Genomic DNA, 41,675 nt, shown 5'->3' with positions numbered 1-41,675 from the left:
TCGGCTTCGGCTTCGGCTTCGGCTTCGGCTTCGGCTTCGATCACGTCGTCCAGTTGATCAAGATCAACAGCGGCGTCTTCTGGATCAAACTCATCTGTTTCAACCGGGCCGGACGCATCGACATTATAGCCAAATGTGCCGCCGGAGGACGCGCTGGGTGTCGAATCCTCGACTGCTTCGGCATGTTGATCTTCGATGAAATCTGCAGTGGGTTCGGGCTGCGCGGCGCGGGCATGGGCCACAGCTTCGCGAATGCGGTGCAGCTTGGCCGCCACGGACTCGTTTTCTACAGGCTGTGGGGGGGCGGCTGTGATGGGCTGCGTAAGCGGAGCGGCAACTGGTGTTGGACGGGTCTGGGCGTCCTGCGGCTGCGACGGGGGCATATCTGCAACCGTATCGGCGGTCGCATCGCGACCATCCACCGGTGCGGCAGGTGCAGGGGCCGCAATGCTGGGCGCGCCATCCGCGACCTGGCGCAAGATCACACCATTGTTTTGGATCTTGGCATCAACACGGCGCTGAATTTCGCGCTCTGCGATTTTATGCAGCATTTCGGCATCGGGCTGCGGGGGCTCCGCGCCGAAATAGCGATCTTCTGACGCGAGATCGCGGAAATATTCCGCAATCGCTTTCATAGTGTTGAACGGCTCGTCGAACCCTTCCAGCGTACAGGAGAAGGTGCCGTAGGACACCGTCAATATCTTGTTCGCGCCAGTCATGGGATGCTCGCTTTCTTCAGACCTCGATTGGGTTCACCATGTTGGCGAACTGGTGCCAATTGGTGAACGAAAAGTGGCATTTGCATGGTATTTTACCGATATCGATTGCAGGTCGTTGCCACAATCGCCAGTAATCATGCCATGAGCGAAGTGATTGTCCATAGAAACGGCGGCGTCGTATTGTTGGGTGGCGGGGCTGTTTGCCCTGCAGATCTCACGCATGCGCTGCAGCTTGCCCCGTGTCTTGTGGCCGCTGATGGCGGCGGAAACAAGGCGATTGAGTATAATTATCAGCCGGTTGCGGTAATAGGGGATATGGATTCCCTTTCGTCCAATGCGCGTGACCAGATCCCGGCAGAGCGGATTCACCGTGTGGCAGAGCAAGACAGCACCGATTTCGGAAAATGCTTGCGATTTGTTCACGCTGATTTCTTTTTGGCGATTGGGTTTACCGGGCGACGGTTGGATCACACGTTGGCGACGCTGTCTTATTTGGCGCAGAATCAGGGGGTGCCGATTCTGTTGATAGGGGAAGAAGACCTTATTTTCAGGGCGCCGCCCCGGTTTTCCATGGCTCTGCCCGTTGGCACGCGGCTGTCATTGTTTCCATTTGGTGCGGTTCAGGGTCGCTCGCAGGGGCTTCGATGGCCAATTGATGGGATTGCTCTTGCGCCCAACGGCCGGGTCGGCACCTCGAATGAGGTGTCCGGCCCGGTGGTCCTGGATTTGGACGGGCCTTGCCTGATCTTGCTGCCAAAATCCTGTTTCGATCAGGCATTGGCCGTGGTGAGGGGCGCATAGCCACGAGTTGCAGCGACCCATTGTGCCGTGCGCACGCCCGGATCGTCGGCCAGCTGAATATCCGTGACGACGGCAGCACAATCCGCGCCGGCAGCAAACAGCCCCGGCAAACGCTGGGGGGTAAGCCCGCCAATCCCCACCAAGGGCGTGTCACGGCAGCGGCGTTTCCAATCGGCAACCCGCTCCAACCCCTGCGGGCCCCAGGGCATCTTTTTCAACAGCGTTGGATAGACCGGACCAAGTGCGACATAGGCGGGATCATGGGACAATGCGCGTTCCAATTCTGCGTCATCATGGGTGGATAGGCCAAAGGAAATGTCTGCGCGGCGCAGGGCGTTGAAATCGGTCCTGTCCATATCCTCTTGGCCCAGATGAACGGCATTGCAGCCCAGCTCCAGCGCCAATTCCCAATAATCATTGACGACCAGCTGCACGTTATGGCGGGCGCACAGGTCCCGGGCCTGAATGATCTGAACGCGTGTGTCGTGTGGTGTGGTGTCCTTAAGCCGCAGCTGCACAAGCCGCACGCCCAGGGGTAAAAGCGGGGCCAGACGATCCACACCGCCAACGATCAGGTAGAACGGGTCAAGTTTCATATGACCTCCGCCGTTTCAAAAATTGGGGTGCCGAAGATAGGGGTGGAAGCCTGCGCCATATCCCGGCGGGGCATTAGCCCGGCACCCGCAGCCAGTTTCCCTGCCGCTACGGCCAGACCGAAAGCACGCGCCATTTCTACCGGGTCCGTCGCGCGGGCCACGGCGGTGTTCAACAGCACGGCGTCAAAGCCCAGCTCCATCGCCTGCGCCGCCTGTGAGGGCGCGCCGATCCCGGCATCAATCACCAAAGGAATATCGGGGAAATGCGCACGCATTCGGCGCAGCCCATCGATATTGTTCAGGCCTTGGCCCGACCCGATCGGCGCGCCCCATGGCATAAGAACTTCACAGCCTGCTTCCAGCAGCTTTTCTCCCAGGATCAGATCCTCTGTCGTATAGGGAAATACCTGAAACCCATCGGCGCACAGAATCCGCGCTGCCTCCAGCAAGGCAAAAGGATCAGGTTGCAGTGTGTCAGCATGGCCAATCACCTCTAGCTTGATCCATTTGGTGTCAAACATCTCTCGGGCCATATGGGCGGTGGTGATCGCGTCGCGCGCAGTGTGGCAGCCTGCAGTATTGGGCAAGATGCGACAGCCGCTTGCGTTTACGAACTGACGAAAATCACCGCCGCCCGCCCCTTCACGGCGCAGCGAAACAGTGATGACTTGTGTGCCGCTGGCGTCTATCGCGTCGCGCAGGATTTTCGGTGACGGGTATTGTGCAGTGCCTAGCATCAGACGGCTGGTTAGATCGGTGCCGTAAAACATGTTAACCGCCCTGCATAGGAGAAAGAACTTCGATCCGGACGCCATCCCGCAATGGGGTGTTTGCCCGCGCGCCACGCGGCACGAATTCTCCATTCAGCGCGGTCGCTACATGGGCGGCGGCAAAGCCCTGCTCTTCAATTAATTCGGCCAGGTCATCCGCGTCGGTGGTCACGGAGGCCCCATTCAATTCAATGCGCATAGGCAGGTCCTTTTTGTAATAACTGCACCAGATCATCGGCCAAAGACGGGGCCATCAAGAACCCGTGGCGATACAATCCGTTCAGGTGGATACGGTCGCCGTCGTGGCGCAGCGCCGGAATGTTATCGGGAAAGGCGGGGCGCAGGCCCGCTCCGGTGGCGATTACCTCAGCCTCGGCAAAGCCTGGATGAACGGTATAGGCGGCCGACAGCAGCTCCATAATGGCGCGGGCGGTGATGCCGCGTGCATCGCCACTTTCGACCATCGTGGCGCCGATCATGTAGCGGCCTTTAGCGCGCGGCACGATATAGCACGGAAAGCGGGGATGTAGCAGGCGAATGGTGCGGGTCAGCGTGACATCTGGGGCGATCACCTCCAGCATTTCGCCGCGTACGGGGCGCAGATCGTGCAATTGGTCACGCGCAGCCAATCCGCGACAATCCACGATCTGGCCGGTGGCACCGTCATTGTGAAAAGGCACGCCATTGGCGATCAACTGGCTGCGCAGCTGGGCCATCGCGTCGCGCGGGTCCATATGCGCCTCCGCCCTGAAAAACAGCCCGCGCGCAAAGCGCCCCTGCAGATCAGGTTCCAGATCACCGGGGATGACGCTGTCATGAGCCTGGGTGGCGCGGGAAAACCGGGTCAGCTCTGACTGATCGCGCGCAGCCGCCAAAACCAAAGTGCCGCGCGTTTCAACGCCGCGCACCCGTTGCGACCACCAATGCACAGCAAGCTGACCGCGTTGGACAATCACCTGTGGTGCGGATTCGCCTTCGCAAAACGGCGCAAGCATGCCCCCCGCATAAGACGATGCCGCGACCGGCGCATCCGGCGGTGCGATTACCTGCACATCAAACCCTGCCTCATGCAGGGATGTGGCGGCGCAAAGCCCCGCCACACCAGATCCCAACACCGAGATCATTCGGCGGGTTCTTCCGACGGAAGATACAGTTGTCCCGCTTCGCGGAATTTCTCAGCCATCTGATCCAAGCCATTTTGTTTGGCAGCTTCGGCGCGGATATCGTGGCTAATCCGCATAGAGCAGAACTTCGGCCCGCACATGGAGCAGAAATGCGCGACCTTATGCGCCTGCGCGGGCATGGTTTCATCATGCATCGACAGCGCGGTTTCTGGATCCAGCGACAGGTTGAACTGATCTTGCCAACGGAATTCAAACCGCGCCCGCGACAGCGCATCATCGCGGATCTGCGCGCCGGGATGCCCTTTGGCCAGATCGGCGGCATGTGCGGCCAGCTTATAGGTGATCACCCCGGTTTTCACATCGTCGCGGTCGGGCAGCCCCAGATGCTCTTTTGGGGTGACATAGCATAGCATGGCGGTGCCAAACCAACCGATCATCGCCGCACCAATGGCGCTTGTGATATGGTCATAGCCCGGCGCGATATCGGTGGTCAGCGGACCAAGCGTGTAAAACGGTGCCTCGTGGCAATGTTTCAGCTGCTCTTCCATATTTGCTTTGATCTTATGCATGGGCACATGGCCGGGGCCTTCGATCATCACCTGACAGTCTTTGGCCCATGCGATCTTGGTCAGCTCTCCAAGGGTGCGCAGCTCTGCAAACTGGGCCTCGTCATTGGCATCGGCAATGGAGCCGGGGCGCAACCCATCGCCAAGGCTGAACGACACATCATAACGGCGGCAGATATCGCAGATTTCGTCGAAATGCTCATACAGAAAGCTTTCGCGGTGGTGATGCAGGCACCATTTGGCCATGATTGATCCGCCACGCGACACGATACCTGTCACCCGTTTGATCGTCATCGGGATCATGTGCAGACGGACGCCGGCATGGATGGTGAAATAATCCACCCCCTGTTCAGCCTGTTCAATCAGCGTGTCACGGTAGATTTCCCATGTTAGATCCTCCGCGATGCCATTCACCTTCTCAAGCGCCTGATACAGGGGCACAGTGCCAATCGGGACAGGCGCATTGCGGATGATCCAGTCGCGAATGTTGTGAATGTTGCGCCCGGTCGACAGGTCCATCACGGTATCGGCACCCCAACGGATCGCCCAGACCATTTTCTCGACCTCCTCCTCCATCGAGGAGGTAACAGCGGAATTTCCGATGTTCGCGTTGATCTTGACCAGGAAATTGCGGCCAATCACCATTGGCTCCAGTTCCTGATGGTTCACATTCGCTGGGATGATGGCACGGCCAGCGGCGATTTCATCGCGGATAAATTCGGGGGTGACGATATCAGGGATTTCAGCCCCCATCGCATCGCCATCACGGGTATAGGCGGCGGTGCGCCCCTCATTTTCACGAATGGCCGCATATTCCATCTCCGGTGTGACAATCCCGGCCTTGGCATAGGCCAGCTGGGTCACGGCACGATCGCCAACCGCGCGCAAAGGGGGGCGTTGATGCGGAAAGGCCGGGGTCAGCCGTTTGCCTTCGGCAAACCCGTTGTCTGCCGCGGTAACGACACGCCCTGCGTAAGGTTCTAGGTCTCCGCGATCTTGTGCCCACGTTCCGCGCACGGTGGGCAGACCATTGGCAATGTCGATCTGTGCCGTGGGGTCGGTATAGGGGCCAGAGCTGTCATAGACTGTCACCGGTTCTTCGTTAGAAACTGCAATTTGGCGCAGCGGCACGCGGATATCATGCAGCGCGCCGGGGATATACAGTTTGGACGACGCAGGCAGCGCCCCAGTGGAAATTTGTGGAACATCTTTGTTCATTCAAGTCTCTCCATACAGAAAGACCCAAGCGAACCGGGTAGCAGACATGGGCCGACCGGCCAAATGCGCTGCGCAAACGGCCAAAGCGGCCCGAAAGGACCGCCCCTATAGCACAGGATACGAAAATGCCCTTCGGTCTTCCTACGCCAGCATCAACTGGGTCAGGTTCAAAGGGTCGCATCACCGGGGTCGCCCCCTATCTGCCTCTCAGTCCCCTAGGCGGGACTCCCCTGACGTAGCGCGAGGATTGCGCATGGCCGCGACGGCGTCAACCCAAATCCATGTCGGCGGGGCGATCAATGTCGCGCAGCTCTTGCGCTGGGGCGGTATATTGGCGGGCGGCGGGAATGGCGCGCAGCAAAGCCCCTGCGCCGCGATCGCCCGTTATATCCGCCAGCGCGGCAAATTGGGATTGTGGAAAAACAGCCGGAGGCAGCGGGATCGCATTAAGCTGAAAACATGCAGCCAGATTTGTCGGGGTGACCATGAGTCGTATCAGCGATGCATGCGTGACAAAGGGCATATCGCCCAGTGTGATCACCATGCGCTGCGCATTGTCATCTGTTGCGCGCGTCACGGCTACGCGCAGGCTGTGTGATTGCGTTACGCCGGGGGCCACAGTCAGCGGTATAAGCCCATGCTCAACGGCCAGTTGCGCAACCGTTGGATCACTGACAACAGCAAAACGTGGCGCGTCGAGTCCTTGGGTGGCGGCGAAAGCATGCGTTACAAGCGGGCGGTTTCGCAACGGGGCCAGCAGCTTATTGTCCGGGCCGAAGCGGCGAGATTGTCCGGCCGCCAATACCACCAGAACCATCAGCCGCGCGCCTTATCCAAAATATCGGCCAAGACGGATACCGCCAAAGCCTGCGGATTGCGCACCGATGGGATCAGACCAAAAGGATGGGCCAGCCGCGCCAGCGCCGCTTGCGGAACCTGTAAATCGCGCAAAGATTGTAGTCGGGTTTCGCGCGCCCGCGCCGACCCTTGTGCGCCGATATAAAATGCTGGGGTTTGCAGAGCGGCCTGCAGCAATTCGGGTTCCCTATCATGATCATGGAAGAACATCGCAACGGCGCAGCGTGCATCGACACGCAGCTGCGCAGGCCACCCCCGTCCCAGCGCATGGGCCCCGGGTACCTGTGCACGCGTTTCATCGTCATGCGAGAACAGCATAACCTGATGGCCTGACGCCCGCGCCATTGCGGCAAATGTAATCGGCTCGGGTCCTTTCCCGAAAACCAGCATCCGTAACGGAGGTAACAGCGTGAGCGCCAGCCCCGGTCCAGCGCGGCCAAGACCAGTCGGGGCGATGGTCAGATTTGTTTCACGCCGATCTTCCAAATCCGCCCGGATTTGCGCCAGCAGCGTGGGATCGGGGTTGGGGATAAGTGTCACTTCCAAACCCCCGCCACAAGGCAATTGCAGATCCATGAACGGCGAGCCTTTGCCATATCGCAGCACAACAGGCCCAGACGCGTTATGCTGCGCCTGCTGGGCGTGATGCACGACATCTTGCTCAATGCAGCCCGATGATAGGCTGCCAAAACATCTGCCATCGGGCGCAATTGCCATTGCCGCGCCAAGGGGGCGATAGGATGCACCCTCAATTGCGGTGATCACGGCCAATACTGCCTGCCCGTTCAACAGACATGGGGCAGACAGAGGCCAGTCGCTTGCGTCCAGACGTGTCATGCTGGCAGTATCGGGCAAGTCGCGCATCACCTTCAGACCTTTGGCAAGCCGGGGAACAGTTTCTCCAGCGTCACAGGATAATCGCGAAGTCGCACGCCGGTCGCGTTATAGGCTGCGTTGGCCACGGCGGCGGCAACGCCACATAAGCCAAGCTCCCCAATTCCTTTTGCCTTCATCGGGGTGGCAACCGGGTCCAGGGTATCCAGAAAGATGACCTCTTGGCTGGGGATATCCATATGCACCGGCACCTCATATCCCGCCAGATCGTGGTTGGCGAAGAAGCCCTGCGTGCGATCCACTGCCATTTCTTCCATCATCGCGGCGCCGACACCCATGACCATCCCGCCGATCACCTGAGAGCGCGCGGTGATTGGGTTCAAAATCCGACCAGAGTCGCAAACAGCCAACATACGGTTCAGGCGGATTTCGCCGGTCAGCGCATGCACACGCAATTCGACAAAATGTGCGCCAAAGGTTGAAACAATGTGGTCATCGCTGCGAAATTTGCCAAATTCGATCTTATCTTCGGCCACCAGTTCTGCGTCGGTGGCGAATGTCCCGATCAACTGTGGTTCGCCCGCCGAATGCACCGCGCCATCGCTGAATGAGAGCTCGGCCTCTGGCATCTGCAGCTTTTGCGCGATCATTTCACGCAGTTTGACGCAGGCGGCATAGACCCCGGCCGTGGAGCTGGGCGCACCAAACTGACCGCCAGACCCCGCCGAACGTGGGAAGTTGCTGTCGCCCAGCCGCACGTCAATCGCGCTGACGGGAAGGCCCATGACCTCAGCCGCGGTTTGCGCGATAATCGTGTAAGATCCTGTCCCGATATCGGTCATATCCGTTTCAACAATCACAGTGCCATTGGCTTGTAATCGCACCCTTGCGCCAGATGTCAGCACCGGCGAGCCGCGATAGGCGCCGGCCATGCCCATACCGATCAGCCAATTGCCGTCGCGCCGGCTTGCGGGGGTTTGGGGGCGATCGTGCCAGCCAAAGGCCCTTGCCCCTTCGGACAGACAGCGGGTAAAATTTCTGTCCGAAAATGTGCGCTTGGGGTTTTCGGGATCCACCTGCGTGTCATTCAGGGCGCGAAAGGCGACCGGGTCCATATCAAGGACTTCGGCCATTTCATCCATCGCAATTTCCAATGCCATAAGGCCCGATGCCTCACCCGGAGCGCGCATTGCATTGGATTCGGGTAAGAACATCTCAACCGGGTGATGTTCGATCAGACGGTTTGCCCCGGCATAAAACTGCCGCGTCTGATCGGTTGCCTGTTCGCCTTGTCCACCAGGTTGCGTGGGCGACATGGCGGTATGCGCGATGGCGGTGATGTGGCCCTGCGCATCCGTGCCGATGCGAATGCGTTGAATGGTTTCCCCACGATGGGTGGTATTATTCATTACGAAGGGGCGTGGCAATGCCAGCTTAACAGGCCGACCCGAAGCCTTGGACGCCAGCGCTGCCAAGACAGCATCCGAGCGTAAGAACAGCTTTGAGCCAAATCCACCGCCAATATATGGGCTGTCGACGCGGATGTTATCCTCTTCCAGACCCAGTGTGACGGCCAACGCCTCGCGGTTCCAGGCAATCATCTGGTTTGACGTCCAGATCGTCAACGCGTCCCCGTCCCAATGCGCCAATGTGGAATGCGGCTCCATCATCGCGTGGCTATGGCCCGGCGTGCGATATTCGCGGTCCAGCGTTTTGGCGGCCGATTGGAAGGCCTGTGCAAAATCACCGGTTGCGGACACAGGCTCAACCGTGCCGCGCTGTTGCCACTGACGTTCCAGATCGAAATCCAGATCTTGTTCGATGTCATACTTTACTGTGATCAGGTTGGCTGCTGCACGGGCCTGTTCAAAGCTGTCGGCCACTACAGCGGCGATGGCCTGATGATAATGCACGACTTTGTCGCCACCAAAGAGCGAGGCGACATTGCGTTCATCCTTGGGCAGCTCATCATATTCCAGTGTGGTGATGATGGTGTGGACACCGGGGGCCGCCTTGGCGTGCTGCGTGTCAATGGACAAGATCCGGCCCTTGGCAATGGTCGCGCCCAGTGGATAGGCCACAAGCTGCCCGTCAATTACGTCGTGACGTTCATACGCGTAAGGTGCCCGGCCGCTGACCTTCAATGGGCCATCGACGCGATGTGTGGCTTTGCCGACAACCGTGGATGTGTCGAAAATTGTTTCGGTGGCGGGGGATGTGAATTTCATAACTTATTCCTCGGCCAGCATCGCGGCGAGCGTGCGCTCAGCCAATTCGATTTTGAAAGCGTTTGCGGCAGTCGGGTTGGCATGTTCCAGCAATGTCGCCATCACTGCCGATGCACCGTTGGGCAATTGGTCATCTGCAGCCTGAAGCCGCCAAGGTTTGGGCGCCACGCCCCCCAGTGCCACCCGGCCACTGCCATCGGGGTGGCGGATCAGGGCCACTGAGATCAGCGCAAAGGCATAGGATGCCCGGTCGCGCAACTTGCGATAGGATTGTGCGCCGCCCACGGGGGCAGGCAAAGATACCGCTGTGATAAATTCCCCCGGTTGCAAAGCGTTTTCGATATGCGGCGTCTGGCCGGGTAATTTGTGAAAGGTTTCAATGGGGATTTCACGGCGGCTTCCATCTGGCAGAATCGTCTCCACCACCGCATCCAGCACCCGCAGGCCAACGGCCATATCAGACGGGTGGGTGGCGATACAGGCGGCGGATGTGCCGATCACGCCCAGCTGCCGTGACACGGCGCCCGGCGTCTGCGCCGCACAGCCCGCACCGGGGGTGCGCTTGTTGCACGCCTGCGCTGTGTCATAGAAATATGGGCAGCGCGTACGTTGTAGCAGATTGCCAGCCGTAGTCGCTTTATTGCGAAGTTGGCCCGAAGCCCCGGCGACCAACGCGCGCGTCAACACGGGATAATCCCGGCGCACCTGCGCATCTGCGGCCAGATCGGTGTTGCGCACCAAGGCCCCAATCCGCAATCCGCCATCTTGGGTTGGCGTGATTGTGTCCAGTCCCAAGCCATTCACATCAATCAGATGTGCGGGCGTTTCGACCTCAATTTTCATCAGATCCAGCAAATTCGTGCCGCCGGCAATAAATTTCGCATCCTTATGCGATGCGGCCAATGCAGCGGCCTGTGCAGGATCACGGGCTTTTTCATAGGTGAATGTTTTCATGCCGACCCCTCCGCAACTTGGGTAATAGCCGCCAAAATATTGGCATATGCCCCGCAGCGGCAGATGTTGCCGGACATACGTTCACGGATCTCGGTTTCGGAAATTGGGATCGTCTCCATCAGGTTTTTGGTGACGTGAGAAGGCACATTTTGACGAATTTCTTCCAATACGGCCTTGGCCGAACAAATCTGTCCCGGCGTGCAATAACCACATTGAAATCCGTCATGTTCGACAAAGGCAGCCTGCATAGGGTCCAGCGCATCTGGCGTGCCAACGCCTTCGATCGTTGTGACGTCATCGCCGTCATGCATCACAGCCAAAGAGAGGCAGGAGTTGATCCGGCGGCCGTTCACGGTGACAGTGCAGGCGCCACATTGGCCGTGATCACATCCTTTCTTTGTCCCGGTCAGGTGCAGACCTTCGCGCAGCGCATCCAACAGTGTGGTGCGATTGTCGACGGTCAGCGTCTGGGCGGTTCCATTGACGGTCAACTGCACGGACGAACAGGGGATATCGGTGTCACTTGGCGGTGCGGTGGAAACGTCGGATGGGCTCATGATATCTTCCTTTGGGGGCTTGCGTCCCACATCGGTGGGGCTGGCAGGGTCTTGGCACGATGGGTGCAACCGCAATTGCATTACAGATAATGATCGCATTGGCCGAAACCATGCCATAATTTCGATAAACGCTATATCTTCATTTCATAACCTGCCGATGAACGGCGATCGGTGCACCCGATATGCGGCTTAGTTTACCTAACACCCCGATATCGAAGCGGTTCCAAAAATCCTGCCTGTTGTCTGTTTGCCGTGGCGGCAGGTTGGGGTGCTTTCACAGGTGCGTCCTGCGTGCAGCCAGTGTAGTGTCATCCCATGATCCAACTTGATGCCAGAGATATTAAAATATTATCCGTGCTCGCCCAAGAGGGGCGCATCACTAAGGCTGCGCTTGCTGAAAAGGTCGGGCTGTCGGCAACGCCTGCATGGGATCGGCTGAAAAAGCTGGAGAATGCGGGGCTGATTGAGGGCTACCGTGCGGAAATATCGCTGAAAAAATTGGGGCCGCATGTCACCGTATTTGTCGCAGCCGAGCTGGCAGACCACCGCGCCGCGACATTCCGGGTGTTTGAAGACGGGCTAAACCACCACCCCGAGATTATCAACGCATGGGCTTTGGGCGGCGGGTTCGATTACCTTTTGCAAATCGTAACCCGTGATATCGACAGCTATCAACGGCTGATCGATTCCATGTTGGATGCTCGTATCGGGATTGCCCGATATTTCACCTATATCGTCACGAAACAGGTGAAAGGCGGTGTTCCGCCCTTTGCACTGCTGGCAGGCCATTTGGACTGAAATCCGCAGCTTTTCAGTCTGCATTCCGTGCAAGCACTGTGTAAAACGGTCTGCATCTTTGCCGGTTATGGCCCAAGCTGGATACAGCAACAAATGAGGCCAGACATGCTTGATACAGCGATCTCCGCAAGGGCGGATATTGAAGACAAACGCTTGCTGCGCAGTTTTTCCTATGTGAACGGGCGGTGGATCAGCGGCGACGGCGATGTCAGTTTTGCGGTGAAAAACCCCGCAGATGGGGCGCGTCTGGGTGATGTGGCCAGCTTGTCCCCGGCACAGGCGACACAGGCTGTCGATGCTGCGCAAACAGCGTTTGATGCGTTTTCGGTGACATTGCCGCAAGAGCGGTCAACATTGCTGCGCCGCTGGTATGATCTGATTGTTGCTGCCAAAGAGGATCTGGCCCGCATTATGGTGCTGGAGCAGGGCAAACCCCTGTCAGAGGCGCGCGGCGAAATCGATTATGCTGCAAGCTTCATTGAGTTTTATGCAGAGGAAGCCAAGCGCCCGAATGTCGAAGGCGTCACATCGCATCTGCATGATGCGGAGGTAGAACTGTGGATGGAACCGGTGGGCGTTGTGGCGCTGATCACACCGTGGAACTTCCCATGTGCGATGCTGACCCGCAAGGCGGCTGCGGCCTTGGCGGCCGGCTGCACTGTGGTCGCGCACCCATCTGCCGAGACGCCGTATTCTGCGCTTGCACTGGCGGAATTGGCAGAGCGCGCGGGCTTTCCGCCTGGTGTGTTCAATGTGATTACCGGGGATGCAGCCACGATCGTAAAACCCTGGACCGAAGATACCCGTATACGTGCGCTGTCCTTCACCGGCTCGACCGAGGTCGGAAAGTTGCTTTATGCGCAATCGGCCTCAACGGTGAAAAAGCTGGTGCTGGAGCTGGGCGGCCATGCGCCGGTGATCGTGTTCAAAGGTGCCGATCTGGACCGCGCGGTGACAGAGGTGATGAAGGCGAAATTTGCGACCTCGGGTCAAGATTGTCTGGGGGCCAACCGGATCTATGTCGAACGGCCGGTCTATGACGCGTTTTGCGAGAAATTCACGGCTGCGACGCAGGCTTTGACGGTTGGGCGGGGGATGGATGATCCCGACATCGGCCCGCTGATGAATGAACGCGCGGTGGCCAAACAAGAAGATCAGGTGGCCGATGCCTTGGCACAGGGGGCGCGGATAACCTGTGGCGGTAATCGGCTGCCCTTTGGGTCACTGTTCTATGCGCCGACTGTGTTGGTGGATGTGCCAGATAGCGCGAAGATTATGCGCGAAGAGACCTTTGGCCCCGTTGCCGCGATCAGCCCGTTTGACAGCGAGGACGAGGTATTCGCCCGGGCCAATGACAGCGAATATGGCCTTGTCGCCTATGTGCATTCCACCAATCCCAAGCGGATTTACCGGGCTACGCGCGCATTACAATATGGGATGGTTGCGGTGAACCGGACCAAAGTCACCGGCGCGCCAATTCCATTTGGAGGGATGAAGCAATCCGGTTTGGGGCGTGAAGGGGCGCGAATGGGGATGCAGGAATTCATGGAGCTGAAATATGTCTGCCGTGATTGGGCCTAAGCGCGACCACCGACAGATTTTGCACATTCCGGCGGCAAAATAACCGCGATATCACGCCAGCGGTTGGGGGCCGAAAGCGGCCCTCAACCAACTTCGCGCCGCTACAGCGGCTTTTCCATATAGACCCGGTTCAGACCTTTTTCAGTGACGCGATGGGTCTCGTGATAGCCAAGCCGCGCATATATCGCGAGATTTTCAACCATGACCTCATTGGTATATAGCCGGATGCGGTCAAAACCCGCGTCGCGTGCCGCATTTTCGGCGTGGCACATCAGCTGTTTGCCATAACCCTTACCTTGTGCGTCGGGCGCAATCGCGACATTGTCCAGCAGCATCGCGTCCTTTTGGGGCAGTAAGACTAAGATCCCACATGCGCCATCATCGTCAAGCACCTCAATTGTGTTGCTGCGAATCAAGGCGGCGTAATCATCCAGCATAGGGCCGGGTTTTTGCCCCATCCGCACGATATATGGCGCATAGGCCGCGTCGATGATCTGCAAGATGCAGGGTAAATCTGCCAAATGCGCGGGTCTGATTTGCGGCGCCATCACATGGTCCATAGGTTAAAAAAGCAAAGGGGGCGCCGCGAAGCGCCCCTACTGTATGATCAGCCGTTGACCACGGCGCCGGGTAGGCTGTGCAGTTGTGCGCTGGGCAATTCAATGTCCAAAACGCCTTTGACCGCGCGCGCGGCCTCCGCCCCTTTGGAAATGAAATGCGTGCGGTAAAAATCCGTCAGCAGCTGTGTCTCTTGATAATTATGCGGGGTTAAAGACACTGAAAACACCGGAACATCGGTCGTCATTTGCGCCTCCATCAGGCCGTTGACCACAGCGGCGGCCACGAAATCATGACGATAGATGCCGCCATCGACCACAAAGGCTGCGGCCACAACAGCATCATATTTTCCTGTCGCGGCAAGTTTCTTCGCCAGCAGGGGCATTTCAAACGCGCCCGGCACGTCATAGGCATCGGTAACACAGCCCGGCATCAGGGTCTCGGCCTCAGCCAAGAATCCATCATGGGCACGATCGACAATATCCGCATGCCAGCGGGCACGGATGAACGCGATGCGGGTGTTGGTAAAATCAGACATTTCGGAACCTTCCGTTGTTGCGTCAGGTCCCAAGGCAAGCCCCTTGAAGCATCACCGAAGTGCTGCTGCAAAAGGTTCTCTTTCATCCGGACTATACCGTCGGCCCCGGAGTTTCACCGGATCTGCTGACCCTTGCCAATAATGGTAAGGCGCTCGCGGGCTGTAACCGCCGGTGGGGAATTTCACCCCGCCCTGAGAACAGCTTTAAAATAGGCGATTTTTGCCAAGGTGCAATATAGGGATTGCGACCGAATTTCGGGTATAGGCGAACAGTTGGGGTGCATTTCTGCGCGATATTGCGTGTGGTGGTGTTCAAACGCTATGGTTTGCACGATTGATGCCACGGGCAAGGCGTGGATCTGCCACGACCCGGCCTGACCAAAAAAGGAATGTTTTTCATGAGCAATTTACCGATGTTTTATAAATCAGTGGTCGCTGTATCGCGGCAAGATCACCTGAATCACCGGATAGCGCCCAGCCGCACACCTTTCAAATTTGCAGCCGGATCGCATTTGATCCCCTGTGTGGTGGATGAGTTCGCCGCGGCGAGCGGGCACTTGCCAATCGTTTTTGCGCCGACGGAAACCGGGTTTGCTTCGGTTTTTCTATGCGGCTCCCATTCGGGTGTGAACCAATATGTGGATGCAGACGGGGGCTGGACCAAGGGCTATTTGCCGGCCTATCTGCGTCGCTATCCGTTTATCTTGGGCGAACAAGCCGATACCAACGCGCTTGTCTGCGTTGATAGTGCGTTCACGGGTCTGGTTGAGGCGGGCGAAGGCCAGCGGCTGTTTGGCGATGATGGCAATCAAACTGCCTTCACCGAAGCGGCGATTAAGCTGATCACAGATTATGCGATCGCCGCCAAGCGGACAGAGGCGGTATTAAAGATGTTGGCGGATATGAAACTGTTCCGCAGCGTGAATATCGAGGCGCGCGATGCCGAAGGGGTGCTGTCGTCCAGCCTGCACGGTTTATGCGTGATCGATGAGAAAGCGCTGAATGAGCTGCCCGATGAGGAATTCTTGAAGCTGCGGACATCTGGCATATTGCCGCTGATCTATGCGCATCTGATGAGCCTTGCAAATATTTCTAAGATCGCTGTGCCTGCCAAAGCGGCGGCTTAAGCTGCGACGGCGAAGCAGGGGCACGGGCGGTTCGCCGCCCGGCTCCGTTAGGGGGGATGAGCGGATGTCAGCCCGCCTGCGCGGCAAGGGCGGGTTCCAGATCGCCATATCCGGTAAAACGCCGCTGATAGGTCAATCCCAACCTCTGTGCGCAGTCGCGCGCTTTGGCATTCAGTTCGGGATCATCCGTTTGCGCCTGATATACCAGCGTTTCATAATGCCCGAAATAGGTTGATAGCAGTTCCGGATAGCGGTCCAGCCCCAGTGGTTTCCAAACGAACGCATCAAATTGGCGCACCAGAAAGTCGGTCAGATAGAAGGCGGTGAACTCATCCTCTGCGTTGCGGGTGAAAGCCTCCACCCCCTCAAAAAACGCATAGCAATGTGGGCCTGCGATCATTTCAACGTCATGGGCGTCGCAGACAGCTTGTAACGCCCCGCCGGTGCCGCAATCAGCATAGACCACAAAAATTTTCGCATAATCGTTTTGGTGCTTGATCAAGGCCGCTTCCACCGCGGCGGGAATTTTTTCCGGACTGTTGTGTAAAATTGCAGGAAGGCAGGTCAAATCTAAATGATTCCAGCCATTGCGCCGCGTCAGGTCCAGTATTTCGCGTGCCAAAGCCCCGCAGGCGATCAGCAGCACGCGGCCAACACCACGCGGCGCCAGGCCTTCATCGGTCAAAGCGGCATCATCGGTTGGAACTTGCAACATCGGTATCTATTCAACGCGGGTAATCATACGCACCAACCCCGCCGCCAGCAGCACAATCATGGCAAGGGCGGGCAATGGGACGCCGACAAACGCAGCTGCCCACAGCGATATAGCCGCGGCGACGATCACGGCAAAGATCAGTAGAAGAAAATGTGGCAAAGGCATCTCTCTCTCCTCTAGCTATAATTATGGGGCGAGAGTTAAAAAAGGAAAAGGCCCCGAAGAAAATTTCAGGGCCCATGCCATCACATCATCGGCATTCTAAACAAAGATGCCGATCAAAGGCACTTATCCACGCAGATTATGTTTGCGTGCAATCATGTCTTTGGCGGTTTGCACAGCCACAGCCGCGTCACGGCAGTAGGCATCGGCGCCAATCGCCTTGCCGAATTCTTCGTTCAGCGGGGCGCCGCCGATCAGCACAAGATAATCATCGCGCTTGCCCTGTTCTTTCAGGGTGTCGATCACGACTTTCATATAGGGCATCGTTGTTGTCAGCAGGGCCGACATACCAATGATATCAGCGCCTTCACGTTCCGCCGCTTCCAGATAGCTGTCGACGGCATTATTGATCCCAAGGTCAACGACCTCAAAGCCCGCGCCCTCCATCATCATTGCGACAAGGTTTTTGCCGATGTCATGGATGTCGCCTTTAACCGTACCGATCACCATTTTGCCCATTTTCGGCGCATCGGTTTCGATCAACAATGGTTTCAAAATCGCCATGCCGCCTTTCATTGCGCCGGCGGCCATCAGCACTTCTGGCACGAACAGGATGCCATCGCGGAAGTCATTGCCAACCACGGTCATGCCGGCGACCAATGCCTTGGTCAAAACGTCATAGGGCTGCCAGCCGCGTTCAAGCAAGATACCGACCGCTTCCGCGATCTCTTCCTTGAGGCCATCATAAAGGTCGTCCATCATCTGCAAGACGAGATCGTCGTCATTCAGTTCAGATAGGATGATTTCGTCGTCTTCGTTGGACATGCACTCTCTCCCGAAAGCGGTTTACACAGGAATGCGGGATAACCTCCCGCGATAATTGCAGTTTTACGACACCAGTAAGGTCTGATGCGACGATTGCACAGTTAATCGTGAAAGTCTCTGGCGGATGTTCTCGTTGTGTTCTATTTTGTGCGCATGAGACAGATGTTGCCCCTTGATCTTCCCCCTGTCGACCCTGCTTTGCGCCTGAAAGCGCGGGGGGCGCATACACGCCCTGCGGGGCGGTTTGAACCCTATGTCACCTTGATCGAGGATGACGGTTGGGACAGCCCGCGTGATGAGGTCAAATTGCGAACCGAAGTGTCGTTGGAGCGCCCGCGCAAGGTGATTACGCGCAATTCCAGCCCGGATGTGCCCTTTGATCGGTCGCTGAACCCCTATCGCGGTTGCGAGCACGGCTGCATTTATTGCTTCGCGCGGCCCAGTCACGGCTATTTGGGGCTGTCTGCAGGGATTGACTTTGAAACCAAGCTGATCGCGCGGCCCGAAGCACCGCAGCGTTTGGCAGCAGAGCTGTCGCGGCCGGGTTATGTGGTTGGACCATTGGCGATTGGCACCAACACCGACCCCTATCAACCAATTGAAACCGAACACAGAATTATGCGTGGCGTGCTTGAGGTTTTGTCGGAATTCAACCATCCCGTTCAAATCACTACGCGCGGGGCGCAGATCCTGCGCGATGTGGACATTTTGTCTGACATGGCCGCGCGCGGATTGGTCAGCGTGGCGGTCAGTGTCACGACATTGGATGCCGATTTGGCGCGTAAGATGGAACCACGCGCGCCCGCGCCGCAAACCCGGCTGAAGATTATCCGTGAGCTGTCGCGTGCGGGCATTCCCTTGCGCGTCATGGCCGCGCCGATGATCCCCGGATTGACCGACCATGAATTGGAGGCGATCTTGACTGAGGCACGCCGGGCTGGGGCTAAAGCTGCTGCCATGCTGCTGATCCGATTGCCACATGAGGTTGCGCCGCTGTTCGCCGATTGGCTGACACGCGAAATGCCATTGCGCGCCGATAAAGTGCTGGGCGCGATTGCTGATATGCGCGGCGGTAAGCTGAACGACCCGGAATTTGGCGCCCGTATGACGGGAGAGGGGACGATGGCCGATTTGTTGGCACAGCGGTTCCGGGTTAGCTGTCGCAGGCTTGGGCTGACTGATCATCTGCCTGTGCTGGATTGCACCCGTTTTGCCATTCCCCCACGACCGGGCGATCAGCTTTCGCTGTTCTAAGCCGGAGGAGGGGTCGTGGCGGGTCATTGGAATATCCTTGGCTGTGCGGGGCGCATCATTGTGTGCGGGCGAACGTGATCGAAATGGTTGGCCCATTCTACTGGGCAACCATTTCGATCACTACGGTTCTGGCGTGGCAGGTTATGTGCGGCGACGGCCGCGACGTTCGCGTTTTGCTGATCCGCCTTCGCCCAGACCATCATCATCCGAGGAAAAGCCACCCAGACGCGCCGAGATTTGCTCCAATGTCGGGCGCTCCCCACGCGGGCGGGTTTCCAACGCTTCTCGCATCGCGCGCAAATGCTCTGCCATCGTGCCACAGCAGCCGCCAATGATGGTTGCGCCGCAATCACGGGCCATGACAGCATAATCTGCCATCAGCTCTGGCGTGCCATCATAGTGGATATGGCCGTCGACATATTTTGGAATCCCGGCATTGCCCTTTGCAATGATCGGACGTTCCGTGCCAGCCGCCGAAAAACCCAGCGCTGTGCGCAGCAGATCCGAAGCGCCAACGCCACAATTTGCACCAAAGGCGATCGGCGGGTGATCCAGTTTCTCCACCATTGCGGCCATAGCGGCAGAGGTCACGCCCATCATGGTGCGCCCTGCCGTGTCAAAGCTCATGGTGCCGCACCATGGCATATTCGCCAAACGTGCAGCTTCGGCTGCGGCTTTATATTCCTCGGGGGCGGAAATTGTTTCGACCCAAAGAATATCCGCGCCGCCCGCCTTTAGCCCTTCGGCCTGCTCATGGAACATCTCAACGGCGATGGCGTGGGTCATGGTGCCCATCGGTTCAAAGATATCACCGGTTGGCCCGGCAGAGCCTGCGACAACCACGGTGCGCCCGGCCTTATCTGCGACGTTCCGGCCCAGCTCTGCCGCGGCTTTGTTCAGCTCGTGCACGCGGTCTTGTGCGTCATGCAGTTTTAGCCGCGACGCGTTGCCGCCAAAGCTGTTGGTCAGAAAAATGTCAGACCCTGCATCAACCGCCAGCGAATACAGCGTGGTGATTTTCTGCGGCTCGTCAATGTTCCATAATTCCGGCGCATCGCCAGAGCTGAGGCCCATGTTGAACAGGTTTGTCCCTGTGGCGCCATCGGTCATCAGCCAGTCACGGGTTTCCAGCAAGCGGCTAAGCGCATTCGTCATGGGGCAGGCCTTTCACGTCATCATCTATGGCAGCAAGAACTGCGTTTGTCGTCCCCTGTGCCACCTTTGGACCAATTTGGCAAATTCCTTCTGCTCATGTTGAACTTGAGGCGGGTTGATCTCCGGCCATTGTTGTCAATGGGGCTGGCCGTCGGATCGTGCGGGCAATATCAGCGGCGGCGAGCGCCAAGGCTGAGCGGGTCGGTGCGGCGATATATAATGTGCTTAGCTGCGGGTCGAAGCCCATTTTGAATTGGCGCAGCCCCGCCGCGCCGGCCTCTTTTTCCGCGCGTCGCCATACGCGGGCGGCGGGGCCGTTCACATCTTCAGCGCGCGGAGGCAACGCCGCCAAGGATAGGCGCGGACACTCGTCTTGGGCAGCGGCTTCAATGGCGGCGGTGATCAAAGCATGCACTGTGCCATCGGGCGCATCATGTGCAGTGCGCATCAAATCCAGCGCCCATTCATGCCGATTGGCGTGGAAAGAGGCAAAGCCAACCAGACGCCCGTCTATATGGGCCAAGATGACTTCATGTTCTTCGATATAATCATGCGCAAACCGGCCCATCGAAAAACCGCGTTCACCGCCGCGCATGTTGGCCCAGTCTTGTGCCACAGCCTGCATCTCGGGTAGCGGCATATCGGTGTTGGTATGGGTTGTTGTCAGCCCCTGCTTTTTGGCCTTACGCAGTTTGCGGCGCAGGCCGGACCGGGTCGGGGTGTCTAGTGTAAACTGGGCCGGGCGAAGCCAGCATTCCACAGCGACCGGTGCGACCTGCCATCCCAGCGTGCGGGCCGTGGCGGCGGTGCGCCCGGTGATTTTATACAGGCACGCCAGACGTCCTTGTTCATGTGCGTGGCGCCGCAAGGTTCGTAGCATTTCGTCAGCGTGAAACCGGCCGAACGGGTCGCGCAGGCCGACCAGAACCTGTTGTGTGCGGCCGACCATCCAGCCGCCACACATATCCTGCTCTAAGAGGATCGAATGTTCGCCCTGACGCAGCAGCCCGACCTCGGCCTGACGGGCTTCGCCAACCAATTGGGCGATGCGCGGTGTCAGCTCGGTCGCGGGGGGGATCAGGCGGCTGCGTTCCAAAATAGGGCGCTCTGGGGCACCCAGTGCCACAACCCCCATCGCCAACGCGGCTGGCGCACCGTAATACAATACGCGCCACGCCAGAACGGCCGCTAACAGCGGGGCCTGTTCGGCACCGGGCAGCAGCATAAGAAGCGTCACCTCGAACGGTCCGATGCCTCCTGGCGTGCCCGACACGAACCCAGCCCCAAGTGCAAGAAGAAAGGCCGGGTAAAGCGCGACCAGCGGATGGACCGTGCCTTCAGGCATCAAAATATACAGGGCGGCAGCGGCAAAAATGGTGTCAAGCAGCGCCAACCACAGAACTTTTCCCATAACGGGCAGTGTGGGCAGGCTTAACCGCCATTTGCCAATCTGCCAGCCCGGCTTCCACAGGGCCAGCATGGCCAGCGTCCCGCCTGCGGCCAACCCAACAAGCGCCAGCCCCTGAACCGCAAATACGGGCAATCCGGGCAGCTGCACGGGCGCAAGCAACAAGACCGATGCCGTTAAAACCGCCCAACCGGCCAAGAATGTTGCAGCGACGGTGGCGGTTAGTTTTGACGCTTCAATCAGCGAAAAGCCTGGCAACATGCGCCAACGCACCAATGCACCTGACACCAGCCCGAACCCAACGGTTTGCGAGATGGCAATGGCCACCCAGCCAGCGCGCTTGGCCTGCGCGTCTTGTTGGTTGGTGCCCATCGCGCGGTGGATAAGCGCATCGTAATTCGCAAGCGCAGCAAAAGAGGCCCAACAGGCCAGCGCCGCACCGATCCATTGCAAGGCAGAGACCTGTTGAAAAGCAACGAAAATCGCATCCACGTCCAGCGCGGCAATCCGTTCACGCAACAGCCACGCAAATCCCAATAGCAGGGCAATTGCCAATCCTTGTCGACGCAGGGCTTTGGCCCAGCCAGGCAAAGAGGTAGAGAGGGCCGTGTCTGCCGCAATCTCATGTGCGCTTGGCTCTGGCGCCAATGAGGCATCTAGTGCCGAGCCGCGGCGATGCGACAGCGGGGCTAGTGCGACAGCAGGGGTCTGAACCTGCGCGGCGTATTCGCGGGCGCGGTGGGCGGCGCGCGCGCCACGGTTCGTGCGTGCAGTCGCAGATCCGAATGGTCCGCGATAGTTGTTTTTGTGATCGCCCATACACGTCACCCCTTGATCATCCCAATGTCGGAATACGCCTTTGGGGGTTCACATCCGCTTAACGGGCATGCAACTTATGCGTGATTTATTTTCGATATTGGCCCGCGAGACACTGTGCGAATCTGTATTATGTAGACGCGGAAGCTGTTTCCAATATGATTGGCGCAGCGGCGTAGAGAATGGTGCATACGCGACCAAAAGGGCGTTCATAGCGCGGTTGCGGCGATGTGAGGGCCCTATGGATGGTGAAATAGCCGCGATAGCCACTGCTTTGCCTTGCGAGAGCGGCGTCCTTGTCCTATAGCGGCGCAAACGGGCGTTGTGCCCGGCACCGGTCGGAACGCCGTTTATCGGCGCCGCCGACCCTGATCCGAACGGAGAGCAAATGGCACCCCGGCGCAAAAAGATTTACGAAGGCAAAGCGAAAGTCCTGTATGAAGGTCCCGAGCCGGGAACTCTGGTTCAGTATTTCAAGGATGATGCTACCGCGTTCAACGCCCAGAAAAAGGACGTGATCGAAGGTAAAGGCGTGCTGAACAATCGCCTGTCTGAATTCTTTATGACCGGGCTGACCAATGTGGGCGTGCCGAACCACTTCATCAAACGTCTGAACATGCGTGAGCAGCTGATCCGTCAGGTCGAAATCGTGCCGCTGGAAGTGATCGTGCGCAATTTCGCGGCAGGTTCGATGGCGAAACGTCTGGGTATGGAAGAAGGCACGCCTTTGCCGCGCCCAATCGTTGAATATAGCTATAAGAATGATGATCTGGGCGACCCGTTGGTCCCTGAAGAATATATCATCGCCTTCGGCTGGGCCACGCAGCAAGATTTGGACGATATTGTTGCGCTGGCGTTGCGGGTCAATGATTTCCTGGCTGGGATCTTCTATGGCGTCGGCATCAAGCTCGTTGATTTCAAAATTGAGATCGGACGTGTTTGGGATGGCGATTTCATGCGTTTGATCGTTGCCGATGAAATCAGCCCGGATAGCTGCCGTTTGTGGGATGTGAAAACGGGTCAAAAGCTCGACAAAGACGTGTTCCGCCGTGATCTGGGTAATTTGGCGGATGCCTATACCGAAGTGGCGCGACGGCTTGGCGTCTTGCCGACCAATAACACGACCAATATCAAGCCCACGCTGATCAACTGAAAGGGGTCTGACCAATGAAAGCACGCGTTCATGTCATGCTGAAAGACGGCGTTCTGGACCCTCAAGGTGAGGCCATTCGCCACGCGCTTGGCGCGTTGGGCTTCGGCTCGGTTGAGGGTGTGCGTCAGGGAAAAGTCATCGAGCTGGACCTGAAAGCCACCGAACAGGCTGCGGCAGAGGCCGAAGTTGCACAGATGTGCGAAAAGCTTCTGGCCAATACCGTGATCGAAAAATACACGATCGAGATCGCCTGATCGCATCTTCGGGGCGCGGTTTGCCTGCCCCGACCCCCTTTATTGCCGCAATTGGCAACCGATAGGCAGGAGTGTCACCGATGAAAGCCGCTGTAATCACATTCCCAGGGTCCAATTGTGACCGCGATCTTGCCGTGGCATTTGAACAGGCCGGCGCAGATGTCGTCAAGGTTTGGCACAAAGACAGCGAATTGCCAGCAGGTATCGACATTGTTGGCGTTCCTGGCGGGTTCTCCTATGGTGATTATCTGCGGTGTGGTGCTATCGCCTCACAATCGCCAATCGGGAAAGCGGTTGCTGAGTTTGCGGGCAAAGGCGGCTATGTTCTGGGGATCTGCAACGGGTTTCAGGTTCTGACCGAAATGCGGTTGCTGCCGGGCGCGTTGATGCGCAATGGCTCGCTGAAGTTCATCTCCAAACCTGTTAAGTTGATCGTCGGAGAGACTTCCTCGGTATATACATCCGGCTATAACGCCGGGTCGCAGGTCGAAATCCCGATTGCGCATCACGATGGCAATTATCAGATCGATGCTGAAGGATTGAAGCGTATCGAAGGCGACGGTCGCGTGGCTTTCCGTTATGCCGATAACCCGAATGGGTCGGTGGATGATATTGCTGGTGTCCTAAGCGAAAACGGCCGGGTCTTGGGTATGATGCCGCATCCCGAACGGGCAACCGAAGCCGGCCATGGCGGCACCGATGGGGCGGCGATTTTCCGCGCGTTGTCGGGTCTGACGGTCACCGCCTGATCCGCGTCATCTTGTTGAACCTGCGGCAATCGCCTAGATTTGCCACATGGTTCAGGATCTTGCCATTGTGAGCCGGGATGTGATGCCCGAAGCCGCGCGCCGCGGACGCTTGATAGTGCGTCTTGCGGTTGCGGCTATTTTATTGCTTGCAGCTGGTGTAATGTGGATCACCAACGCTTGGTTGACGGAGCGTTTTACCGAAACAACACGCGTGCGGACTGAGCTGCGTCTGGCCCTATATTCTGGGAACTTAATTTCAGAATTACAGCGGACCTCTGTTGTGCCGCTGCTGCTTGCCCGTGATCCTGCCTTAACCAATGCGTTGGAAAGTCAGGAATATTCCGCCACCTCTGCGGCACTGATTCAGGCGCGTGAAGATATTTCTGCCGCCTCAATCCGGTTGTTGGATATGTCAGGTCGGGTCGTTGCCGCCACCAACCGCAACCTGATCGGCACAAGCTACAGCACGGCTCCTTTCTTTGTGGATGCGCAGCGCTCGCGCGAGACGGTGTTTACCACCGAAACACAAGAGGGCACCGGCTCTCAGTTCAATTACTCGCGTCTGCTGCTTAGCAATGGTTTGCCTGTAGGCGTGATTGTCGTTGAGGCAGAGCTGTCGAAATTTGAACGCGCCTGGGCGGGGATTTCGGATGCGGTTGCGGTGATTGATAGTGAAGGTGAGATCATCTTAACCACCGAACCGCGCTGGCGTGGGCTGACGGTGGAATCCGCGTTGGAAGCCCGTTCCGCGCCAACGGCGATCCAGCGCGCATTGCAGGCAACGGCGGATTTGGCGAATGAACCGCCAGATGCCTATTTGCGCGGCACCGGTGTGATGCGCACCGACACGCGCATCCCGTTCCGCGGTTGGCGCATGGTTGCGTTCACCTCATATGATTCCGTGCGTGAGCGGGTGAATGCGGTTTTGTCGTTAGAGATTATGGGTTTTGCGATCCTTCTGGCGCTGGCGTTTTACTGGCTGTCGCGGCGGGCGCGGGTGCAATCCATGGCGCTGCGCCGCGAATCTGCCGAGCTGCGCGCGTTGAACGCCCGGCTGTCACGCGAGATTGCCGAACGGGAACGGGCGCAAAAAGAACTGGCCGTGGCCGAACAGACTTTGGCACAATCGTCAAAACTTGCGGCTTTGGGGGAAATGTCCGCTTCGGTCAGTCATGAGCTTAATCAGCCCCTGGCGGCGATGAAGACTTATCTGGCTGGGGCGCGGCTGTTATTGCAACGGCGCCGGGGCGAAGAGGCATTGGCCAGCTTTCAGCGTATTGATGATTTGATCGAACGTATGGGCGCGATCACCCGACAGTTGAAATCCTATGCGCGCAAAGGTGGCACCGCATTTGAGCCTGTAGATATGCGTCTGGCGATTTCCTCTGCCTTGTCTATGATGGAGCCACAGTTGAAGGCGCGAACGGTTCGGATCACCCGTGCCTTGCCCGGTGATCAGGTGATTGTGATGGTAGATCGCATTCGTCTCGAACAGGTGATCATCAACCTGTTGCGAAATGCGCTTGATGCCACCAAAACGGTCTCTGACCCGCAGATCGACATTTTGTTAAGCGCCGGAGAGACGGCGGTGATGACTTTGCGCGACAACGGACCAGGGATAGAGGATTTGGACAAGCTGTTCGAGCCGTTTTGGACGACGAAGAAACCGGGGGAGGGAACGGGGCTGGGCCTTGCAATTTCATCCTCTATCGTAAGTGATTTTGGTGGCCGGATGACGGCCCATAATACCGAAACGGGTGGTGCGGTCTTTGAGGTCCAGCTGCCCTTGATCGGTGAAATGCAGGCTGCCGCGTCAAATGGCGCAGCCAGCGCCGCGAGGTAGGAAAGACATATGGCACGCATGATGAAAGTCGCGATCGTCGACGATGAAGAAGATCTGCGCCAATCGGTCAGCCAATGGCTGGCCTTGTCTGGCTTCGATACCCAAACCTTTGAGTGCGCCGAAGAGGCGTTGAAAACCATCGGCCCGGATTGGCCGGGGGTTGTCATCTCGGATATTCGGATGCCGGGTATGGATGGCATGGCGTTCTTGAAAAAGCTTATGGGGATCGACAGCGGGTTGCCGGTGATCATGATCACCGGACATGGGGATGTTCCCATGGCGGTTGAAGCGATGCGCATGGGTGCAATGGATTTCATGGAAAAGCCATTCGACCCGGATCGCATGACCGAGCTGGCCAAGCGCGCGACCAATCAGCGGCGGCAAACGCTGGACAATCGCGCTTTGCGCAAAGACCTGGCCGGTGGCGAGCAGATGATCGGCAAGCTGATTGGGACCTCGGGTCCGATGGAGCGTCTGCGCGAGGATATTTTGGATCTGGGCCAGGCTGATGGGCATGTCTTGATTGATGGCGAAACCGGCACCGGCAAAACGCTGGTGGCGCATGCGCTTCATGCAACCGGCCCGCGTGCGGGGAAGAAATTTATTGCCGTGTCCTGTGCGGCCTATGCCGAAGACGCGCTGTCCGCCAAGCTGTTTGGCCCGGTGGAAGACAGCGGGCTACCTTTGGTAGAAGAGGTGCGCGGCGGGACCCTTTGTCTGGAGGATGTTGAGGCACTGAGCTCTGCGCTGCAGGCGCGGCTGCTGACGTTTATCAACGACCAGGGAACGCCCGCCGAAACCCGGACTATTGCCATCTGCAACGTGCATGGCGAAGGGCAGACGGTAGAAGATGCGCTGCGCCCCGATCTGTATTTCCGTTTGGCCGCGCTGAAAATCACCTTGCCGCCGCTGCGCAATCGCGGGGAAGATGTGCTGACGCTATTCACCTCTATGTCACAGCAATTCTCCGAGGAATATGGCTGCGATGCGCCGGAATTATCCGCCCAAGAGGCAGCGCAGCTGCTTCAGGCGCCATGGCCCGGCAATGTTCGTCAGCTTATCAATGTCGCAGAGCGTGCGGTTCTGCAATCGCGCCGCGGCTCTGGCTCGATCGCGTCTTTGCTGATGCAGGGGGATGATGAGCCGCAGGTGCCTGCGATCACGACTGAGGGCAAGCCGCTGAAGGAATATGTCGAGAATTTTGAAAAAATGCTGATCGACAATACGATGCGGCGGCATAAAGGTTCTATTTCCAACGTGATGGAGGAATTGTGCCTGCCACGCCGGACGTTGAATGAGAAGATGGCAAAATACGGGCTTACGCGGCAAGATTATCTGTAATCGATTGAAATCATACAGCTATGGGAAAGGGGCCACATGGCCCCTTTCGTCATTTTTGGCACTTCCGTTACTGCTTTGGGAATTTTCGTTAACCATTCCCTAACGAAAAACCCATTGTGTTTTCCACAAGCCGCACGCTATGGTGGACGGATGAAGGTAAGCCGCGCAACCGCGGCCTCTGCCCATATGAAATTCGCTGATTTTCGGATCTGAACGCGCGCCAAATGATGTGGCGTGGCTGCATTCCGGGTCAACCGATTGGCCTTATGGCCGTACTCATGCCCGACAGGTGTATACTTGAAGGGATCTTAATTGGGCGCCGGGCTTTCATAGCTTGCGCTTGGGACGAATTGCGATGACGCGCTTGAGCGATGCACTGGAGATGACGGGCGGGCCACTATTGGCCGCCGCCTCCATGCCGTATCAGCGCGCGCTCGCTATCAAGACAGACCATGACGCGCAGGCGGCGGGGGTGACCTTGTCGCCTGTTTCGGCATGGGGAAACAGGATCTATGGCAAAGAAGATGCTTATCGATGCCACGCACGCGGAAGAAACCCGCGTGGTTGTGGCAGACGGAAATAAGGTTGAGGAATTCGACTTTGAAACCATTAACAAACGGCAGCTTGCTGGCAATATTTATCTTGCGAAAGTAACGCGGGTCGAGCCATCGCTGCAGGCAGCCTTTGTTGATTATGGTGGAAATCGCCATGGTTTTTTGGCGTTTGCGGAAATCCATCCTGATTACTACCAAATTCCGCTGGCAGACCGTCAGGCGATTTTGGAAGAAGAGACTGCTTTGGCCAAGGCCGAAGAAGAAGAGGATGAGAAGCCTACGCGCTCGCGTCGTCGTCGCTCCAGCCGTCGTGACAAGGACAGCAACACCACCAAGCCAGAGGTTGCAGCCGAAGATCAGCCGCAGGCAGCAGAGGATGCGGTTGATGCCGTCACACCCGTAGCAGCGCAGGCCGAACGTGCAGCCGACACGGATGATGTCGTGCGTTCGGAAGATATTCCGGGCATGGGTGTGCTTGATGACGGCGATGACAACGATCACGCTGTTGGTGAATTGTCTGCCCCGCTTGGTACGCCAGATGTCGCGGCGGTTGAGGCGGCCGACCACGGTGACGAGACGCATAATGATACCGATGAGGACGCGGCAGAGACCGGCCCATCGGATGAACGTGCCGCAGAAGAGGGTATTGAATCCGTTGCTGATGAAGATGTAACGGAAGAAATTCGCCGCCCGCGCAAGCCGCGTGCGCGCCGGTTCAAAATTCAAGAAGTGATCAAAGTGCGCCAGATTCTTTTGGTGCAAGTCGTGAAAGAAGAGCGCGGCAATAAAGGCGCTGCGCTGACCACCTATCTGTCGCTTGCAGGCCGCTATTGTGTCTTGATGCCCAATACCGCGCGTGGTGGTGGTATCTCGCGTAAGATTACACAGGCCGCTGACCGTAAGAAACTGAAGGAAATCGCAGCAGAGCTGGAGGTGCCGCAAGGCGCGGGTTTGATCATCCGCACTGCAGGTGCACAGCGCACCAAGACGGAAATCCGCCGGGATTATGAATATCTGATGCGGATGTGGGAGCAAATCCGCACGCTGACGATGAAATCTGTCGCCCCCGCGCCGATTTACGAAGAAGGCGATTTGATCAAGCGCTCTATCCGGGATCTGTACTCCAAGGATATTGATGAGGTCTTGGTTGAAGGCGAACGCGGTTATCGCGCGGCCAAGGACTTCATGAAAATGATCATGCCGTCCCACGCCAAGAACGTTCAGCATTATAATGAACAGCTGCCCCTGTTTGCGCGGTATCAGGTCGAGAGCTATCTGGGACAGATGTTCAACCCTGTCGTTCAGCTGCGTTCTGGCGGGTATATCGTGATCGGCGTGACCGAAGCACTGGTGGCGGTTGATGTGAACTCTGGTCGGGCCACGAAAGAAGGCTCGATTGAAGATACAGCGGTCAAAACCAACCTTGAGGCGGCGGAAGAAGTTGCACGTCAGCTGCGGTTGCGTGATCTGGCCGGTCTGATCGTCATCGACTTTATCGACATGGAAGAGCGTAAGAACAACGCCGCCGTCGAAAAGCGGATGAAGGATAAGCTGAAGACTGATCGTGCGCGCATCCAAGTTGGCCGGATTTCCGGTTTTGGTCTGATGGAGATGTCGCGTCAGCGGTTGCGGCCCGGGATGATCGAATCCACCACGCAGCCATGTGCACATTGCCATGGCACGGGTTTGATTCGTTCAGACGATAGCCTTGCGCTGCAGGTTCTGCGCGCCATCGAAGAAGAGGGTACGCGCAAGCGGTCGCGCGAAGTGTTGGTTAAAGTCCCGGTCGCGGTGGCAAATTACCTGATGAATGCCAAGCGTGAGCATGTGGCCCTGATCGAGGCGCGGTACGGCCTGTCGGTGCGTATCGAAGCGGATCCAACATTGGTTTCGCCTGATTTCTCGATCGAAAAATTCAAGACCGCAACGCGGATCGTTCCGGAAGTCGCTGAAACGGTTGTGCATGCTACGGCGCAGCTGATGGCCGAGATCGATGAGGCCGAAGTGGTCGAAATCGACGAGACGCCTGAAGACGATGATGCCGAGCCCACAGCGGCACCGCCGGCGCATGATGAAGGCGAAGATGGACAGCCCAAGAAGAAGAAGCGGCGCCGTCGGCGTCGTCGGAAATCTTCGGGTGAACATACGGATTCTGAAAGCTCTGATGAGGCCGGGTCTGAGGATGATGCGGCAGACACGCAGGCAGAGGCGTCTGATGTCGTGACTGCAGAGGGCGCAGAACCAGCCGCTGCCGAAGAGGCGCCGAAAAAGACCCGTACGCGTCGTCGTCGCAGCAGTAAGTCTGATGCACCAGCCGATGTTGCCACGGATGCCGAAACGGCGGCTACGGATGCTGAGCCTTCCACTGAAGAACAGGCTGCCGAACCTGCGGAAGGGGAGGCACCGAAGAAGCGTCGCCGCACCCGTCGCAAGAAAACCGACACGGTCGAGGCGGCTGCAGAACAAGCGACGCCGGTGGCGGAAACCGCGTCTGATGCCGCAGTTGTGGCAGAGGCCGTGACAGCGGATGTAACTGTATCGCAGCCAGAGCCAGCGGTTGAGCCCGCGCCAGAACCTGTGATCGTGGAAGACGTTAGCGCGCCGCCACAGTCAGAAGCACCGCATACAGACGCAGGACCAGAGGTTGCAGCCCCCGTGGTTGAGGCAGAGCCTGCGCAAGCCCCTGCGCCGCAACCCGAGTTGCAGGCCGAGGTGCAGGCCGAACAGCCTACCTCCGTCGCGCCCGCAGCAGAGCCAGGGTTGGAAACGGCGCAAGCCGAACCAGAACCAGCCCCGGAACAGGCCGATAAGCCTAAACGCCGTGGTTGGTGGAACGCGGGCTAAGGTCCAGGCAATGATCTGCCCTTTCTCGGCAAAGCATGCATATGCATTGTTGGAGAAGGGCAAAACGAACAAAACGCCTGTGGAGGTTTTCCTCCACAGGCGTTTTTCGGATTCGAGGACGGCATTGGATGTAGGCGATGTGCAATCAGTGGTGGTCGGATCTAATCGTCGACGCGGCGCCGGACAAGATATGTTTTGACGCCGTTCTGATCGTCTTGTGTGATCAGCTCATGCCCGGTTTGGTGACAAAAATGCGGAACATCGATCCAGGAGGCGGGGTCGGTCGCCTCTAATAGTGCAACGGCCCCTTCGGGCAGCCCCTCTAACACTTTGCGCAGGCGCAAAACGGGCAGGGGGCACAGCAGGCCCTTGGCATCAATCCAGGTGGTGTCGTCTTTCATAGGCGCAGTTTGCTGCGGCTGCGCGGATTTGTCTACGCGGATGTGACTGCGAAGAGGATGACGCGGCGAATGTTTTAGGATAAGGGCAAAGCTATGTTTGGAATTGACCTCATAGATGCGACATTCTTACCTGCTGCAGGCGTTGCGTTGCTGGCGGGTGTGTTGTCTTTCCTTAGCCCCTGTGTGCTGCCGATCGTGCCGCCATATCTGGCCTATATGGGTGGGGTTGGAATGAACGATTTGCGCAGCGGCAAGGCTTCTGCGCTATGGCCAGCTGTGTTCTTTGTGCTTGGCCTGTCGACTGTGTTTCTTTTCATGGGCTTTGCTGCGTCGGCTTTTGGGCGATTTTTCCTGACAAACCAAGACTTGTTTTCACGCGCGGCCGGGGTGGTGATCATCGGTTTGGGTTTGCATTTTGTTGGGCTGTATCGCATTCCGATTTTGGACCGCGAGGCGCGGCTGGATGCAGGGGACCAAGGCGGATCGAGCCTTGGCGCATATGTATTGGGGCTGGCCTTTGCCTTTGGATGGACACCCTGTATCGGCCCGCAGCTGGGTATGATATTGTCAATTGCCGCGTCTGGCTCTGATCTGTCGCGTGGCACTGGCCTGTTGGCCGTTTATGCCTTCGGTCTAGGCATTCCCTTTTTGCTTGCCGCGCTGTTCATTGACCGCGCGATGGGGCTTATGAACCGATTGAAGCCTTATATGGGCGTCATTGAGAAATCGATGGGCGGCTTGTTGATCATCGTGGGTCTGCTGATGTTGACCAATGCTTTCTCTGCGATCAGCTTCTGGCTGCTGGAGGCCTTCCCCGCGTTGGCGACCTTAGGCTGAGCCGGCAAAGACCTGGACCACAACGCCACGTGCAAGATCTGCCGTCAGCGGTTGATCATTGAGCAGCCGATACCAAAACAACCCGTGTATCATATCGCATAGAACCTGTGGATCTGCTCCACCGGGCAGCTCGCCTGCCTGCTGTGCATGATGCAGCAGGTCCTGCATCGTTTTGTCCAGCGGCACGACAAATTGGTCGCGGAAGCTGGCGTGAAAGCCCGGATCTTCTTGTGCCGAGGCAATCAGGTTGCGGATCGGTTTGCCATCCCGGGCAAGGTGGTCTGCGATGCGGATCAAGAACGCTTCTAGCCGGTCACGCCATGTCCCTGGCATCTCGCTCGGGTCGGGTGGAGTTTGGGCATTTTCATAAAACGCTGCAAGTATCAGATCCGCCTTGGTGGGCCAGCGGCGATATAGAGTTTGCCGCGCTACGCCCGCTTCTTTGATGATCTGCGCAATCGAGACCTGACGGTAGCCATGTTCGCGCACCATCCGCCGCGCCACGTCTTTGATGTTGGCATCGGTTTCACTGTGACGGGGACGGCCCGGTGTGCGGCTTGTTTGAACGTTATCATCGGTCATGGGCGGATCCTTCTTTGCGGGGAAGCTGGCAATAAACGCCGTAACTGGCAAGTTCCTCATTGATAATAGACTGCATTCTACTAATTATCCCGAACATATTAAAACAGTGGAGCGCGCAAATGTCTGATCACCCCGTATCATCCCCCGCTATGGCGTCCGGGCGCAACATGATGACGGTGACCATCGTGTTGGCATTGCTGTCATGTTTTCCCCCGGTTGCGACGGATATGTATCTTTCGGGAATGGATCAAATCGCGCAGTCACTGCAGGCCAGCGCGGCTGCAGTAGAAATGTCACTGTCATTGTTCTTTTTGGGCCTATGCGTAGGCCAACTGGTGATGGGGCCAATGATTGATGCCTATGGACGCAAGGGACCATTGCTGATCGGAAGCGTGGTTTTTACGCTATGCTCTGCCTTGCTGCTGTTGGTGCCGGATGTGCGCTATTTCAACGCGCTGCGGGCGGTGCAGGCAATGGGGGCATGTGCGGGGCTAGTGGTGGGCCGCGCCATTGTCGCCGATCTATACCAGGGGCGCGCAGCGGCAAAAGTGATGACCATTTTGGTAATGCTGATGACAATGGGGCCGGTTCTGTCGCCATTCATTGGCAGCCTTCTAGTTGAGGCCTATGGCTGGCACTCGATATTTGTGGTGATGGTGGTGATTGGTGTGATTGCGGTGCCTTTGGCACAGATGGTTCTACCCGAAACCTTGCCGAAATCCGAACGCGGCTCGGCGCCGTTTCGCCACGCTTTTGCCGGCTACGGAATTTTGCTGCGCTCCAAGCGCTTTGTTCTTAGTGCCTGCGTGGCGGCATTGGTTCAAGCGGTGATGTTTGCCTTTATCACCGCGTCCTCTGCGGTATTTATCGCGCATTTTGGCTTAAGCAATGTCGCCTATGGTGTGATGTTTGGCGTGATCGCCGCGGCGCTTGTTGTTTTCTCACGGATCAATTCCAAACTGTTGGATTGGTTGGAACCACGGCAGATTGTTGCGCGCGGTCTGCCTTTGCTTGTGGCAATGGGCGGGGTGTTGACGGCCGTGTCAGGTGCGGCGCAGATGTGGGTCGTGGTCGTGCCGCTATGGATTGTGATTGGCCTGGTGGGGCTGCTAAGCGCAAATCTGATGTCGATCGGGATGGACCATGCGCGCGGACGTGCCGGCATCGGCTCTGCCTTGATCGGGGCGATACAGTTTGGCACAGCCTTTGTCGTTTCGGCTGCGGTAGCGCTGATCCCGTCCCAGACGGCGCTGCCATTGGCATTGGGAATCGTTGTGCCTTCCGCCGCCGGGTACGGGCTGTGGATATGCCTGCAACGTGCAGAGCGCACCGATTTAAACGGCTGAACGGTCGAATTTTTTGGGGTATTTTGATACCTAAATTGCAATGCATTGATTTTGAACAATTAATTCGCAATCAAGGTGCTTGATTTTCGGTTTGATATGACGGAAAAGCCAGCATCCGAATTCCACAACCCGTATGGGACGAGAGAATATGAAAACCTACACCGCAAAACCTGCGGAGATCGAAAAGAAGTGGATCTTGATCGACGCTGAAGGCGTTGTTCTGGGCCGTCTTGCTTCGATCGTCGCAATGCGTCTGCGTGGCAAACACAAAGCCACCTTCACGCCGCACATGGATATGGGCGACAACGTTATCATCATCAACGCCGACAAGGTGCAGATGACCGGTAAGAAGCGTGAAGACAAGACATACTACTGGCACACCAACCACCCTGGTGGCCTGAAGTCGCGCACTGCGCGTCAGGTTCTTGAAGGCAAGCACCCAGAGCGTGTTGTCATCAAAGCCGTCGAGCGTATGATTTCGCGCAACCGTCTGGGCCGTCAGCAGATGTCGAACCTGCGTGTATACGCCGGTGCCGAGCATCAGCATGAAGCACAGTCGCCCGAAGTTCTCGACGTTAAGTCGATGAACAAGAAGAACACCCGGAGCTGATCATGGTTGAAGAACTCAAATCCCTCGACGATCTGAAGTCGGCTGTCTCCGGTGTTGAAGCCGCGGAAACCACCATCGTTCGTGAGCCAGTGAAGGACGCGCTTGGCCGTTCTTATGCAACTGGTAAGCGTAAAGATGCTGTTGCCCGCGTTTGGATCAAGCCTGGCACAGGCAAAATCAGCGTTAACGGCAAGGACATGCCTGCGTATTTCGCACGCCCCGTTCTGCAGTTGATCGTGAACCAGCCCTTTGGCGTTGCCGGTGTGGAAGGCGAATTTGACGTCTACGCAACGGTTGCCGGTGGTGGTCTGTCCGGTCAGGCTGGCGCGGTTAAGCACGGCATCTCGAAAGCGTTGCAGCTGTTCAACCCGGCCCTGCGCCCGGCGTTGAAAGCCGCTGGCTTCTTGACCCGCGACTCGCGTGTTGTGGAACGTAAGAAATACGGTAAAGCAAAAGCGCGCCGGTCGTTCCAGTTCTCGAAGCGTTAATCTTCGACAGCTTACGAATTTGGAAAACGCGGTCCCGAAACGGACCGCGTTTTTTGTTGTTTGCAGCTTAGGTTTTGTCGCCGGTTGCTGGTTTTGCCTTAGTGCGTGGCGGGCGTGGCGCGACCTGCGTCTCAATATGGGCCATGACCATTCCGGCAATATCTTTACCTGACATGGTTTCAATCCCTTCCAGCCCGGGGGAGGAGTTGACCTCCAGAACTTTCGGCCCATCTTCGCTGCGCAGCAGGTCGACACCCGCGAAATCTAATCGCATGACTTTGGCTGCGCGCACGGCGATTTCCCGCTCTGCTTTAGAGATTTTGACGGGTTCTGCCGTGCCGCCTTGATGCAGGTTAGAGCGGAATTCATCAGGCTTGCCCTTGCGGCGCATCGAGGCCACAACTTTGCCCCCCACGACGAGGCAGCGAATATCCTCCCCAGCAGCTTCTTTGACGAAGCTTTGGACTAGAAAATCCGCTTTCAGACCCTGAAAAGCAGAAATCACGCTTTCGGCGGCCTTTTTGGTTTCCGCCAGAACAACGCCCTTGCCCTGTGTGCTTTCTAGCAGTTTCAGGACCAGTGGCGCGCCGCCCACAAGTGGAATGACATGGGCGGAATCCTTTGGGCTGCGGGCAAAGGCGGTGGTCGGCATGCCAATCTTGTTACGTGCCAGGATCTGATGCGCATGCAGTTTGTCGCGCGACATGGTGATGCCATCGGATCGGGCAAGACAGTAAGTGCCCAACGATTCGAACTGACGCACCACGGCAGTGCCATAGGATGTGATCGATGCGCCAATCCGGGGGATGACCGCATCATAATGGGGCAAGCAGCGGCCATCATAATGCACCTCGCCCCCCACGCCGCGAATGTTCATATAGCAGCGCGTGGTGTCGATGACCTCCATCGTATGGCCGCGCGCTTCGGCCGCTTCGATCATGCGGCGGGTGGAGTAATTGTTTGGCTCTCGTGTCAGGACGGCCAGCCGCAGGGCGCGCCGGTGGCGTTTTTGACGTGGGATGCCGTGGTAACTGTCGAAAGACAGTTCGGGTTGCTGAAAGCTTTGGCTGGGGGAGACGATCATATCATCACTGATTGCACCGCGGCCCAGCAACATGCGATAGGCCATGCCGCCACGATCTGTCAGGGTGATTTCCAGCGGCCAGCTGCGTCCCCCCATCACAATGGTGGTTTCAATCACGAAGCGCAGTTCGGTCTCACCATTTGAGGAGGTCACCTCGCGGCGATCTTTCAACGGGGCAGAGCAAATGATCTCTAATGCCGGGTCATTCGGATCGGGGTGAATGGCAAAGCGCACCATGGGTTTGTCTGCCGATCCAAACGGTTCGATCGCAAAGGCATGTAACGCCGAGGTTTTGGCACCCGTGTCCACTTTGGCAAGAATGGCCGGCAGGCCGAGCTCTGGCAGGGACAACCATTCCTCCCAGCCAAGAACAAACTGTGTCATGGGGATTTCCTTATATCTGAGAGGTCACGCAGGGAGGCGACAAGGGTAAGACACCGTCAACCTGCGGCGTATGGGCAGACTGCGTGAGAGAGGCGCGCGGTTCAATGGGTATGGCATAAGATGTCTGGCGGTTTGGTAAACGAACCACGGCCGGGGCCAAATATCCTTATGCGGTCACGGTGAAGATCTGTCGCGCGATACGCTTTGGCCACGACATACGCAATGGGAATATTGCCCGCAGATCTGCAAAGATTTTATGACGCCGCTTAGCCCAAGGATAGGGGCGCTGCGCCCAGCTCTTGCGCGATGATACGGCACAGGATTTGGGTGTCGCGGATATCGAATGTCAGCGGCAATCGCAGGTCCATCAGCCCTGCCAACACCTTGTCGGTTTGCGGCAGGTCTTGCGGTGGCGCATAACGCCAGCTGTCATGACGGGAGGTGAACCCCGCAGGCTCTGCCGCGCCAAACCATTTCAGTTCCACGCCGCGCGCCGCACAGGCGTGTACAAAGGCGGTGATCTGGGCCGGGCTGTGATCGGGCAGGCAGAATTGAAACGAAGAGCCAACATAGGCCTCGGCCTGGGGCCGCGGTATCAGGCGTAGGCCTGGCACATCGCTCAGGCCTGTTTCCATCGCGCGATACAGCGCGTTCCACCGCTCCACCCGATCTGGCAATGTGGGGATTTGCGGGCGTAAGATCGCGGCACGCAGGGCATCCATCCGCCCTGACACATTCGGGGTTTCATATTTCAATGACTCAAATGCGTCTTGCGGCGGGCTGGCCAAATGGCGCGGATACATCATGTAGCTGCCAGACAGAAGGATCGCACGCGCCATGACCTGCGGATCGTCCGAGATCAAAAAACCCCCTTCGCCGCTGTTCATATGCTTGTAGGTCTGGGTGGAATAGCAGCCAATCGCGCCATGTCTGCCCGATGGCACACCGCGCCAGCTTGCCCCCATTGTATGCGCGCAATCTTCGATCACGGTCAGCCCATGTTCGGCGCATATCTCCATTAGCCGGTCCATATCGCACAGATGGCCGCGCATATGGCTTAGCATCAAGATCCGCGCCCGAGGTGCCTTTGCGATCAGGTCGTCGAAATCAATCACCAACGCGTCGGTGACTTCGACAAACAATGGCACGCCGCCCGCACTGGTGATCGCGCCGGGCACCGGGGCCAATGTAAAGGCATTGGTCAAAACTGCTTCGCCCGGTTGCAACCCCAAGGCGCGCAGGGCGCAGCCTAATGCATATCCCCCCGACGCCACGGCCAGACAGTAGTGCGCGCCAGTCATCGCCGCAAAATCTTGTTCCAACAGCGCGACTTCACCGGGATCATCGGGTGCGGTATTGTAACGGTGCAAGCGGCCCGACTGCATGACCGCTATGGCGGCATCAATGGCGTCTTGTGCAATAGGCTCTTGCTGAGTGAAATTGCCAAAGAAACGTTCAGACATGTCACGCCTTTCGACTGTGCTGCAAAAAGACGATCAGCGCCACAATCAACACCCCGGCCGAAATAAACCACGCTGCATCCGTTGTCTGGATCAGCGCAGCGTCTGAGAGGAAAAAACCGAAGACTTGAGTAAAGAACACGGTGCCCGCCAACATTGAAAGGTTCATTGCGGCTGAAATGCCACCTTGTAACGCGCCTTGTTCGGTTTCAGGAACTGCGCGCGACATATGCGCGACCAGCATCGGATGCACAAATCCTTCGGGACCGTGAATCACCATCAGCACCAAAACCGGGGCCAGTCCCCATGCCATGCCATAGCCAAAGGTGACAACGGCGGCGACAAGCAGGCCTGCGGCGATGACGCGCGGCTCTCCAAAGCGTTTGCCGACAGGGCCGGTTAGCAGCCCTTGGGTCAGAGCCATGACCAATCCGAACGCAGCCAGAGTGATGCCGACGGTGGCTTCGCTCCACCCGAATTTCTGCATTCCCCAGAACGGCCAGATCGCCACATAGACAGAGGTTGCGAAGAAATATAGCACCAGGACACCGGTCATGGGCAAAACGCCGGGATGGCGGCGGAACACGGCCAAAACGCCCAAGGGGTTGGCCTCGCGCCAATTCATCGGTCGGCGCGCTGATGGTGGAAGGCTTTCGGGCAGCGCAAACAGGCCAAAGGCGAAATTGGCCAGTGACAGCCCTGCTGCGGCCCAAAACGGCGCGCGCGGCCCGAATTCGCCCAGCAAACCGCCCAATGCCGGGCCAAGGATAAAGCCAAGCCCAAAGGCCGCACCCATCCAACCAAAGGCGCGGGCGCGGTGCTCGGGTGTGGAAATGTCTGCCAGATAGGCATTTGCGATCACGAAGGAGGAGCCGCATATACCTGCGATGATCCGTCCAATGAACAAGAATACAAGCGATGGCGCCAGCGCATGAAACAAATAATCCAGCCCCAGCCCGCCCACTGCCAACAGCAACAACGGCCGACGCCCAAAGCGATCAGACAGCGCGCCCATTGTCGGGGCGCATAAAAATTGTGCCAAAGAGAACCCGGCAAACATCCACCCGCCGATACGGGCCGCTTGCGCAAGGTCCAGATGGCCGACCTGTTCAATCAGCTTTGGCAAGACAGGTATGATGATGCCAAAGCCCATCACATCCAAGAACACTGTCATCAGCACGAAAAACACCGCACGTTTGCGCGTCGGGCCGGCCAAAGCGGCTGTGGGGCGGCTGTCATCAGGGGCTGCGCTGTCGCGGCTGGAGGGGGGCGAGGGGTCGCGCATGTTTACCTGTCTGGCTGTTGCAGCGCCAAAATGGGCACTGATTTTGTGCACGCTATGCGCGACATCAGGTGTTGTAAAGCAGGCGGTAAATCTGCTCTTGCAGTGGCCGCAAACACAGCGCAGGAACAGGGCAAGCCCGGCAAAAGGACAGGTGCAGATGAAAAAATTCGTGAAATCGGCCCTGATCGGCGGGCTTATCGGACTGATGTCGTTTACTGCGGCGCAGGCGAAAAACGCCATTACCTATGATGGGCGCGATGCACAATTGCTGCATTGCGCCGCGCTACACGGGATTGCAGCGCAGGTTTTACAAGCCGCGGGAGAGGCCGATCAAGACGATCTGGCCTTTGCGCAATTTTATGCTTTCATGTTGCTGCGTAAATTGCCCGGCACGGAAAAACAGCAGGTGCAGGCCTATACGCAGCGGATGCAAAAGATCATGAAGACCCGCAGCTTGGGTGATTTTATCGACGAATATGACGAGACATCAAAATGGTGCATTCGTGAATTCGTTCGCAATGGGGATGACCGGCCCTAACGGGCAGGGCGACTTATTTGCCATGCGCGGGCGTGCCCAACAGCTGCGCGGTCAATGCGGGCAGTTGAGCGTAGCTGTGCAATGCGGCATCGGGCGCCAAGCGCAGGATATCCTGGCCCGTAGGGCCGAATGTGACCAGCACGCTTGGGACATCTACGGCGGCAGCGGTGCGCCGGTCTGTATCGGTATCGCCAATCAAGAATGACTGTTGGACAGATCCGCCTGCACCTTGCACGGCGGCGATATAGGGCTGTGGATCGGGTTTACGGGTGGGCAATGTGTCCGCGCCGATCAGTGCGTCAAATAAATCCGCGATGCCAAGCTGATCTACCAACGTCCGAGCAAGGCCCTCAGGTTTGTTGGTGCAAATTGCGGTTTTATATCCGGTGTCGCGCAGCGTTTGCACGGCGGCATAGGCGCCGGGATACAGCGTGGTATGTTGGCATATATTGGCATCATAGTATTGCAAAAGTGCCGCGTAATCTTGGGCGATTGCATCTTCAAGCTGGGCGCCCTGCCAACCGTGGCGGCTGTATCCAGCCTGCAACATCGCCCGCCCACCATGAAAGGCAATCAACGCATCATCTGTGCGGTGCAGCAGATCGCCAAGGCCCCGCGCGGCAAAGCAGGCATTGGCGGCACAGATCAGATCCGCAGAAGTATCGGCCAAGGTTCCGTCAAGATCGAAGACAACAGTGCGCATATTTTGCCCTTTGGATGAAACACCGCGAAAGATAGCGTGAAGACACGTCTCTTGCAGCCAGTCAGAGTATGGGTAAAACGGGCAGGAGCAGATGAAAAGGCATAGATCATGGCGAACGCGTTGATTGTTCTCGCGGCGGGCAAGGGCACCCGCATGAATTCCGACCTGCCGAAAGTGTTGCATCAGGTGGGTCGCGCGCCACTGGTGGCACATGCGTTGGCAGCTGGCCGCGCGCTAGAGCCAGAGCGGATTGTGGTTGTGACAGGCCATGGCGCGCAGCAGGTTCAGGCCGCAGTGGAGCATTGGGCGCCACAGGCCGAATGCGTCTTGCAAGAAGAACAATTGGGCACAGGCCATGCAGTCGCGCAGGCCTTGCCCTGCCTGGACGGGTTCGATGGGCGTGTCATTGTTCTGTATGGCGACACGCCGTTTATCCGTGCCGAAACATTGGAGCGCCTGTCGGAATCGGATGCTGCCGTCACTGTTTTGGGGTTCGAAACCGAAGAGCCCGGGCGCTATGGTCGGTTGATTGCCAGCGGGCCGGGGTTGGAGCGGATCGTCGAATTCAAGGATGCCTCTGACGAGGAACGCGCGATTACCCTGTGCAATTCCGGTGTGATTGCCGCGGATGCCGTCGTGCTGACCGAATTGGTTCAAGGGCTGAACAATGACAATGCGGCAGGTGAATATTACCTGACTGACATCGTTGCTGCAGCACGTGCCAAAGGGATGACTGCCGAGGTGGTGACCTGCGACGAAGAAGAAACACTGGGCATCAACGACCGGTTTGAATTGGCCCGTGCCGAGGACCTGTTTCAGGATCTGTGCCGCGAAGAGGCTTTCGAAAACGGGGTGTCGATGGTGGATCCTGCCACCGTGTATTTTGCGCTGGACACATTTGTGGGCGCCGATGTCGTGATCGGCCCGAATGTGGTGTTTGGCACCGGGGTGACCGTTGAAACCGGTGCCGTGATTGAGGCGTTTTGCCATTTGGAAGGCTGCCATATTTCGCGCGGGGCGACGGTTGGCCCCTTTGCCCGGCTGCGCCCGGGGGCCG

The 41,675-nt window shown here is 57.7% G+C and carries 40 protein-coding genes, 1 pseudogene and 2 riboswitches (1 of these 43 cut by a window edge); of the genes and pseudogenes, 17 read left to right on the top strand and 24 right to left on the bottom strand.

Going from position 1 to position 41,675, the window contains the following annotated elements:
• Positions 1-719: pseudogene (locus BFP70_RS21475) on the bottom strand (chemotaxis protein CheA); the annotation flags it as partial.
• 141 nt (positions 720-860) lie between these two features.
• On the opposite strand from BFP70_RS21475, the gene BFP70_RS17510 reads away from it, so the two are divergent.
• Entirely contained in the window at positions 861-1,520 is a 660-nt protein-coding gene (locus tag BFP70_RS17510) for a thiamine diphosphokinase (protein ID WP_066012954.1), read from the top strand.
• Here BFP70_RS17510 and BFP70_RS17505 read toward each other — a convergent pair.
• From BFP70_RS17505 to paoA, 10 genes are all read right to left on the bottom strand, one after another.
• Positions 1,490-2,116, bottom strand: coding sequence for a thiamine phosphate synthase (locus BFP70_RS17505; RefSeq protein ID WP_066012918.1), 627 nt, complete (start codon positions 2,114-2,116; stop codon positions 1,490-1,492). The two genes, BFP70_RS17510 and BFP70_RS17505, sit on opposite strands and share 31 nt — an antisense overlap.
• Positions 2,113-2,886 (bottom strand): thiazole synthase, encoded by a 774-nt coding sequence (locus BFP70_RS17500; RefSeq protein WP_066012917.1) that lies wholly within the window; start codon positions 2,884-2,886, stop codon positions 2,113-2,115. Before BFP70_RS17500 ends, BFP70_RS17505 begins: the two co-directional genes overlap by 4 nt.
• 1 nt (position 2,887) lies before the next feature.
• Positions 2,888-3,085, bottom strand: coding sequence for a sulfur carrier protein ThiS (gene thiS, locus BFP70_RS17495; protein ID WP_066012916.1), 198 nt, complete (start codon positions 3,083-3,085; stop codon positions 2,888-2,890).
• On the bottom strand, positions 3,075-4,010 hold the full coding sequence (locus tag BFP70_RS17490) for an FAD-dependent oxidoreductase (protein ID WP_066012915.1): 936 nt from the start codon (positions 4,008-4,010) through the stop codon (positions 3,075-3,077). The genes thiS and BFP70_RS17490 overlap by 11 nt, the downstream gene beginning before the upstream one ends.
• On the bottom strand, positions 4,007-5,794 hold the full coding sequence (thiC, locus tag BFP70_RS17485; RefSeq protein ID WP_066012914.1) for a phosphomethylpyrimidine synthase ThiC: 1,788 nt from the start codon (positions 5,792-5,794) through the stop codon (positions 4,007-4,009). The genes BFP70_RS17490 and thiC overlap by 4 nt, the downstream gene beginning before the upstream one ends.
• A gap of 121 nt (positions 5,795-5,915) precedes the next feature.
• Positions 5,916-6,036, bottom strand: a riboswitch (TPP riboswitch).
• 26 nt (positions 6,037-6,062) lie between these two features.
• On the bottom strand, positions 6,063-6,611 hold the full coding sequence (locus tag BFP70_RS17480; RefSeq protein ID WP_066012913.1) for an NTP transferase domain-containing protein: 549 nt from the start codon (positions 6,609-6,611) through the stop codon (positions 6,063-6,065).
• A complete protein-coding gene (locus tag BFP70_RS17475) occupies positions 6,611-7,489 on the bottom strand; it encodes an XdhC family protein (RefSeq protein WP_176715599.1) in 879 nt (292 codons plus the stop codon). Before BFP70_RS17475 ends, BFP70_RS17480 begins: the two co-directional genes overlap by 1 nt.
• 32 nt (positions 7,490-7,521) lie before the next feature.
• On the bottom strand, positions 7,522-9,714 hold the full coding sequence (paoC, locus tag BFP70_RS17470) for an aldehyde oxidoreductase molybdenum-binding subunit PaoC (protein ID WP_066012911.1): 2,193 nt from the start codon (positions 9,712-9,714) through the stop codon (positions 7,522-7,524).
• Positions 9,715-9,717: 3 nt separating this feature from the next.
• Positions 9,718-10,668: a xanthine dehydrogenase family protein subunit M gene (locus BFP70_RS17465; RefSeq protein WP_066012910.1), complete on the bottom strand. Its 951-nt coding sequence runs from the start codon at positions 10,666-10,668 to the stop codon at positions 9,718-9,720.
• Positions 10,665-11,225: an aldehyde dehydrogenase iron-sulfur subunit PaoA gene (gene paoA / locus BFP70_RS17460; RefSeq protein ID WP_066012909.1), complete on the bottom strand. Its 561-nt coding sequence runs from the start codon at positions 11,223-11,225 to the stop codon at positions 10,665-10,667. The genes BFP70_RS17465 and paoA overlap by 4 nt, the downstream gene beginning before the upstream one ends.
• A gap of 315 nt (positions 11,226-11,540) precedes the next feature.
• On the opposite strand from paoA, the gene BFP70_RS17455 reads away from it, so the two are divergent.
• A complete protein-coding gene (locus tag BFP70_RS17455) occupies positions 11,541-12,023 on the top strand; it encodes an Lrp/AsnC family transcriptional regulator (RefSeq protein ID WP_066012908.1) in 483 nt (160 codons plus the stop codon).
• A 105-nt stretch (positions 12,024-12,128) separates the two neighbouring features.
• Positions 12,129-13,604 carry an NAD-dependent succinate-semialdehyde dehydrogenase gene (locus BFP70_RS17450; RefSeq protein ID WP_066012907.1) on the top strand — a complete coding sequence of 492 codons (1,476 nt, stop codon included), beginning with the start codon at positions 12,129-12,131 and terminating at the stop codon, positions 13,602-13,604.
• A 101-nt stretch (positions 13,605-13,705) separates the two neighbouring features.
• On the opposite strand, the gene BFP70_RS17445 is transcribed toward BFP70_RS17450, so the two are convergent.
• Together BFP70_RS17445 and BFP70_RS17440 are read right to left on the bottom strand one after the other, a co-directional pair.
• A complete protein-coding gene (locus BFP70_RS17445) occupies positions 13,706-14,152 on the bottom strand; it encodes a GNAT family N-acetyltransferase (protein ID WP_066012953.1) in 447 nt (148 codons plus the stop codon).
• A 59-nt stretch (positions 14,153-14,211) separates the two neighbouring features.
• Positions 14,212-14,700 carry a 6,7-dimethyl-8-ribityllumazine synthase gene (locus BFP70_RS17440; protein WP_066012906.1) on the bottom strand — a complete coding sequence of 163 codons (489 nt, stop codon included), beginning with the start codon at positions 14,698-14,700 and terminating at the stop codon, positions 14,212-14,214.
• 70 nt (positions 14,701-14,770) lie between these two features.
• A riboswitch (FMN riboswitch) is annotated at positions 14,771-14,904 on the bottom strand.
• A gap of 194 nt (positions 14,905-15,098) precedes the next feature.
• Between BFP70_RS17440 and BFP70_RS17435 the strand changes: the two genes are divergently transcribed.
• On the top strand, positions 15,099-15,827 hold the full coding sequence (locus BFP70_RS17435) for a SapC family protein (RefSeq protein WP_066012905.1): 729 nt from the start codon (positions 15,099-15,101) through the stop codon (positions 15,825-15,827).
• 67 nt (positions 15,828-15,894) lie between these two features.
• Here the strand turns inward: BFP70_RS17435 and BFP70_RS17430 are convergent, their stop codons facing one another.
• The 3 genes from BFP70_RS17430 to BFP70_RS17425 all read right to left on the bottom strand — a co-directional run bounded on the left by BFP70_RS17430 (position 15,895) and on the right by BFP70_RS17425 (position 17,529).
• Positions 15,895-16,542 (bottom strand): DUF1638 domain-containing protein, encoded by a 648-nt coding sequence (locus BFP70_RS17430; protein ID WP_066012904.1) that lies wholly within the window; start codon positions 16,540-16,542, stop codon positions 15,895-15,897.
• A gap of 6 nt (positions 16,543-16,548) precedes the next feature.
• Positions 16,549-16,707 (bottom strand): hypothetical protein, encoded by a 159-nt coding sequence (locus BFP70_RS21130; protein WP_176715598.1) that lies wholly within the window; start codon positions 16,705-16,707, stop codon positions 16,549-16,551.
• Between the two features lie 123 nt (positions 16,708-16,830).
• Complete coding sequence (locus BFP70_RS17425; RefSeq protein WP_066012903.1) at positions 16,831-17,529, bottom strand: B12-binding domain-containing protein; 699 nt, start codon at positions 17,527-17,529, stop codon at positions 16,831-16,833.
• Between the two features lie 153 nt (positions 17,530-17,682).
• On the opposite strand from BFP70_RS17425, the gene BFP70_RS17420 reads away from it, so the two are divergent.
• Positions 17,683-18,783 (top strand): PA0069 family radical SAM protein, encoded by a 1,101-nt coding sequence (locus tag BFP70_RS17420; RefSeq protein WP_083217591.1) that lies wholly within the window; start codon positions 17,683-17,685, stop codon positions 18,781-18,783.
• A 141-nt stretch (positions 18,784-18,924) separates the two neighbouring features.
• Here the strand turns inward: BFP70_RS17420 and bmt are convergent, their stop codons facing one another.
• Positions 18,925-19,938, bottom strand: coding sequence for a betaine--homocysteine S-methyltransferase (gene bmt, locus BFP70_RS17415; protein ID WP_066012901.1), 1,014 nt, complete (start codon positions 19,936-19,938; stop codon positions 18,925-18,927).
• A gap of 94 nt (positions 19,939-20,032) precedes the next feature.
• On the bottom strand, positions 20,033-22,165 hold the full coding sequence (locus BFP70_RS17410) for a phosphatidylglycerol lysyltransferase domain-containing protein (RefSeq protein ID WP_066012900.1): 2,133 nt from the start codon (positions 22,163-22,165) through the stop codon (positions 20,033-20,035).
• A 385-nt stretch (positions 22,166-22,550) separates the two neighbouring features.
• On the opposite strand from BFP70_RS17410, the gene purC reads away from it, so the two are divergent.
• The 6 genes from purC (at position 22,551) to BFP70_RS17380 (ending at position 30,900) form a co-directional block, all read left to right on the top strand.
• Positions 22,551-23,315 (top strand): phosphoribosylaminoimidazolesuccinocarboxamide synthase, encoded by a 765-nt coding sequence (gene purC, locus BFP70_RS17405; protein WP_066012899.1) that lies wholly within the window; start codon positions 22,551-22,553, stop codon positions 23,313-23,315.
• Positions 23,316-23,329: 14 nt separating this feature from the next.
• Positions 23,330-23,569, top strand: a complete 240-nt coding sequence (purS, locus tag BFP70_RS17400; protein ID WP_066012898.1) for a phosphoribosylformylglycinamidine synthase subunit PurS — start codon at positions 23,330-23,332, stop codon at positions 23,567-23,569.
• Positions 23,570-23,649: 80 nt separating this feature from the next.
• Positions 23,650-24,318 (top strand): phosphoribosylformylglycinamidine synthase subunit PurQ, encoded by a 669-nt coding sequence (purQ, locus tag BFP70_RS17395; protein WP_066012897.1) that lies wholly within the window; start codon positions 23,650-23,652, stop codon positions 24,316-24,318.
• 82 nt (positions 24,319-24,400) lie between these two features.
• On the top strand, positions 24,401-26,161 hold the full coding sequence (locus BFP70_RS17390; protein WP_066012952.1) for an ATP-binding protein: 1,761 nt from the start codon (positions 24,401-24,403) through the stop codon (positions 26,159-26,161).
• Between the two features lie 9 nt (positions 26,162-26,170).
• Positions 26,171-27,502, top strand: coding sequence for a sigma-54 dependent transcriptional regulator (locus tag BFP70_RS17385; protein ID WP_066012896.1), 1,332 nt, complete (start codon positions 26,171-26,173; stop codon positions 27,500-27,502).
• A 512-nt stretch (positions 27,503-28,014) separates the two neighbouring features.
• On the top strand, positions 28,015-30,900 hold the full coding sequence (locus BFP70_RS17380) for a ribonuclease E/G (RefSeq protein ID WP_066012895.1): 2,886 nt from the start codon (positions 28,015-28,017) through the stop codon (positions 30,898-30,900).
• Positions 30,901-31,061: 161 nt separating this feature from the next.
• On the opposite strand, the gene BFP70_RS17375 is transcribed toward BFP70_RS17380, so the two are convergent.
• Complete coding sequence (locus BFP70_RS17375) at positions 31,062-31,301, bottom strand: sulfurtransferase TusA family protein (RefSeq protein ID WP_066012894.1); 240 nt, start codon at positions 31,299-31,301, stop codon at positions 31,062-31,064.
• 93 nt (positions 31,302-31,394) lie between these two features.
• Here BFP70_RS17375 and BFP70_RS17370 point away from each other — a divergent pair, with 93 nt between their 5' ends.
• Positions 31,395-32,138, top strand: coding sequence for a cytochrome c biogenesis CcdA family protein (locus tag BFP70_RS17370; protein WP_066012893.1), 744 nt, complete (start codon positions 31,395-31,397; stop codon positions 32,136-32,138).
• On the opposite strand, the gene BFP70_RS17365 is transcribed toward BFP70_RS17370, so the two are convergent.
• On the bottom strand, positions 32,130-32,720 hold the full coding sequence (locus tag BFP70_RS17365) for a TetR/AcrR family transcriptional regulator (protein WP_066012892.1): 591 nt from the start codon (positions 32,718-32,720) through the stop codon (positions 32,130-32,132). The genes BFP70_RS17370 and BFP70_RS17365 overlap by 9 nt on opposite strands.
• A gap of 119 nt (positions 32,721-32,839) precedes the next feature.
• On the opposite strand from BFP70_RS17365, the gene BFP70_RS17360 reads away from it, so the two are divergent.
• From BFP70_RS17360 to rpsI, 3 genes are all read left to right on the top strand, one after another.
• Positions 32,840-34,066: a multidrug effflux MFS transporter gene (locus tag BFP70_RS17360; protein ID WP_066012891.1), complete on the top strand. Its 1,227-nt coding sequence runs from the start codon at positions 32,840-32,842 to the stop codon at positions 34,064-34,066.
• A gap of 148 nt (positions 34,067-34,214) precedes the next feature.
• Positions 34,215-34,676 (top strand): 50S ribosomal protein L13, encoded by a 462-nt coding sequence (gene rplM, locus BFP70_RS17355; protein WP_066012890.1) that lies wholly within the window; start codon positions 34,215-34,217, stop codon positions 34,674-34,676.
• Positions 34,677-34,678: 2 nt separating this feature from the next.
• Entirely contained in the window at positions 34,679-35,164 is a 486-nt protein-coding gene (rpsI, locus tag BFP70_RS17350; RefSeq protein ID WP_066012889.1) for a 30S ribosomal protein S9, read from the top strand.
• Positions 35,165-35,231: 67 nt separating this feature from the next.
• On the opposite strand, the gene rimK is transcribed toward rpsI, so the two are convergent.
• The 3 genes from rimK to BFP70_RS17335 all read right to left on the bottom strand — a co-directional run bounded on the left by rimK (position 35,232) and on the right by BFP70_RS17335 (position 39,377).
• On the bottom strand, positions 35,232-36,632 hold the full coding sequence (gene rimK, locus BFP70_RS17345) for a 30S ribosomal protein S6--L-glutamate ligase (protein ID WP_066012888.1): 1,401 nt from the start codon (positions 36,630-36,632) through the stop codon (positions 35,232-35,234).
• A gap of 266 nt (positions 36,633-36,898) precedes the next feature.
• Complete coding sequence (locus BFP70_RS17340; RefSeq protein WP_066012887.1) at positions 36,899-38,095, bottom strand: DegT/DnrJ/EryC1/StrS aminotransferase family protein; 1,197 nt, start codon at positions 38,093-38,095, stop codon at positions 36,899-36,901.
• A gap of 1 nt (position 38,096) precedes the next feature.
• Positions 38,097-39,377 carry an MFS transporter gene (locus BFP70_RS17335; RefSeq protein WP_255356762.1) on the bottom strand — a complete coding sequence of 427 codons (1,281 nt, stop codon included), beginning with the start codon at positions 39,375-39,377 and terminating at the stop codon, positions 38,097-38,099.
• Between the two features lie 157 nt (positions 39,378-39,534).
• On the opposite strand from BFP70_RS17335, the gene BFP70_RS17330 reads away from it, so the two are divergent.
• Positions 39,535-39,915, top strand: a complete 381-nt coding sequence (locus BFP70_RS17330) for a hypothetical protein (protein WP_141693244.1) — start codon at positions 39,535-39,537, stop codon at positions 39,913-39,915.
• Between the two features lie 13 nt (positions 39,916-39,928).
• Here BFP70_RS17330 and BFP70_RS17325 read toward each other — a convergent pair whose 3' ends face one another.
• Positions 39,929-40,618 (bottom strand): HAD hydrolase-like protein, encoded by a 690-nt coding sequence (locus tag BFP70_RS17325; protein ID WP_066012885.1) that lies wholly within the window; start codon positions 40,616-40,618, stop codon positions 39,929-39,931.
• A gap of 108 nt (positions 40,619-40,726) precedes the next feature.
• Between BFP70_RS17325 and glmU the strand changes: the two genes are divergently transcribed.
• Positions 40,727-41,675: the 5' portion of a bifunctional UDP-N-acetylglucosamine diphosphorylase/glucosamine-1-phosphate N-acetyltransferase GlmU gene (gene glmU, locus BFP70_RS17320; RefSeq protein WP_066012884.1), read on the top strand. Its footprint extends 401 nt past the window's final position; 949 of the gene's 1,350 nt are visible here — the first part of the coding sequence; it begins with the start codon at positions 40,727-40,729; the stop codon falls past the right edge of the window.

Source organism: Thioclava sp. SK-1, from assembly GCF_001705665.1.
Lineage (GTDB): Bacteria > Pseudomonadota > Alphaproteobacteria > Rhodobacterales > Rhodobacteraceae > Thioclava.
Note: the sequence above shows the minus strand (reverse complement) of the source record. Positions and strands in the feature narration are given on the sequence as shown.

What these genes read in the sequence shown, in the direction of transcription:
- BFP70_RS17510 (WP_066012954.1), top strand. Translation starts at nt 861, where the DNA reads ATGAGCGAAGTGATTGTCCATAGAAACGGCGGCGTCGTATTGTTGGGT.
- BFP70_RS17505 (WP_066012918.1), bottom strand. Translation starts at nt 2,116, where the DNA reads ATGAAACTTGACCCGTTCTACCTGATCGTTGGCGGTGTGGATCGTCTG.
- BFP70_RS17500 (WP_066012917.1), bottom strand. Translation starts at nt 2,886, where the DNA reads ATGTTTTACGGCACCGATCTAACCAGCCGTCTGATGCTAGGCACTGCA.
- thiS (WP_066012916.1), bottom strand. Translation starts at nt 3,085, where the DNA reads ATGCGCATTGAATTGAATGGGGCCTCCGTGACCACCGACGCGGATGAC.
- BFP70_RS17490 (WP_066012915.1), bottom strand. Translation starts at nt 4,010, where the DNA reads ATGATCTCGGTGTTGGGATCTGGTGTGGCGGGGCTTTGCGCCGCCACA.
- thiC (WP_066012914.1), bottom strand. Translation starts at nt 5,794, where the DNA reads ATGAACAAAGATGTTCCACAAATTTCCACTGGGGCGCTGCCTGCGTCG.
- BFP70_RS17480 (WP_066012913.1), bottom strand. Translation starts at nt 6,611, where the DNA reads ATGGTTCTGGTGGTATTGGCGGCCGGACAATCTCGCCGCTTCGGCCCG.
- BFP70_RS17475 (WP_176715599.1), bottom strand. Translation starts at nt 7,489, where the DNA reads ATGACACGTCTGGACGCAAGCGACTGGCCTCTGTCTGCCCCATGTCTG.
- paoC (WP_066012911.1), bottom strand. Translation starts at nt 9,714, where the DNA reads ATGAAATTCACATCCCCCGCCACCGAAACAATTTTCGACACATCCACG.
- BFP70_RS17465 (WP_066012910.1), bottom strand. Translation starts at nt 10,668, where the DNA reads ATGAAAACATTCACCTATGAAAAAGCCCGTGATCCTGCACAGGCCGCT.
- paoA (WP_066012909.1), bottom strand. Translation starts at nt 11,225, where the DNA reads ATGAGCCCATCCGACGTTTCCACCGCACCGCCAAGTGACACCGATATC.
- BFP70_RS17455 (WP_066012908.1), top strand. Translation starts at nt 11,541, where the DNA reads ATGATCCAACTTGATGCCAGAGATATTAAAATATTATCCGTGCTCGCC.
- BFP70_RS17450 (WP_066012907.1), top strand. Translation starts at nt 12,129, where the DNA reads ATGCTTGATACAGCGATCTCCGCAAGGGCGGATATTGAAGACAAACGC.
- BFP70_RS17445 (WP_066012953.1), bottom strand. Translation starts at nt 14,152, where the DNA reads ATGGCGCCGCAAATCAGACCCGCGCATTTGGCAGATTTACCCTGCATC.
- BFP70_RS17440 (WP_066012906.1), bottom strand. Translation starts at nt 14,700, where the DNA reads ATGTCTGATTTTACCAACACCCGCATCGCGTTCATCCGTGCCCGCTGG.
- BFP70_RS17435 (WP_066012905.1), top strand. Translation starts at nt 15,099, where the DNA reads ATGAGCAATTTACCGATGTTTTATAAATCAGTGGTCGCTGTATCGCGG.
- BFP70_RS17430 (WP_066012904.1), bottom strand. Translation starts at nt 16,542, where the DNA reads ATGTTGCAAGTTCCAACCGATGATGCCGCTTTGACCGATGAAGGCCTG.
- BFP70_RS21130 (WP_176715598.1), bottom strand. Translation starts at nt 16,707, where the DNA reads ATGCCTTTGCCACATTTTCTTCTACTGATCTTTGCCGTGATCGTCGCC.
- BFP70_RS17425 (WP_066012903.1), bottom strand. Translation starts at nt 17,529, where the DNA reads ATGTCCAACGAAGACGACGAAATCATCCTATCTGAACTGAATGACGAC.
- BFP70_RS17420 (WP_083217591.1), top strand. Translation starts at nt 17,683, where the DNA reads ATGAGACAGATGTTGCCCCTTGATCTTCCCCCTGTCGACCCTGCTTTG.
- bmt (WP_066012901.1), bottom strand. Translation starts at nt 19,938, where the DNA reads ATGACGAATGCGCTTAGCCGCTTGCTGGAAACCCGTGACTGGCTGATG.
- BFP70_RS17410 (WP_066012900.1), bottom strand. Translation starts at nt 22,165, where the DNA reads ATGGGCGATCACAAAAACAACTATCGCGGACCATTCGGATCTGCGACT.
- purC (WP_066012899.1), top strand. Translation starts at nt 22,551, where the DNA reads ATGGCACCCCGGCGCAAAAAGATTTACGAAGGCAAAGCGAAAGTCCTG.
- purS (WP_066012898.1), top strand. Translation starts at nt 23,330, where the DNA reads ATGAAAGCACGCGTTCATGTCATGCTGAAAGACGGCGTTCTGGACCCT.
- purQ (WP_066012897.1), top strand. Translation starts at nt 23,650, where the DNA reads ATGAAAGCCGCTGTAATCACATTCCCAGGGTCCAATTGTGACCGCGAT.
- BFP70_RS17390 (WP_066012952.1), top strand. Translation starts at nt 24,401, where the DNA reads ATGCCCGAAGCCGCGCGCCGCGGACGCTTGATAGTGCGTCTTGCGGTT.
- BFP70_RS17385 (WP_066012896.1), top strand. Translation starts at nt 26,171, where the DNA reads ATGGCACGCATGATGAAAGTCGCGATCGTCGACGATGAAGAAGATCTG.
- BFP70_RS17380 (WP_066012895.1), top strand. Translation starts at nt 28,015, where the DNA reads ATGGCAAAGAAGATGCTTATCGATGCCACGCACGCGGAAGAAACCCGC.
- BFP70_RS17375 (WP_066012894.1), bottom strand. Translation starts at nt 31,301, where the DNA reads ATGAAAGACGACACCACCTGGATTGATGCCAAGGGCCTGCTGTGCCCC.
- BFP70_RS17370 (WP_066012893.1), top strand. Translation starts at nt 31,395, where the DNA reads ATGTTTGGAATTGACCTCATAGATGCGACATTCTTACCTGCTGCAGGC.
- BFP70_RS17365 (WP_066012892.1), bottom strand. Translation starts at nt 32,720, where the DNA reads ATGACCGATGATAACGTTCAAACAAGCCGCACACCGGGCCGTCCCCGT.
- BFP70_RS17360 (WP_066012891.1), top strand. Translation starts at nt 32,840, where the DNA reads ATGTCTGATCACCCCGTATCATCCCCCGCTATGGCGTCCGGGCGCAAC.
- rplM (WP_066012890.1), top strand. Translation starts at nt 34,215, where the DNA reads ATGAAAACCTACACCGCAAAACCTGCGGAGATCGAAAAGAAGTGGATC.
- rpsI (WP_066012889.1), top strand. Translation starts at nt 34,679, where the DNA reads ATGGTTGAAGAACTCAAATCCCTCGACGATCTGAAGTCGGCTGTCTCC.
- rimK (WP_066012888.1), bottom strand. Translation starts at nt 36,632, where the DNA reads ATGACACAGTTTGTTCTTGGCTGGGAGGAATGGTTGTCCCTGCCAGAG.
- BFP70_RS17340 (WP_066012887.1), bottom strand. Translation starts at nt 38,095, where the DNA reads ATGTCTGAACGTTTCTTTGGCAATTTCACTCAGCAAGAGCCTATTGCA.
- BFP70_RS17335 (WP_255356762.1), bottom strand. Translation starts at nt 39,377, where the DNA reads ATGCGCGACCCCTCGCCCCCCTCCAGCCGCGACAGCGCAGCCCCTGAT.
- BFP70_RS17330 (WP_141693244.1), top strand. Translation starts at nt 39,535, where the DNA reads ATGAAAAAATTCGTGAAATCGGCCCTGATCGGCGGGCTTATCGGACTG.
- BFP70_RS17325 (WP_066012885.1), bottom strand. Translation starts at nt 40,618, where the DNA reads ATGCGCACTGTTGTCTTCGATCTTGACGGAACCTTGGCCGATACTTCT.